Origin of the sequence: Granulicella sp. S190 (assembly GCF_009766095.1) — a bacterium.
Classification (GTDB): domain Bacteria; phylum Acidobacteriota; class Terriglobia; order Terriglobales; family Acidobacteriaceae; genus Edaphobacter.
This window is the reverse complement of the sequence record NZ_LMUD01000031.1, coordinates 147,677-201,159: the sequence shown is the minus strand read 5'-3', so window position 1 is coordinate 201,159 and position 53,483 is coordinate 147,677. Positions and strand designations below refer to the sequence as shown.

Genomic DNA, 53,483 nt, shown 5'->3' with positions numbered 1-53,483 from the left:
AATCCTCCTTCTCTGCGACAAACGCTAGATCATCACCTCAACCGCTCGCCCAGCGCACGCGAATGCGTCCGCCGCACAGCGGCTTCGTTCATGTCGCCTTGTAGGTAACAGATGACGAACTGCAGCAAGGGTTGTAGGGCGCCAAACCCTTCGCATCTGAAATAAGATGGAAATACGTCTCTTCATGCCGACACCTCCCCACACGCACCGCATCCTTGGTATCGACTTCTTTGACGGCTCCGCAAAAGACGCGATCGAGATCATGCGTACGCAAGGAGGCCTTCTTGTGGTCCCTGCGGCCCCGGCCCTCAAAGATCTTGACCGCAGCCCCGACTATCGCGACGCCCTGCTCAACGCGGACCTCGCCATCACCGACTCTGCCTTCATGGTTCTCATCTGGAATCGCCTGCAGCCGGTCCCCATCAAGCGTCTCTCCGGTCTCGAGTATCTGCGCGAACTTCTCTTGGAGCCGGACGTTCGCCAACCCGGCAACACCCTCTGGATCATGGCCAGTCCCGCAAGCGCAAAACGCAATCTCAGCTGGCTGGCAAAACAGGGAATCGTTATCCCCGAAGACAACATCTACATGGCCCCGATGTACGGCAGCGCACCGATAGACGATCCGTCTCTGCTCGAACGCCTCAATCTTCTCCGCCCCAAACACCTCATCGTCACCATCGGCGGAGGCACCCAGGAGCGCCTCGGCCTCTACCTCAAACGCAACCTCGCCTACCGCCCAGCTATTCACTGCATCGGTGCGGCCATCGCCTTTCTCTCCGGCGATCAGGTCCACATCCCGGTCTGGGCCGACAAGTTCTACCTCGGCTGGCTCTTCCGCTCCCTCGCCGAACCCAGTCGCTACATTCCCCGCTACTGGGATGCGCGCAAACTTTTGGCTATCATGCTTCGAAACCGCAGCCGGCTTCCCGAACTCAAGTCGTAAACAAGCTCGTCTCTTACCAGTCGGGTACTAGTCTCAAAAAGAGACACCGGATGACGCTCGCTCGAAAATAAACTTGCAAGACGTGGCGTGTTTTTCGGCGCCCGAAAAACGGCATCCAAAACTCCACGTTAGCCACGCAATCCACCACAATCTCACCACCATTTCACCATCGAAAAAACCACGAAAAATCTAAAAACCCTTGCAAAATGAGGGTTTCCCCACGTCAGACTTTTTTTGGTACCAAAGTTTGACGGGCCAAGCATCTTTCTTTAGCCCATCTCGCGTCCCACCCTATAGTTCATAGAAGCGATCCTCACCCTGACCGGAAAGTTGTATTACCTAGCAAGGCACCCCAAACCTAAAATCACCAACATGCTGACGATCTTCGCAACGCGTGATAAGTCCCTGATTTCATTGTCGAAATCGTATCTGTGGGTGCTCGCGTTCGCCGCGCTGCTGGCCTCTTCCGTTCTACAGGCTCAACCTCGCAACAGGTTCCTTGAATCCGCGTCGAATCTCAGCATCGCCGAGCAGTACCTCCTCGCTGCCGCGAATGAAGACCGCGTCAATCAAGGACTCCAGCCCCTCCGCTTCGATCCGGTCCTCGCCGAAGCCTCCGCCATACACGCCCGCGAGATGGCTGCCCGTGAAGGAATCTCTCACCAGTTTGAGGGCGAACCCGAACTCGCAGAGCGCGGAGCCAATGCCGGCGCACACTTCAGCCTCATCACAGAGAATGTAGGCGAGGCCCCCACATCGGTGATCCTCCACAACCTGTGGATGCATTCGCCCGGTCACCGCGCTAATCTGCTGGATCCGAATGTCGATTCCATCGGCATCGCGATCGTGACCCGCAACAACCAACTCTATGCAGTAGAAGATTTTGCGAGCACGGTTCAGACGCTATCGCTCAATCAACAAGAACGCACCGTAGCCAGTGTCATCGCGCAGTCAGGAATGCGCGTTGCAGAGACCACCGAAGAGGCCCGCCAGACCTGCACCATGTCCACTGGATACGCGGGGGCTCGCCAACCCTGGTACATCATGCGCTACACCGCAGGAAGCCTCGATCAGATTCCCAATCAGCTTCGAAGCAAGCTGGCATCGGGCAAATATCACCAGGCCGTCGTAGGAGCCTGCTCCGCATCACGCAATAGTCCATTCACGGCCTATAACATTGCCGTTCTGCTCTACCCGTAAAGAGCGTTTCAACAGCACATAGTGACGAGCGAATTACCTTTTGTTCATCAATGCTCCGAACTTACAGCAGATCGACTTTGACCCCCTTATCCTGATTTGTTATAACTAAGGAAGCGCGTGAGTCTCTCGCGTTCCAAAGACGTTCCTGAGTAGCTCAATGGCAGAGCATTCGGCTGTTAACCGAAGGGTTGTAGGTTCGAGTCCTACCTCAGGAGCCATAAAATACCCGATAATTGAATAACTTAGATGCCACGTTCTCCAGCCAGCAGTACGCTGGAAAGCGCTGAGTTACGCTTGTTTCTGCTACAGTACTGCTACGTTTTTGCTACATTCCTTATGTAGCAGCCTACGCGAGATATGCGGGCTAAAAGGTGGCGGTGTGGCGAAACAGGATGAAGGGCCCTATTACGGTTCGTTGGAAGATGTCCAGCGCGCCCATCAGGTACTCAAGGATCTGCAAAATCTGGGCAAGCCGAAGCCGCAGTCCGGCAAGACTAATGGCCAGGCTGTCAGAAGCATAAAGAGCACTTCGGCAACCGCTCTTGTAGCTGCGTATATCACACGCCATGCGATGACCTTAGTTGAGTTTGCTGAGAAGGCGCACATTGACGAAAAGACACTGCGCCGTCTATTGCACACCACTTCTGCAAGCGCTCGAACTTGGGCTGAAGTGGCGAAGGCGATGCGCATCACCACCTCAAAACTGCTCAAGACGACCGGACTTTGAGCGGACTTTTCAACTTCATGCCCGCGAGATGCCCTTTGAACTTCGACTGCGTTGCTCTAAGTATCAAGGAGTAATGCAGGAGAAGTCATGGCATTTGCGAAGGCAACGCTAACGTCCGCTCCGACCCTAGATCTTGAATTCATAACCGAAGTCCAAGTAGCCGAAGCGGTAAAGATTCCTGTGCGAACCCTTCAAGGTTGGCGTGTTCACGGATGCGGTCCACCGTACCGAAAATTCGGTGCTTCGGTTCGTTACAACGTCGGTTCGCTTCGCGCATGGGTGGAGAGCTTGCCATCGGGCGGGGCTGGTATTCCTTCGTCGGCGGTATCGAACCCTAACAGCCGTAGGCCTATGACACGCGCCATAAACCAGTAATAGAAAGGCCCCGGGATTACCGGGACCCTAGGTGAAATGATGAGCACTCAAAACGTATTACAGCCGCGCGCACTGCACTCGGAGGCTAAGAGTGTATAAAGCCGCGCCGGATCATCCTAAATTCGCAACGTTTAAATCGCTCGCGAAGTTGAGCAAGGCTGCGGCGGTGGGCAACTTAGAACTGCTGTGGCACTTCGCAGGACGCTTTGCGCTCGCTGGCAACGTTGGGAGATTCTCTGATGCCGAGATCGAGGCCTCATTGGAGTGGGAAGGAGCAGCCGGAGCGTTGATCGAAGCACTCATCAGCTCGCGATGGTTGGATCGGAGCGCCGTTCATCGGCTAGTTGTTCACGATTGGAGTCAGTGGGCGGACGAGAACGTTCACACCCAATTAGCTCGTAAGGGTGAGCGCTTCGCGGATGGTGCCGTCCCACGCAGTGGTCGTCTCAATCAGGCGGAGCGGCTCAAATTCGTCGCAGCGTTCACTAAAAACGAGGTGAGCGGAGCCAGCCAGAACGCAGCCGAAGGTCAGCCAAAGCTGAGCCATGGGTCAGGGCCCACTCAGCCACATTCAGCCGACGCAACGGTACCTGTACCTCTACCTATACCAGCACCTGTACCTGCAAGAACAAAAACAACATCTCTTGTGCCTCCGGCACTGTCGACGCAAGTCGTCGACGAGTCGCTGCTGGTCTTAGAACCTCCTGAGAAGCGAAAACGGACCCCGGAGGAGTACGTCGCCTTTTGGAACAAAGAGCGTGGCACGTTGGCGAGTGTTGTTCCGCCGCTTAGCGCGAGCCGCAGAACAAAGCTCCAGACTCGAATCGGTCGCGGTCTGACGCCGACGAAGCTGAAGGAAGTTCTTACGAAGATTCACCAGACGCCGTACTGTCTCGGCGATAACGCAAGCGGCTGGCGAGTGACCTTCGACTTCCTGATTGCGAACGACGACAACATCGCGAAGATACTCGGCGGAAACTACGACCGACCGAGTAAGAAGCCAACGGTCGCTCGTGAGTACATGGCAACCTCGACGGCGGTGCGCCAGTGAACGTCGAGAGAGAGAACCTCAACAGCTGTCCCGCGAGTCCTCACGCGGAACGTACCACCTTGGGCGCAATTCTGCTCGACAAGAACGCGTATGACGAGCCGACCGAATTACATATGGCCTCTTATCGCTCAGGTCGCACCTGACCCCACGACAGCGCCTTGAGGCTCCTAGAGCGAAGGCGAAGGGTGCTACACGCAAAGCGATACGCCTCCGGGCCTGAACGGGCAGGGGTAGGGCGGGTCTGAAGTGTACGCAAACGACATTCGGAACCTCGCGCACGGGTCGCGCTAACTTTCGCAGGTTTTAGGAAAAATACACCGGTTATGACAACGACAATTCAGGCAATCAGCAAATCGAGCAGCACACGAGGATGAAAATGGATACCACTACAGAGCAATTGTTCTTCGCAATTCGCAATTTTTACGATGTTGTCACCGAACAGCAGAAGCAGCTTGATGTTGTCGCCGAAAGTCACTTCAAGCTCGCCGATACATTGCGCAACGCTCTGGGCATGGAACCGGAATCTCGGTCGCCATCATCGGCAAGCCACGCGGCCATTCTTAAGGCAAAAATCGATATCGACGAATTAGAACAGCTGTTCAAAAAGGGGAAATCATGAGTGCCGAAACCGACGACCTTAGTGGAATGAGCGGAGAAGATATTGTCCGACACGTGCTCAAAGGGCAGTTGACGTTGCAACGGCGACTGGCAGCGGCAGAGGCAAAGGCTGACCTCCAGCAGCGCCTTCTGGACAGCCATGAGCATCGGGTAGCGATGCTTGAGACCGCACTCCCAAAGGGCAACTTCAATGCCTGATGACGTGCTCCGTCTCAATCATCTCCGTCGGCGTGCTCGTGTCTTAGCGACGGATGTGGAGCACGTCATCGCGCACGACGCCGCACAGCAACGCGAGTCATCACCGCGACCCGATGATGACCGCAGCAAAAATGTTTCTCGTTCGCCTGCCGATGGAGCATAATCGCAGAGACACTTCAGCAGCTCACTAGCCGATTCAGTGCAGGTGAGCAAGGCTGGGCAGTCGATGCGGACTCACCCGTCAGGTTAGCCATTCAGCGCCGACGAATCCCCGCGTCACCGGAGTGTCACATCATGGACCCCAACCTGAAAACAGTTCTCGACTCCATCAAAGGATCGGTGGAAGCTTACGGGCCGAAGATCACCGCAATGCAGACGCAGTTGGACGCTCAGGATCGCAACTTCGCGACCAAGATTTTCGGAGACACGCCGCCACAACCCTTCGTCGAAAAGCTCAAGGCGCATGAAGGATTCCAGCGTCTTCTCCACGACCGCCGCGGCAGCGCCATCCTCACTCTCACCGGGAAGGATGCGAGCGACTTTCTCCAGCGGAAGACGACACTCACCGAAATCGGGCAAGGCTTCCAGACCACCGGCGTGTTGCCGATTGACCGCGACACCGGCATCACGGCGGAGGCACGGCAGACGCTCACGGTGCGAGATGCTCTGACCTCGCGACCAACTGCGATGGCCGTCGTCGATTTCGTGAAGGTCACGACTCCGATGGGACTCGCGTCGCCAGTGCCAGAGGCTTCGGTCAAGCCTGAGAACGCGGTCGCCTTCACGTCTGAGAGTGAGAAGGTCCGCACCATCGCGACGTGGATTCCTGCAACGAAGCAGATTCTCGACGACTTCACAGAGCTGGCATCTTTCCTGCAAACGTCGCTGAGCTACTACGTGAATCTTGAGGAAGAGTTGCAGCTCCTCGCGGGAGACGATACCGGCGAGAATCTGCATGGACTCATCCCGCAGGCGAGTGCCTTTCAAACTGGTTTGCTATCGGCGACCGCAGGATGGAACCGCATCGACATCGTCGGGCGTGCCATCGAACAACTTACGACCGCTAAAGAGATTCCGCCGACGTTCGTCGTGATGCATCCCGCCGATTGGTGGAGCATCAGGTTGACGAAGGACTCCTTCGGTCGATACCTCATCGGCGACCCTCAGGCGACTGCAAACGCGAAGCTGTTCGACTTGCTCGTGATTCCGACGACCTCGATTCCAGCAGGCACGTTTCTAGTCGGCAGCGGCAACCCGGCAGCGTGCGAGATTCGCGACCGCATGGAATTGCAGTTTGAAGTTTCCGATTCTCACGCGGATTATTTCACTCAAAATTTAGTGGCGTGCAGGGCAGAAAAAAGAATGGCGCTCATCACCAAACGACCCGGAAGTTTTGTCGTCGGGTCGCTCAACAGTTCACCAGTCTCGTAAAGGGGAATGATGGAAACACGCGATTATTCCTTCCGATTGAATGCAAAGTCGCTCGACTCGACGACAGGCACCTTTACGGGGCTTGCGTCGACGTATGGTGGACCGCCTGACCTTCAAGGCGACATCATCGAACCCGGCGCATTCAAAGCGGCCATCGCGTCACAAGGCAACGGCGTGCCGTTGCTCTGGGCGCATAAGCAAGACGAACCCATCGGACTCGCGAAGATGTCGGACTCGCCGTCGGGTCTCGTCATCAACGGCACGCTTTTGATGACCGATGGCGGAGCTGCACGCGCTTACAACTTCATGAAGGCTGGAGTCATCAAGGGAATCTCCATCGGGTACACCGCGCCGCCAGAGTCGTCAGGGAAAGTCATCTATGGGAACGACGGGACGCGCACGCTGAAGGAGCTGATGATTCATGAGTGCTCCGTCGTCGCCGTGCCTGCCAACCCGCGAGCGCAGGTCGTCACCGTGAAGTCGCTTTCGCAAGTCGAAACCCTTCTCCGCAGTGTCCGTCCTGGAGATATGTCAAGAGACACGCTCGACCAGCTCCAAGCCATCGACCTCACACTCAAGGGGCTTCTCAAAAAAGATGCAGGCGATGATTGCTCGTGCGACTGTGACTCTTGCATCGCTGGAGACTGCGACGAGTGCGACGACGATTGCGAACAATGTCAGGGCGACGAGTGTTCGGGATGTCTCGCCGCGAGGTCCGCCGGTGGCACCGACGTAGACGACCTGAAGGCCTTTGCGATGGAGTTGAAAGGGATGGTCAGTCGCTGAATTACTTTTTCTGAGGCTTGTTCCCGAAATGTACCCCCCTTTCAGGGACCTTGTCCGCATAGGCACCTTTTCTGATAGCTTCGGCTTCCTAGCATCTTTGGAGTCTAATGTTCTCCAGTGAAACGAAAGTATCGAGTTGGCCGAGAATCATACGATAGTCGATCACTTTCTTCGAAGCCTCTTCTCTGTCAGAATAGTGCGAGCACATGCCGCTCGACCTCACATCCTTCGCCGTCAAGTGGCAACAGACTCAACTCACTGAGAAGTCAGCGTATCAGCAGCATTTTCGCGACCTCTGCGAGGCCCTTGGCGTTCCCCATCCCACAGAAGAAGACATCGTTGGCACCAATTACACATTTGAAAAGCGTGTCACCAAGGTGGGCGGCGGATCCGGCTTCGCCGACGTCTGGAAGCGCGATGCTTTTGCGTGGGAGTACAAGCTCCCCGGCGGCGACCTCAACAAGGCCTATAAGCAGCTGAACGAATACCACGAGGATCTTGAGAACCCGCCACTTCTAATCGTCTGTGACTTCAAGCGTTTCGAAGTCCACACTAAGTTCGACAGCCAGCGCTCACGCGTCTACACGTTCGACCTCGAAGAACTTCGGAAGAACCAGCCCGTTCCCACTTCCGCCCTCCTCCCGCAAGATGTTCTCCGCTATGTCTTCGGCGACCGAAACATGCTCCGCCCCGAGGCCGTCACAGAGCGCGTCACCCGAGATGCCGCGACCGATCTCCTCAAGCTCGCCCAACAACTCGAACTCGAACGCGCCGCGAGTCCCACGCCCCACTCCAAGGAAGAGATCGCGCACTTCCTCATCCGCATCGTCTTCTGCCTCTTTGCCGATTCCATCGGCCTCATCCCCAACAACGTCTTCCGCAAGCTCGTCGAAGCCAGCCGCCAGTCCCGCATCATGTTCAACAAGCAGTTGCCGCAGCTTTTCGAGGCCATGAGTAACGAGGGCAACTACTTCGGCGCGGAAATTATTCCTTGGTTCAACGGCGGCCTCTTCAACGGCACCGATACCATCGAGTTAAACCCCGCCGACTGCGACATCCTACGCAAGGCCGCCAGGCACGACTGGTCACAGATCGAGCCGTCCATCTTCGGCACACTCTTTGAGCGATCTCTCGACGCCGCCAAGCGTTCCATGATCGGCGCACACTACACCTCGCCCGGAGACATTCTCCTGCTCGTCGAGCCTGTCGTCATGACGCCGCTCCGCCGTGAGTGGGCCGCCACGCAAGCGGCCATTGAAGAATCGCTGGCAGCAGAGGAGGGACAGCCCCAGCGCCGCACCCTCCGCGCTAACCGCCCTGCCAACAAGCTCCTCACGGGATGGGCGGATAACCTGAGCAAGGTCCGCATCCTCGACCCCGCCTGCGGCTCCGGCAACTTCCTCTACATCGCCATGAAGCAGTTGCTTGACCTTTGGGAAGAAGCTCGCACCTTCGGCCTCAAACACGGTCTCCTGCTCCCGGTCGAATCCATGCCCACCCCCGCGCAGCTCTACGGTATCGAGATCGACTTCTACGCCCACGAAATCGCCTCCGCCGTCGTCTGGATCGGTCTCCTCCAGTGGAAGCGTGACCACAGCTACAACGACCAGCCAAAGCCCATCCTTCACAAACTCGACAACATCCAACATGATGACGCAGTGATGCGCTACAGGGAGTCGCAAAAGTCCGAAGAATATCCTAAAGGCAACCCTTACGAACCAGAATGGCCACCAGCTGATTACATCGTCGGCAATCCGCCGTTCCTAGGCGGGCAAGATATGAAAGGCGAGATTAACGAAGCCTACGTAAACGATCTGCGGGAGATCTTCGACGGCAGGGTCCCCGGCTCGGCGGACCTTGTCCTTTTCTGGTTCGAAAAAGCAAGGAGTCTGGTTTCTACGGGAAAGGTGCAGAGGGCGGGGCTAATCGCCACTCAATCTATCCGTGGCGGCGCGAATAGACGAGTTCTGCAAGCCATCGTTGACACGGCGAATATCTTTTGGGCCATTTCTGATCGTAAGTGGGCGAGACCAAACGGGCCGGGCGACGGCAAGAACGCTATGGTTCAGGTCTCCATGGTCGGCTTCGACAATGGACAGGAGGTTACGAGAATTCTGGATGGCTTAGAGGTTAAACATATTCCCGCCAATCTCAAGACGGGGATTGACACTACAAAGCGGCAATCACTTCGCGCGAACAAAGCACTTGCCTTTCAAGGACCGGTAAAGGTTGGGAAGTTTGAAATAACCGCAGCTACTGCGCGTTCGTTCCTAGGGATCAAGAATGTGAATGGATCGAGTAACTCGGTCGTCCTTATTCCTTGGATGAATGGGCATGACATGAAGTATCGGCCGAAGGGGCGATACATTATCAATTTTGGGAGCATGAGTGAGAAAGAAGCTGCCCAATTTGAGCAGCCCTTTGCATATGTCGCAAAACATGTCAGACCAGAGAGAGAGAAGAATAAGAACCCCGAACGCAAGAAATTCTGGTGGAGACATGGCCGTAGTGGAGCGAAACTCGAACGGGCGAGAAAAGGACTGAGAAGGATTATCGTCACCACAAGACACTCGAAGCACCGCATCTTTCTTTGGGGGGATGCGAATCTTCTCCCAGATAGCGCCCTCGTTGCAATTGCTCGTGATGATGACTATTTCTTTGGTGTCTTGCACTCGCGAGCCCATGAAGTATGGGCGCGGTCCCAAGGAACTCAGGTAAGGGACGCGAGCAGCGGGTTCAGGTACACACCGAATAGCACATTCGAAACATTCCCATTTCCTTGGTCACCCGGCACGGAACCGTCAGAATCAGAGTCAGAGCTAGTTTTTGCGGTAGCCGAAGCCGCTCGCGAGTTGGTGCGTCTTCGCAACATGTGGCTAAATCCCGTCGATGAAGAAGATAGACCGCTTCCGGAGGAGAAGCTCAAAGAAAGAACATTGACTAGGCTTTACGATGCAATGTTCGACTGGCTAGCCAACGCCCACCGCGCTCTCGATAACGCGGTCTTCGCCGCCTACGGCTGGCCCGCCAACCTGACCGACCAGGAAATCCTCGCGCGCCTCCTCGTCCTCAACCACGAGCGCGCCGCACTTGGACCACCAACAGCAAGCTAGGGGCGACTTCCTGAAGTCCAGCATGAGAGGGTCTTCTTCAATTTCCCATCTCTATGAACTTGGCCCTCCCGCAGACTCGGGTCATCGGCAAGTTGATGGAGTTCGGTCCGTATGTGAAATGTCCCCGCAATCGCCCGGAAGGGTAGGGTCTTTAGTTGACTGCAACGGCTTGCGCGGCCTTCTCGGCCGCAGCGCTTCTCGCTCTACGAATCGTATGCCGCCGGGTGACCACGTCTTCAAGTGCAGACCTCTTCGCTTCAGTTCTTATGTGGCTATACCTGTCGAGCATCTGCTGTGAGACGTGTCCCGCAATCGCTTTGATCGTCTCATTCCCAGCTCCGCTCTCGGCTAGTTCGGTTATCAGAGTATGCCTCGCGTCGTGCCAGCGACCCTGCACTTTTGCTGTTGCACGTACCCCATTCCACGCGGTCTTTAGCGAAGTGACCGACCGGGTTGGATCCATGTGTCCTCGTCGACCAAAAGGGAAGACGAACCACTCTGGACGAAGCTCACCGAACTTCGTCGTGTACCACTTGGCATGCTTCAGGAGAGCGGGAAGGATTTCGCTGTTGAGCGGGATCGTGCGGCCCGTTCCCGCATCGGTCTTAGACTGGCCGACTGTCAGAATTAACTTTGCGAAGTCAACCTGCGACCAGCGAGTTGTCTTGATCTCGGCATCGCGCATGCCAGCGTTGAGAGCGAGCGTCAGAGCTGGAAGGATCAGCGGTGAGCGGGACTTCTCGGCGGCTTGTAGCATCCTATCTTTCTCGGCTACGTCAAAGGCTTTTCCCGGTTGTTCACCGACCTTTAGCTTCAAGAGTTTCTTGCGTTTTAGTTCGTTGCGGAGCAGGTCGCCCCGATCTGACATGATGCGCAGCAACATACCGACCTCGTCATTGACTGATTTTGGTGCGGACTTCTCCTCAAGTCGCTTGGTTTGGTATTCGGTCACAACGGTGGCATCAATCTGGACCAGCATCTTGGCTCCAAGATGCCTGCACAGATGTCCGATGGCGTACTTGGCGAATGTATGAGCGCGGTTTCTGAGTTGGTACTCTTTGAAATAGTCGGCGGATAAATCAGCGAGAGTGCGCACGCGATCCTTGCGTTCGCGCTCGATCCCACCGAACCCTTCTTCCATCTCTCGCCTCCGCCTTTGCTCCAATTCCTTTGCGATGGTCTTTGAGGTTGTCTTAGCGCTCTCCTGAACGTTCCGCCCTGCAAAATTGAAGTGATACCACCAATATTTTCCGCGCTTGTAGACAGCCATTTTGTAGTCCTCCTAGGCATCGGTTGCTATGTCGGATTATACGAAGCCGCTACGTTTTCCGCTACACTAGCCTTGGGTTTATATACAAAGATTTTGATTAATATAAACTTACGGCAATTAGAGCTTTTAGCTGTTAGCCGAAGGGTTGTAGGTTCGAGTCCTACCTCAGGAGCCAACATTAGCATAAGAATCAATAAGCTATAGAGACCACCTAAGAGGTGGTCTTCTTCGTGTTGGCCAGATGCCTGTTTTGGTGTCTGTTGGGATTAACGGTGGCAACAAAAAAGATGTTGGGGCTATCCACGGGCTCATCAACCAGTATACCAATGCTATCCATAAGGTTGATTTGAAGCTGCTCTCGCAAATCTGGTCTCACTCACCCGAGGTTTCGTTTATCTATCCGTTAGGCGAGGAGCATGGCTTCGACGCCATCGAGCAGCATGTCTTCCAGAACTTAATGGGCGGCATGTTTTCGGCCCGCGATCTTGAGATAAATGCTGTGACAATTCACGTGAACGGTGATGCAGCATGGTCTGAATTCCACTGGATTTTCACGCGACAATGCGCAAAGACGAATCAGCCATAACGACGCACGGTGTCGAAACCCAGATCTACCGCAAAGAATCTGGGAGCTGGCGCTTGATTCACGTCCATTACTCCGAAGATCGCCAAGTCGTCCCCTGAGTAGTTGACTCCAGGACAATGGAGAGATGCGGTTATAACTTCCTGTTCGTGTGACGCTGAAACGCCTTTACGATAACGTGACTGCTCGTTCCATTGTCACAGGCTTCGTGGCCTACTGACACAGTAGAGGCAATCGTAGTCTTTCTCTATGAATAGGTGATTTCGTGGTGGGAATGAATCGTCCAGATGGCGTCGTGGGGCAAGAGGATGTCTAGCTCCTCGAAGGCTTCCTTAGCGCGAGAAGGTCGTTGGATCCTGGTTGCAACAATTCTGGCTTCGAGCATGGCCTTCATCGACAGTACCGTTGTGAACGTCGCGCTGCCTGCGCTCCAGACTGCTCTGCATGCAACAGTGAGCGATATTCAATGGGTTGTGGAGTCTTACGCACTCTTGCTTGCCTCTCTCCTGCTTCTGGGCGGTTCGCTAGGTGATGTTTATGGACGCCGGAAGATTTTTATCTGTGGAGTTCTTTGTTTCGCGATTGCCTCGGCCTGGTGCGGACTTGCCCCTTCAATCATGTCACTCATCGTTGCGCGAGGATTGCAGGGAATCGGTGCAGCGTTCCTCATCCCAGGAAGTCTCGCATTGATAAGCGCATCCTTTAGCACGGAGGAACGCGGTTCTGCGATAGGGACCTGGTCAGGATTTACGGCAATTACAGCAGCGCTGGGGCCGGTTCTGGGAGGGTGGCTCGTACAGAACTACTCTTGGCGATGGGTCTTCTTCATCAATCTTCCTCTGGCTGTCCTCGTTGTCTTACTCACACTGTGGCGAGTGCCAGAGAGTCGGAACGAAGATGCAAGCCCAAGGCTAGATTGGCAGGGCGCAGTACTTGCAACTGTTGGTTTGGGAGCCATTACTTTTACTCTGATCGAGGCGCCTAAAGGAGGAGTGGCGATTTGGATTTGCGGCTTCGCTGGCCTTGTTACACTTACAGTTTTTCTGATCGTCGAGGCGTGTTCTCCGACGCCCATGATCTCTCCGCATCTCTTTCGTTCACGAGATTTTTCCAGCGCCAATTTGCTTACATTCCTGCTTTATTCCGCGCTTAGTGGGCTTTTGTTCTTCTTCCCGCTCGACCTTATACAAGTGCAACGTTACACAGCCACAGAGGCTGGAGCAGCTCTGCTGCCGCTTATCCTGTTGATCTTCGTTCTGTCTCGCTGGTCAGGGGGCCTCGTCTCTCGATATGGAGCACGACTACCTCTCACGATCGGACCTCTCGTCGCTGCAATGGGCTTCGGACTTTTTCTCAGACCTGGGATAGGGGGGTCGTATTGGTCTACCTTCTTCCCCGCAGTCGTTGTGCTTGGTATTGGTATGGCCATCTGCGTAGCCCCGCTGACAACTGCTGTGATGGAGTCGCTTCCACCAAGCGAGGCAGGTGTAGCGTCCGGGGTTAATAATGCTGTTTCGAGAATCGCCGGGCTATTGGCAGTTGCTCTCTTCGGCCTTGTGCTATCCGCCGGCTTTAATAGAGCGCTCAACCGCAGCCTTCCGCACTTACGTCTCTCGAGCGCTACACGTCTGGACGTTGATAGTCAGCGATCTAAACTTGCAGGCGCACAGACGAATGACCCGCAGGTCAGAAGAGCGGTCGATGAAGCATTCGTATCTGGCTATCGCGAGGTGATCTGGATCTGTGTTGGACTCGCTTTGTTGAGTGCGTGCAGCGCACAGGGGATCGCGACCAAAAAAGTCGCGAAGACCTGCTCTAATTGAAGCGACTAGTCGCTCCAATTAGCTCATCAGACGCGATTCTTTAACTCTGGGTACCGTCTATAGATGCGATGTTGGTCTTCATCGCTTAACTGTCCGAGCCGGATCGGTTTGTCCTGCGAGCGTGTGCCTTTCTGGTTGAGCACGTTCATCAGGCTCCATTCCCTCTGCAGGTCTCGCGGCTCTTCTGCCTTCAAGTCGTAGCGTGTGAAGTCGATAGCCATCGGAGGAGTGCCTTTTTCCCAGTTATGCAGTAACGCCAAGCGAAAGTCGCGATTCATGAACCACTCTATTTCCAACTCCTTTTCTGAGCCGGGTGCGCCGGTGCCTTTCGCGTCGAAACGGTAGTTGAGCGATGCGTTATCGGGAGTATGCTTGCGCCATTCCAAACCAAATGCTCCCTCGGTCATCACTTGTGTATCTGGCCAGCGATCCCGAATTGCCTGGAGCCAGTAGGTCAAATCCTGATCGTGGCCAACTGAAACCTCCCAGATAGAGGTCACCCAGCCAAATCCGTTTAAAGCATGGCCTCGGTCGAAGTGCATCGCGGTGGTGTCCAACATCTCTTTGCGGCCTTTTTCGGTTCCGAGATTGCCAACCGCTTCGATGGGGCCCACGCCGAGTCGACTGTTAAATTTGCCTTCGAAGCCCTCTCTCCTCGCGGTAAGAAAGTCACAGGTCCATCCATCAAGACAGACGCAGTCGATGAAGTCAGCCGCCCCTTGAGCAGGCTTTAGGTAGTGTTCGCGACTCGGATAGTACGGGTAGCAGATGCCTCCGTCACCATCTCCATGATCGATGCCGTGCTGACTCCAGATCTGGCCTTGGCATACATGAATTCCTTCATCCGATGCGAGCCGTCGCTGATTCTCCGAGTCGAGAAAACCTGCGACGACGCACTGCGGACGATAGCCGCCACCAACCATCTTGGAGATGAGGCTAAGCGCGTCGTGAATGTTCTTCCGGTTGTGTTCGCGCGTGTCGTACATCGGCGCAAAGTAGCCACCCGGAATGTAAGTTATTTCGTCTCCGTAGCGATCATGGTAAGAGGCAAGCAGACGGCGAGCATCCTGATACTGCTGCCGGTTGTCATTGAGCGCCAGCCAGGATATCGCCCAGGTCATCTGACCTCCCGGGCAGCCTTTTGCGAAGGCCTCGCGCCGCGAGCGGATATGGTCAGGAGTGTTATCGGCGGACTCATCCTCACCGATGGAGTGGCCAGGGGTAACCTCGATCTGGTTTACCCGTACCAGCGAAACGTGTGTGAGAAACCTGCCATTGAGAGGGCTAGCGCCTGCAGCTTTGAAGTAGGCGGCTGCTTTTGACTCCGTTAATGCAAGGGAGGCGGCCGACGTGGCTGCTCCATATACAAAGTTTCTTCTACTCCAGCTCATCTATCTCCTTCGTTTGCTCAGGCAAGTTAGCATCCTAATGCGAACACTGCTTGCCTCGTAACATGCGGGTACTTCTAACCCAAGAATGCCGCAGGCGTCTTTGGACGTCTTGCGACTCGATGCCGCGTTCGCGAATGAACTCGGTTGCCACCCAGGAGTTCGTTCGAGATTCTCTGCTGATCATAGTTGCGGTATGGCGGACATGGCCAGGGAAGGGTAGTGAGTTAAATTTGCTGACCTCACCGAAGTTTTGCGCTAAAGTAGTCATAATCTTTTGGAAAAATAGACTCTTTTCGGTTCCGAACTTCGGACGACGTGTTTCTCACGACGTCTTTGGCGGAGCTTCCATTCCTTTCCGGTTCACCAGTAACGTTCGTTCTTTTGCAAGAGCAACAGGGTTTGAATTCATTGGAAGAAAAGAGGTGGCATGATGGGGATCTCCCGGCGTAATTTCCTGATGCGGGTAGGGCAGGTAGGTGGCTATAGCGCCGCATTTGCAACGATGCAGTCTCTCGGGCTGATGCCGATGAAAGGTGCAGAGGCGGAGATTATTCAGGCGGCACCGGGCTCCGGTAAGGGAGTCAAGGTGGTAGTGCTGGGTGGCGGCATTGGCGGCCTGGTTTCAGCCTATGAGCTGGGAAAGCTGGGATACGATGTGACATTGCTGGAGGCGCGGGAGCGGCCGGGTGGACGCAACTGGACTGGGCGGGCCGGGCAGGAGGTTTGTTTCTGCGATGGAAGCAAGCAGGCGATCGGCTGGGAAGAGGGCAACTACCAGAACCTTGGACCCGCGCGGCTGCCAAGCACTCATTGGACGATGTTGGGATACTGTCGCGAGCTTGGTGTGCCGATGGAGGTGGAGATCAATACCTCTCGTTCCACGATGCTGCAGAACGATAAGGCAAACGATGGTAAGCCTGTCCCGCAGAGGAAGGCCATCAACGATACTCGCGGGCACGTCTCGGAGTTGCTGTCGAAGTGTATCGCTCATGGGTCGCTGGACGCGGAGTTGAGTAAAGAAGACCGGGAGCGGATGACTGCGTTTCTCAAGATCTATGGGCCATTGAATGACAAAGGTGCGTATACAGGCTCAGACAGGGCCGGCTACAAGACACCTCCTGGAGCTGGAGCACAGATGCCGGTGGATGAAGCGCCCATGGATATGCGCGTCCTGCTGGATGAGAACTTCTGGAGCGATCTGTTTGTCGAGGAGGCATGGGACTGGCAGGCAACCATGATGCAGCCTGTCGGAGGAATGGATCGGATTCCGTACGCGTTTGCGAAGGCTCTGGGACCGGTGGTGCAGTACAACTCGCCGGTGACGGAGATTCGGAAGACGCCGAATGGGGTTCGGGTGTCGTATAAGCAAGGCGGCGTGACGAAGCAGATAGAGGCTTCTTATTGCATCAGTGCACTGCCATTTTCTCTGCTGAAGAAGATTCCGAATGACCTGTCAAAGCCGTTCAAGACGGTGGTGGACGATAGCACGATGGGTGGGGCCTATAAGATCGCCTGGGAGAGCAGAAGATTCTGGGAGCAGGACTACAACATCTACGGTGGCCTGTCGTATCTGATGCAGGGGCCGAGTCCGATCTGGTATCCCTCCTCGCGGCTGATGCACCCGACCGGGGTGGTGGTTTCGGGTTACACCGATGAGTTGAATACGCCGTTCTACAACCTTTCGCTGGAAGAGAAGTTTGCGGCTTCCCGCGCTTCGATCGAGAAGATTCATCCAGGCCATGGAAAAGAGTTGATGAATCCTGTGTTCTGCGGATGGAGCAGGGTGCTATGGAATGAGGGCTCGTGGATCAACCAGTATGGCGGCGGCAAGAGTGGGTATGACGTGATCATCCAGGCGGATGGGCCGATCTACTTTGCCGGAGATACAGCCAGCCACATCGTGGGATGGCAAGAGGGCGCCGCTCTCAGCGCCCGCCGCGCAGTCGGAATGATCTCGGATAAGGTCAAGTCGGCAAAACTTGCCGGGACTGGCACCGCCGCTGTGGTTAGCTAACTGCTGGATGAAAAAAAATCGATAGGAGATGTGGATGAAGATTAAGTGTGGTGTGATGGCGACGGCGTTGATGGCTGTTGCGTGCGGAATGCAGGCCCAGGTTGTGGTAAAGCATCTTCAACCTAATGAGAAGTCTCCGATAGCGAATGGAGTGTGGGCCGGCGACACTCTTTATTTGAGTGGTCAGTTAGCCTCTCCCGTGACTACTGCGGATGAAGCGAAGGGGGTCGCTGCTGTTTATGGAGATACTAAGACGCAGGCTTTGAGCGCATTGAACAAGATTCAGGCCCTATTGAAGGCAGAGGGCCTGGACATGAAAGATGTTGTGAAGATGACGGTGTTCCTGGCCGGTGATCCGGAAAAAGGAAATAAGCTGGACTTCGCTGGTCTGCAGGCCTCTTATACGCAGTTCTTTGGGACAAAGGATCAACCCAATAAGCCGGCCAGAAGTGCAGTACAGGTTGCTGCGCTTGCTGCTCCGTGGGCGTTGATCGAGATTGAAGTTATTGCAGTGAAAGGGAAGTAGAACTCTCGTTCTAACTGTTCGTCCCGATCGTTTGCCCACAATCATAAAGAGCCAAAGACCGCGAGGTCTCTGGCTCTTTATGATTGATTCAGGACATTACCGAATAGCGTGCTGAGGTTGGGGACACTGCAATAATAATTCCGTAGGAGGAAAGGCAGCTTGGGAGGCCTGACCAATCAGTTGCCGTGGACGCGATGTATAAAGAGAAGCCTACGCATTTTGGCACTCAGTCTCAGTGCTAACGGAGCTTTGCAGATCCACGATAGCAGTTGGAGTGCCAGCACAGTCCTGAAGTGGGTCGGTCGGCATTGATTGGACAAAGCCAGTTACTTCAGCTGTTGCCATGCCTCGAAGGTAAAGATACCGATGACGCCTGCGGTCATGATAGCGGAGGCGACGCCGAAGACGCGGACAAATGGAGATATCTGATTGACCTTACGAACGATCTCGGTTTGGATCGTCTGCTCGTGAGCAGAACCGTTTTCGCTGAGGAAGAGTTGGTCATCTTCATAGCGGGTCAGCTGTCCCTTGTAGGCGAGTAGCGCGAGGAAACAGGCCGAAAATACCGCCCAGACGATTAGGAGAACAGGTAAAGCACTCATAGCGGTTCCTCCGCCCTGTAAAAGGGCCGACGTTTTCGGCGGTCCGAGTACCGATTGGTGCAACTTCTATGTCTTTGGTAGCGGGCCGTCCGCGATCATCATACTCGTTGAGGGCGCTTGGAGACAGGGTTTTTCGAGGGGGAGACTAAGTTATAACGGGCTGAAATGCTAGTGATGGGAGGCCCAGTGGATGGCGAGTAACGCGATGGTCGTGACCGCGATCAGGACGGCACACAACATCGTGAAGATGAACCAGGCCGCGCGGTTTGCGGCCTTTGGCGAGGGCTGTGTGATGCCCATAGTGTTGATGAACGCATTCGAGATGAAGAGGAGTAGTTTCACGTTCTATCTGATGAACAGGCAAGGTCGATGGTAGCAGCACCAATGTGTCGTATAGCTGAATCGGACGTGATTCCTGTGCATCTATTGTATGTGTCTCGTGATTGAGGGCTTGCCGGAGTGAGGGCAGGCGCATACACTTAAAGTAGTCTGAATGAGACGAGGAGATTTGCCGATGTCTACTGCAACTATTACCCCTGAAGTCGTTGTTGGAGCACCTGCTGTTTCAACTACGCCTGTGACCCTGACTCCTGCTGCGATCAACAAGGTTCGGGAGATTATGGCGACTCAGACACCGGTTCCCGCAGGGCTGAGGATCGGCGTGGTTGGTGGTGGATGTTCGGGTTTCCAGTACTCCATGTCGTTCGAAAATCAGAGCGGAATGATGGATAAGGTCTATAAGTTCGAGGATCTAAAGGTGTTTGTGGATGCGACTTCGGCCATGTACCTGAGCAACTGCACGGTGGACTACGTGGAGACGCTCGAGGCTGCCGGATTCAAGTTTGAGAATGCTGCGGTGAAGAGCACCTGTGGCTGCGGATCGAGCTTCAGCGTTTAGTTTTTGGAAGTTAGTTTTTAGAAAAAAAGCTCCGGCAACTGCCGGAGCTTTTTCGTGCTTTTGCGGGCATATTTGAGGGTGGTTTTGGAAAAGAGCGTGTATTCACCATGGTTTTTTGCTGGTGAAGATGTGGTGATTTGCGTGGCTGAGCTGGTCGCGTAGCAGCCATTCTTTGCCGGTGGGAGACTGTGCCACTTTTTACCAAATTATTTTAGTTGTTTATGAATAATGTATTATTGCTTATAGGCAATGATTGATCTACAACATGCTCATGCTTTATAACCGCATTGCCGTTTTGCGTTCCGAGAGAAAGTTGAGTCGACAGGCCCTTGCGTCTGAGGTTGGGGTGAATCCTCAGACCATTGGGTTTCTTGAAAGGGGGGATTACACCCCTTCGCTTGAGCTGGCCTTCAAGATCAGCCGCTTCTTAAAGCTGCCGGTGGAGGCTGTGTTTTCTCCAGATCCGTTTCGCCTTTTGAGCGAGCAGGTGTACGAGATGCATAAGAGCGAGGCAAAAGGTGAGTGATCCGGCTCAGATGGGGGCGCTAGGTCAGCGTGCGATCAAGGTGCGTGTAGCCTCCGTCGACGACGAGATGCTGCGCGGTGGTGTGGCCTGACTGCGTAGAGGAGAGGAGAAAGACCGTCATAGCAGCGATCTCCGCGGCTTCGGTCATGCGTTTGCCCAAGGGTATGTGGGCGACGATCTTTTCTTTTGCCGCCTCCGGATCGGCCTGCCTGTCGAGCCAACGCCGGTAGAGAGGGGTGAGTACTTCGGCAGGGAGCACTGCGTTGACGCGAATGCCGAAGGGAAGCAACTCTGCGGCCCACTCGCGCGTGAGTGCGAGTTGTGCGCCCTTGGCCGCTGCGTAGGCTGATGTGCCGCCTTGCCCTGTAAGCGCGACCTTTGAGCTGATATTGACGATTGCGCCACGGCTCGCCTTCAGCATCGGCAGGGCGTAGTGCGCCATTGCGTAGTAGTGCAGAAGATTCTGCCGCAAGCTTTCCATGAATTGCTCAGGGTCGCCCTTCTCCAGACCTATGCCGTCATTTGAGCCGGCGTTGTTCACGAGGCCATCGATTCGCCCATGCTTCTGGCGGATGTACTCGACTGCTTGCCTGCACTGGGCTGCATCGCCGAGCTCCGCTTCGACGAAGTCGCACGGGAGGGACTGCTGCTTCATCTCCGTCAGAAAGTCTTCGACGTTTTGCGAAGTTCGGCTGACGATGACGACAGCTGCTCCTTCGTTGAGAGCCAGACGGCTGATGGCTTGGCCGATGCCTTCTCCACCACCGGTGACCACGATGACGCGATCTTTCAATCCCAAATCCATCTGTGCTCCAGTCTCGGTATTTCTAACGCAGATTAAAGAAGCCGCCATCCAAGGGAAGATCGGCACCGGTGAGGAAGGACGCTGCGTCGGAACAAAGATAAAGTGCGAGCAGAGCTACTTCTTCCGGCGTACCCATGCGTCCGATAGGCTGAGCCTGGGCCAAAGCCTTCATCTTTTCTTCGATCTGGTCAGGATAGTTCTTCTTAACGAAGCCATCGACAAAGGGTGTGTGAATACGGGCAGGCGAGATACAGTTGCAGCGAATTCCCTGGGAGAGATAGTCCTTGGCGGCCGAGAGCGTCATGGAGAGTACCGCGCCCTTGGTCATCGAGTAGGCGAACCGATCTGACAGTCCGGTGGTCGCTGCAATCGATGCCAGGTTGAGGATGACGCCGCGCCCTGCTGCAAGCATCGGTTCCAGTGCCGCGCGCATGCACAGATAGGTGCCGCGGACGTTGACTGCATAGAGACGATCCATATCTTCTACGGAGGTGCTGCGTAGATTTCCGATGTGTGCGATACCTGCGCAGTTGACGAGAATATCGACTGGGGCGCCGATCTCGGCGAAGACTCTGGCTACGCCCGCCTCGTTTGATACGTCGCAGCCGAATCCGGAGCAGGATTGCTTGTTGCTCTCGGTTATGGCCATGGCTGCAGCCGAGGCTTTTTCGCGGTCGAGATCGATCAGGGAGACATGAGCGCCGGCGCTTGCGAAGGCCTGGGAGATGGCGAGGCCAATTCCGCTTGCGGCACCGGTCACTACGGCGCGTCTCTGAGTCAGCTGAAAGGGGCGATTCACGGCGATGGGGTGTCCTCGATTCGCAGACTGTTTTACTCCCGTGATGCGAGAGTGTCAAAAGATGAAGCGGCTCTTCTCTTAGATAAAGCAAGGAAGAGCATTTGCAGTATTTGATTTTAGCTCTCGGATAAGTTTCTCCCATGCAATTGAGCTTTTATTGACGGAAATTTAGACACATCACTACAATTCGTTCTGCGGCTGTAAGTCAATGGCGGAAACAACTCCGCAACTGTCTGCGGCGCATAGAAGATTTCGAGGAAGCATTTGAAGCCCATAACGATCACTGGCGTTCGCGTTATCGATCTACGGTTCCCCACCTCGCGGGAGAGCATCGGTTCGGACGCGGTCAATAAGGATCCGGATTACTCGGCAGCGTACTGCATTCTAGAGACAGATGGTGAAGTCGAGGGGCATGGCCTGACCTTCACGCTTGGCCGCGGCACCGAGCTTTGTGTGAGTGCGCTGAAGTATCTTGGGCGATTTGTTCAGGGCCGCACACTAGAGAGCATCGTATCCAACCTGAATGCGTTTTATCTCGAGGTTACCGGCGATACGCAGTTTCGCTGGCTGGGGCCGGAGAAGGGCGTCATTCACCTGGCGTGCGGAGCTTTGATCAATGCGGTGTGGGATCTTTACGCCAAAACGATGGGCAAGCCTGTGTGGCGACTGCTTGCAGAGATGAGCCCGGAAGAGATTGTTTCCGCCATCGATTTTCGATATATCGAGGATGCGCTTTCGCCTGCTGAGGCGCTGGAGATTCTTCGTCACGGAAAAAGCGGTCAGGCGGATCGGCTGGCGATTCTCGAGCAACGTGGATATCCGGCCTACACTACCTCCGTGGGCTGGTTCGGTTTTAGCGATGAGAAGATTCGGCGGCTTTGCCGCGAAGGTATTGAGGACGGCTGGACACACTTCAAGTTGAAGGTGGGCGGCGACCCTGTTGACGATCTACGACGTGGACGAATTGTGCGTGAGGAGATTGGCCGCAAGAATCGCATGATGGTGGATGCGAATCAGAAGTGGGGCATCGAAGAGGCGATTCGAAGGACGATGCAACTCTCTGAGCTCGAGCCGTGGTGGATGGAAGAGCCTACGAGTCCAGACGATATTCTTGGACACGCGCGGATTCGTCGAGAGGTGAAACCGATTCGTATTGCGACAGGCGAACATTGCCATAACAGCGTGATGTTCAAGCAGCTGTTGCAGGCAGGCGCAATCGATGTCTGCCAGATTGATAGCTGCCGTGTCGCGGGAGTGAATGAAAACCTGGCGATCCTGTTGATGGCGGCGAAGTTTGGAGTTCCGGTGTGTCCGCACGCAGGTGGGGTGGGGTTGTGCGAGTATGTTCAGCATCTCTCGATCTTCGATTTCCTTGGAGTGTCGTGCACGATGGAAGACCGGGTGATTGAATATGTCGATCATCTCCATGAGCATTTTCGAAACCCAGTGAAGATCGTTCGCGGTCATTATGCGATTCCGCAGAAAGCTGGATACAGCATCGAGATTCTGCCGGAGTCGCTGGAGCAGTTCAGTTTTCCGGATGGGATTGTTTGGAGAGATCATATTCATGAAACTCGTCTCGTTTAGCAGTAAAGAGTATGCGGTTTGCGGAGGTGTGCTCGAGGGAGATCGGGTGCGTCCTTTTGGGCAGGGCGAGGCGGATCCTGTGCTTGCTTACATTCGAAGCGGCAGCTCGTTGCCGGCTTTCGATGGCGCGTCGCTTCCGCTGGATGAGGTGAGGTTGCTTGCGCCTTTACAATACCCTCCGCGCATCTTTGGCATAGGGCTGAACTATAGAGAGCACGCGGCTGAATCGAAGATGGCGGTGCAGAGCGTGCCGACGGTCTTCCTAAAACTCTCCTCGTCTATCACCGGTCCGGATACCGACGTTCTTCTTCCACCTGACGCTACGCAGCCCGACTATGAGGCTGAGTTAGCGGTGGTGATTGCGAAGGGCGGCCATCGCATTCCGGAGGGGGATTGGGAGCAGCATGTGTTTGGGTATACGATCGTCAACGATGTCAGCGCACGTGGCGTGCAGTTGGCTACTTCGCAGTGGACGCTGGGAAAAAGCTTTCCTACTTTCACGCCGCTTGGCCCATGTGTTGTTACGCGCGATGAGGTGCCTGATCCTCATGCACTCGATATCCGGCTTACGCTTGGCGGGGAAGTGATGCAGGATGCGAATACGCGGGATCTTATCTTTCGCATTCCCCAGCTGATCGCATACCTGTCGAAGATCGTCGCGCTCGAAACGGGCGACATCATCAGCACGGGTACACCACCCGGCGTTGGTTTGGGCCGTACACCACCTCGTTGGCTGAGGGATGACGAAGAGATGGTGATCGATATTGAGCGGCTGGGTACTTTGCGCAATCGGACGCGGGTTACTGAATGATCAGAGTTACAAATTCTATTTTTCGGGTGGGTCATGCTTCGAACGGGAATTCTGAATCCGCAACTGAACTCGCTCTTGAGCCGCATCCGGCACACGAATACATTGGTGATTGCGGATCGGGGCTTTCCTTTCTGGCCCCAGATTGAGACGGTCGACATTTCGCTGGTGGACGACCTGCCTACCGTGCTTAATGTGCTGCAGGCGATCGCGGCGAACTTCGTGATTGGCAAAGCGTGGATGGCTGCTGAGTTCAAAGAGCACAACACAACTGAGCTGGTGGAGAAGTTTGAACGGATCCTGCCTCCTGTTGTGTTCGAGCCGCATATCGATTTCAAACGCAGGGTGCCGGGTGCGATTGGGTTGGTTCGCAGTGCGGGGACCGCGCCTTATTCCAATGTGATCCTTGAGTCTGCTTGATGGGATTTGGATCGACGGAAAGACGGAGGGTGTTGTGCCCAGCATGAAGAGTGTGAAGACGATCTACTCCGCTCCTGCGCTGGAGAAGGGATTGGATGTTATCGAGCTACTAGCACGACAGCCCGGGGGGTTGACCAAAAGCCAGATTGCTCGCGAATTGAAACGAACGGTGTCAGAGATATTTCGCATGCTCTTGTGCCTGGAGAGCCGCGGATTCATCGCGCAGATTGCGGAGGAGCGGTACTCCCTTACCTTGAAGCTGTTCAAGCTGGTGCAGGAGCATCCGCCGACGGAGCGCCTGGTTGCCGATGCGCTTCCGATCATGAGCAGACTCAGCCACGAGTCGCTGCAGTCCTGCCATCTGGGTGTGCTCGAGACCGATCGCGTGGTGATTCTTGCACAGGTAAATGCACCGACGAGCATTGGTTTCTATGTGAAGCCGGGATCTACGGTGGATCTGATGGAAGCAGCCAGCGGCTATGTGATTCTGGCGCATATGGACGATGTGCTGCGCGCCCGTTCTATTGCGGTTTGGAGTCGTGAGAGCGGTAAAAGGCCATCGCGAGATCTTAGTGCGCATCTGTTGCGCATTCGCAATGCAGGCTACGAGAAGCGTGCCAGCTATCTGGTAAAGGGTGTGATGAATATAAGCTTTCCGATTTTGGACGATAGAAGCTGCCCTGTGGGGGCGCTGACGGTTCCCTACATCGAATACAACCGGTCGTCCAAGGATGCTGCTCGAGTGACCAAGATGTTGCGAAAGGCCGCTGCCGACATTACCGCTGCGATCGGTGGAAAGCTCAGAGGCTAGGCGCGTGCGCTCGGATTGTCTTTGCCGGCAGCGCTCCTGCTAACAGCAATGCAGCTCCGCCGAACATAAGAGTATCTGCTACGAAGTTGATAGCTTCCGTCATCTGAGAGGGATCATGAGTGACGGCGAGAATCGGTAGGTAAAGGAATGCTGAGAGCAACGTCATCAGCACACCGATCCATATGGCGGCCGTGCGGGGCTTGAAGTTGAGGAGCAGAGCCGCTCCCGCGATCAGCAGGAACACTCCTACCGGGTATCCCCATAGCGTGTGAAGGGGAATCCAGGCCGGCGTCAGTTTGTCATCCGGAACTCCGGGCGCGAACTCCGGATGAAGTACTTGCTCGACTCCAAAGAAAATTACGGCAATCGCGACGCAGGAGCGGAGAATCAGGATGATCCAGTCCCGCTTTCCTGTACGCGATTCCGGGTCCTGACTGACGGCGAGCGCCCACGCGCCGCAGGCGAATGCTGTCTCTCTCAGCACCATGGTCCAGGCAATGCGCTCTCCGGGATGTGTCATGGCGAACGGCAGATGAAGCATGAGGACGAAGAGCAAAAACATCACACCCAGCAGGGTTGCGGAGAGACGAACGAACTTCATGGCCACCAGGCTGGTGGCTGCTGCAATCAAAGCGCAGCCTACGAAGTAGACCCAGAAGAGGTGTGCCGTCATCCACGCCGGAACCATTTGCTGCATGGAGTTCGCTGACACAAAGTGTTCCGCTGAGAAGACCGCGAGAGGGGCGGCGACGAATGCCGGTCCTAGTTCAATCCACTTATCCAGACCGTGGACGGCGGCGAGATTTTTCCTGCTAGCGACCAGCCCGACAGCAAGAAAGACGAGCCCAACAAACCAAAGCCAAAAGACCAGGTGAGTGAACATTATGACCCTCCTTCAGCGAACTGTCCTTATTCCTGCGACCTCTGAATCGTGCTGAACTACCACTGAATAGGACGCTATCATTTTCTATTCTATGAAAGCTTCTACACTTTATATGCCTTCGTTAAGACGAATTGAGAAGCAGAATATAACTACTTTATTCTCACCTCGTCGAGCGCAAGTGGTCCGCCCAGGTCTGCCCTATCCTGTGGAGTTACCTTTTCGATAAGAAGCGCTCTGCCGTTCGCAGCGCAAGCTCTCCGAATCAACGTTGCATCTGTGTGGCCGTGAAGGAGTCGCTGTCGTCACCGAGATGCAGGGTCTCGGATCTTCTGACGGGTCTTCTCGGTCATAGGTTCAATGCCTGGCTGGGAGGGAGAGACCTTTGCGCTTCCACCCAGCTAATGGAACATGATCAGAAGAGGTCCATGATCGCCGTGCATTGTAAAGGACAGCATGGAGAATGAGATGTCGATTTCTAGGCGGAGCAGAGCTTGCGGAGATAAATGTTTCATGTGATGCAAATGGCCCAACTCGAGCCGAGGGTCGAGGACTCTCGAATTGCATCATATTTCTTCAGCCGTTTCAGAAGAGATAATCATGCAAAGAAAGCCGCAGAATATAGTCTCGACGGATCCTGTCGAGTCCGCGAAAAACGCAGGTCTTTGCTATGTTAGCGATGTTGGAACAGGCATAAGCCGGGTCCGTTTCCGGAAGGGTTTTCGATACCTTGATTTGAGCGGGTCGGTAATCCGGGATCAGCAAACCCTGGCCAGAATCAAGTCGCTTGTGATTCCTCCCGCATGGACGCAAGTATGGATCTGTCCAAAACCTAAAGGGCATCTTCAGGCTACGGGCCGTGATGCGAGGGGCAGAAAGCAGAGCCGCTATCATCCGCGTTGGCGCGAAGTGCGTGACGAAACCAAGTATGAACGCATGATTTTGTTCGGCACGGCACTGCCGCGTATTCGTGAACGTGTTGAATCGGATCTCTCAGCTTCGGGCCTGCCGCGATCCAAGATACTTGGCACGATTGTTCGCCTGATGGAAACGACTCTGATTCGTGTAGGAAACGAAGAGTACGCGCGTCAAAACCATTCTTATGGTCTGACGACGATGCGAAACAAACACGTCGATGTAAACGGTTCTACCGTCACTTTTAAATTTCAGGGTAAGAGCGGGGTAAAACATACCGTTGATATCACGGACCGCAGAATCGCAAAGATCATTCAACGCTGCCAAGACATTCCCGGGTACGAGCTTTTTCAATATGTCGATAAGGACGGGACCCAGCATTCTATCGACTCTGCCGATGTTAACGCCTATCTTCGCGAGATTTCGGGACAGGATTTCACCGCGAAAGACTTTCGCACGTGGGCCGGAAGCGTACTTGCCTGCGAGATGTTGTACGAGTTCGAGTCGTTTGACTCTGAGACGGAGGCAAAAAAGAACGTTGTGGAGGCAATCAAATCGATCTCCAGACGCCTTGGGAATACGCCTGCAGTCTGCAGAAAATGCTACATCCATCCCGCCGTGCTGGACGCTTACATCAGCGGAGCCATGATTAAAATGACAGAACATAAGATACGGCAGAAGGATTCGGACGATTCTGCGGAGCTACAGCGTCAAGAGCTGGCTCTCCTCGATTTACTTCGGGGCCGCCTCGACGTGGCACGTTGAGCGGCGATCTGTGCTGTTTACGAGGAACTTTATTCCCGCAAAGGGGTATCCGGCTGTTTCTTGGAAGCCCTACCGGATTAAGCCGCCTCCGAGGCTAAATGACGCATCCTAACGTCTAAAGCACCTAGCAGGGGGATCTCCTCTTCCTGATTGAGATCCGGAGACGTCTTCTCATGTGGATTGTTAAGCTGGCGCTTCGGCGTCCTTATACCTTTGTCGTTCTGTCGCTGCTTATCTTTCTGCTTGGCATCGGCTCGGCCATTGAGACGCCGAAGGATATCTTTCCGTACATCGACATTCCGGTGGTGACAATTGTCTGGACCTATAGCGGTCTGCCGCCGAACGAGATGGAAGGCCGCATCGTTACTGTCTGCGAGCGAGCCCTGACTACGACGGTGAACGATATTGAACACACTGAGTCGGAGTCTTATCAGGGTGTTTCGGTCATCAAGGTGTTTTTTCAACCGACGGTCAAAGTTGAACTGGCGATCTCGCAGGTTACGTCGATTGTGCAGACGGTTCTGCGTGTGATGCCACCGGGAATCTTTCCGCCGGCGATCGTGAAATATGACGCTTCGAGCGTTCCGATCCTTCAACTCGGACTTTCGGGCCAGGGGCTTAGCGAAGAAGATCTCTACGATCTTGGCCTTAGCTTCATTCGGCCACGTCTTGCTACCGTGAAGGGTGCTTCCGTTCCTCTGCCGTATGGAGGCAAGGTGCGGCAGATCATGGTGGATACCGATCCGAACGCCATGTATGCGCGACATCTTTCCGCGACCGATATCTCTCTCGCTCTGAACCAGCAGAACCTGATTTTGCCTGCGGGTACGGCGCGGCTTGGCGACAGGGAATTTGTGGTGAAGGTGAACAGCAGTCCGACGGAGGTTGCAGCTCTCAACGATCTTCCGATCCGGGCTTCGGGCGGTTCGATCGTCTTTATGAAAGATGTTGCACAGGTTCGCGAAGGCTATGCGGTACAGACGAATATTGTGCGGCAGGATGGAAAGCGGTCTGCCCTGTTGACCGTTTTGAAGAATGGACAGACCTCGACGCTCGATATCGTCAAGGGTATAAAAGACTCGTTGCCGCGTGTGACGGCTGGATTACCGGCAACGTTGAAGGTCTCTCCGCTCTTCGATCAGTCAGTGTTCGTTCGCGATTCGATCTCTGAGGTGACCCGAGAGGCAACGATCGCAGCGGCGCTTACGGGATTGATGATTCTTCTTTTTCTTGGAAGCTGGCGCTCAACTTTGATCGTTTGTACCTCCATTCCTCTTTCCATAGCGACGTCCCTGGTTATCCTTACAGCGCTTGGCGAGACGATCAACGTGATGACGCTTGGTGGCCTGGCGCTTGCGGTCGGGATTCTGGTTGACGACGCTACCGTTGAGATCGAAAACACGCATCGCAACATGCATGAGAAGAAGTCCCTGGTGCATGCGATTCTCGACAGCGCGCAGCAGGTTGCTGCTCCTGCGTTTGTTTCGACTCTTTCCATCTGCATTGTCTTCATTCCGGTGGTGCTGCTGACCGGCGCTGCGAAGTATCTCTTTACGCCGCTTGCCATGGCGGTCGTGTTTGCGATGATGGCCTCGTACTTCCTCTCGCGCACTCTGGTGCCGACGATGATGCACTTCCTTCTGCCGGCGGAGCTCAAGCTCTACCAAGACCCTGAGTATGCACGTGAGGAAGAGAAGCATAACTTCATTTGGCGGATCCACTCGAAGTTTGACCGGCAGTTTGAGAAAATGCGCGAGCACTACAAAGATGTACTTGAATGGTGTCTGCTCCATCGTGGGCTGACACTGGGGATCTTTGGCATCTTTGTCGTATGCTCACTGCCGCTCGTCCTCATAATCGGGCAGGACTTTTTCCCTTATGTTGACTCCGGGCAGATGAGGCTTCACGTCAATCCACCACAAGGGATGAGAATCGAAGATTCGGAGCAGTACTTCGCCGCCATCGAGCACGAGATCCGCCAACAGATTCCAGCAGAACGCATTAACACGATCATCGACAATATCGGTCTGCCTGCGGGGGGCATCAACCTTGCCTTCGGCAACAACGCAACTATCTCCAATACAGATGGGGAGATTCTGATCGCGCTCAAGCCCGGGCCACGCGACACACAGCTCGACATGCGAAAGCTACGCGCGGATCTTGCCCAGAAATTTCCCGACGGCGCCTTCTTTTTTACGCCTGCCAATATAACGAACCAGATCCTCGACTTCGGCCTTCCGGCACCGATCGATTTACAGGTGACAGGGCCTTCGAAGGGGAACTATCAGATAGCGCTGGATCTGCAAAAAAAGATTGCTGCGATTCCGGGTGCCGTCGATGTGCATATTCATCAGCAGGTCAGCTACCCCACCATGCAGGTCGCAGTAGATCGCGATAAGGCGCGGCAGATTGGGCTTACCCAGCAGGACGTTGCACAGAGCATGCTGATCTCGCTTAGCGGCACCTCTCAGACGGCGCCTAATGAATGGTTGAATCCAAAGAACGGCGTCAACTATCAGGTTGTGGTCCAGACACCGATCTATCGCGTGGACACCTTATCTTCGCTCGCTCGAACACCGATTACATCGCCTAACGGCAACGCATCGCAGCTGCTCGGCAACCTCGCCACATTTCGCCGCGATGCGACCCCAATCGTGATCGATCACTACAATATTCAGCCTGTGTTCGATGTGTATGCCGACGTGGACAAGCGCGATCTGGGGGGCGTTGCCAGCGAGATCCAGAAGATTATGGCAGATACGAATAAGACCCTTCCCGTTGGAACGACACTGGCGCTGAGAGGTGAGGTGACAACGATGCAGCAGTCGTTCATAAGGCTTGGAATCGGGATTATTTTTGCTCTTGGACTCGTCTACCTGCTGATGGCGGTGAACTTCCAATCCTGGCTTGATCCCCTCATTATTCTGTTCGCGATTCCAGGGGCATTTTGCGGAATTCTGTGGATGCTCTTCGCAACGCAGACCACCTTTTCAGTGCCATCCCTGATGGGAACTATCATGACGATCGGTGTGGCTACTGCGAACTCGATTCTGATGGTCGTCTTTGCAAATGATGAGCGTGGAGAAGGCAAGAACCAGCACGATGCCGCGTTAAACGCCGGGTATACGCGGTTGCGACCGGTCCTCATGACGGCGCTCGCCATGATTATCGGAATGCTGCCGATGGCTCTTGCGATTGGAGAGGGAGGAGAACAGAATGCCCCACTGGGACGCGCTGTGATCGGCGGGTTGTTGTTGGCTACTGTGGGCACTCTCTTTATTGTGCCGGTGATGTATTCGCTTCTTCGCAAGAATGCGCCGGTGGACTATGACAAACGAATTGATATGGAGTACGGAGGACAGGGCGTGGATGCGTCATGAGCTTGAGCGAAGTAAGGAAGCGTAATGGCGAAGCAGACAGAGACAATCTTGCTACCGACGAAAGTTATGAGCGAACGCAACCATGAGTGATCAAAAAGAGCAGCAAGGTGGTAGTAAAGAGCCGGAGAAAGCGACAATCAGCCAGTGGCATGGCGATGCGATGGATAGCACCTCCAAGCTGCCCATGCATAAAGACACGCGCACCGAGGATGATAAGCGTCGAGAGGAAGAAAAGCACAAACGAAAGATGCACCGGCTTCTCTGGTGGTTTGTGATTGGCTTGATCGTTCTTCTGGCTCTGGTCTTTCTGCTGGGCTTTCTTCCACGACATAAGCGTAACGAAGAGACCAAGAAGCAGGCAGAGGCGCAGAAGAATGCTGTCCCGGTGGTGGAGGTGCTTCAGGTGAAGAATGCGCCACCTGCAGGTGATTTGACTGTGCCTGGCACTACGACACCCCTGACGCAAGCCAATGTTTATGCGCGAGCCAATGGCTATCTCAAGAGACGCTATGTGGATATCGGAGACCGCGTTCATCAGGGGCAGTTGCTTGCAGTAATCGATGCACCCGATCTCGATCAGCAGGTCGATCAGGCGCGCGCTTCCGTGCGACAGGCTGAATCACAACTGGCACAGCAGCAGGCGCAGCTCGATCTTACCCGCGTTACGTGGGATCGATGGAAGGTTCTGGTTGCGAAGGGAGTGTTTTCCCGTCAGGATGGCGATCAGCGGCAGACAGACTACAACGCAGCGCTCTCCAATGTGGCGGCTGCGCAAAGAAATGTGCAGTCATTTCAAGCAAATCTTGGCCGACAACTCGCGCTGCAGCAGTTCGAACGCGTGACCTCTCCTTTTGACGGGATTATTACGGCGCGCAATGTGGACGTAGGGTCGTTGATCTCTGCGCAAGGCTCTGGTGGCGGCGACACAACATCTGCTCCGGAGAACATGGGAAGCCCAACCCAGGCGGGAAGCACGAACACGAGCGGTACTACAGGCTCGGCGAGCACAGCGGCTTCGCCAAATACCGGGGGCGCTCAGGGTGGGGCGCTGTTCAGTGTGGCGCAAGTGAATAGATTGCGCATTCTCGTGAGTGTTCCGGAGGGGTATTCGACGGCGGTGAAGGTGGGGCAGCAGGCTTCGCTGCGCCTTCAGTCGTTTCCGGGCCAGACCTTTTATGGCAGGGTGACCCGCACCTCTGGATCGATCGATCAGAATAGTCGCACGCTGCTGACGGAGGTGCAGGTCGATAACAGAGACGGACGATTGCTGACCGGAATGTATGTCATTGTGAGCTTTGTAAACATGCACGGCGATCCGGGGATCACGGTTCCGGGAGATGCGATTGTGGTTCGAGCAGATAAGAATCAGGTCGCGGTGGTTCGGGACGACACCATTCATATGCAACCGGTGGAGATAGGGAGAGATTTTGGACCGTCAGTTGAGATCGTTAGTGGACTCAAGACTGGCGATGTTATCGCGACCACGGTTTCGGATGAGGTGAAAGAGGGAGTAAAGATCAAGACGCGGCAAGGGAAGACGCCCGGAGAGAATACGAACGCAACCAGCGGTCAAAAGCAGGATCAGAAGCCTGGCGTTGCTGCGCAATATGGAAACCAGGAGATCGTGGGCAGCGGTGAGGGTGGGGGCCAGCAACAGCAAAAGAGCGGCGGCAACAAAGGTGGCGGCCAACAGGGCAACGGGGGCAAACAGTGAGTCCCTGGACTCGTAACGATCAGAAGATACGCGACCGAGGCCTGTTGCGGTTCCATGCGGTCGGTCGTCCCTGCGTTCTTGTTGCGGCGATGGCGGCGGCTTCGTCTGTTGGACACTCGCAGCAGACGGCGCCGGTTCTGACACCCGGAAGTGCCAGCCCACAGCAAAATCAGCTCATTCCTCTAGCCCCGCCTATGCAGCAGGAGCAGCAGCAGAGCTTGCCTTCTGTCGGGCCGCTCTCCGCTGCGCAGGCCAGAGCTGCCGCAGAGAAGGTAGACAACGTGTTGCCGGATCTACCAGCACCGCCGTCTATCAGCGAGACTCAGCCACCTACTCCGAAGCAGGAGTCGAACTCGGTTCAGCAAGCCGAAGGGAGCAAAGCTGAACCGGTGCGCGATCAGTTCACAGGATTGCGACCGAACTTTCTTGGCTTCCTGGGACCCTATCGACGTCCTCACGTGCCAGAGCTGTTTCCTGGCAATGGCGAACGACTGAATAGCCTGATCCGCGATGGAAAGCTCTATCTCTCTCTTCGGGATGCGCTGGCTCTTGTGATTGAGAACAACCTCGAAGTTCAGGTGGAGCGCTATAACCTGCAACTCGCCGAGACGGATATCGTTCGCGCTTCGGGAGGTGGCAGTACACGGGGCATCGACTACAACATCACGGAGTCTCCGCAAGGCATTGGCGGACCGGGAAGTCCGTTGCTCAATAGCTCGCAGACGAGTACCAATCCAATCACACCAACGATCGACGATCTTACGTCACTGAACGCCACGACTGTGACCCAGACCAACCTCTCTCAGACTGGAACCCAAAACTACTCCGCCGGCGCGAATATTCCTTATTTTGACCCTTCGTTGATTGTCGAGAGTGGCTATCTGCGCCGATCCGATATTCAGACGATCGGCGACTTTACCGGGACAACCGCGGGCACCACCGGTACCTCTGGCACAACGGCGAGTCCGAATACCTTGCACTACGTGACCGCAAACATCGCTTATCTCGAAGGTTTTTCGACTGGAACTCAGGTTGAAGCGACGGTCAACAACGATTCGCAGGTGATCTATTCGTCGCTTTCACAGAACAATCCGTTCTACTCGCCGAGCACTTCGGTGACTGTGACACAGCCTCTGCTTCGCGGCTTCGGACGGGGAACCAATTTGCGATACCTGAGGATTGCAAATCTCAATCGGAAGGTATCGCACCTGCTGTTTCAGCAGCAGCTGATCGATACGATCTACGGTACGTCGCGGCTCTACTATGACCTGGTTTCACTGGGGGAAAATATCAGCGTGAAGCAGGAGGCGCTGCGGGCTGCGCGCAAACTTTACCAGGATGACAGAGACCAGGTGGAGCAGGGCACGCTGGCTCCAATCGAGTTGACGCGTGCTCAGGCGCTGGTGACAAGCTCGGAGTTCGACCTTGTGCAGGCCCAAGGGTTGTACCGGCAGCAGGAGGTAGTTCTTCGCAATGAGATTATCCGGCCGGGAGCTCCTGCTTTTAGATCTGCCTTCAGCAGCATCGTTCCAACCGACCATATTACGGTCCCGGATGATCTGGAGCCACTAAATGTTGAACAACTTGAAGCAGAGGGTTTAGCGAATCGTCCTGATCTTGCTGAGGCTCATCTCCAGATCAAAACGGGGGAGATCAGCGTCGAGGGCAGCCGCAACAATGCACTGGCACAGTTGAACGTTTATGCAAACGTTCAGACGCGGGGCAGCTCTGAACAAAACTACGAGCCGCTTGGCTCGCCCGCGGCGTCTGGAACGGGCGCGGTGACGTTGCCACAGAATCTTGCACTCGGTGGGCTAAGAACTGCGACGATCTACCAGGGTGGCGTGCAGCTAACCCTGCCGCTGAGGAATCGAATTGCGCAGGCGGACGCGGCACGCGATACGATTCAACTGCGTCAGGCTGAAGCTCGAACGCAGAGGCTTGAAGATCAGGTCCGCGAAGAGATTGAAAACGCTGTGATCGCTTTGCAGACTGCGCAAGCTGCTTATAACGCCGCTGTCGCCAGTCGCGGATATCAGCAGCAGTTACTTGACGCGGAGCGCGATAAGCTGGCACTGGGTCAGTCGACGAATCTGCTGGTGGTTCAGAACGAGGCGTATCTGGCGCAGGCACGCTCGACCGAGATCGTTGCACGGAGTAATTGGGCGAAGGCCCGAATTGCATTGGATCGCTCGCTCGGCAATCTCATCGACAAAAACAACATTACCCTGACGGACGCGATCGACGGGCAGGTCAGGTAATTGGACTGAAAGAAAGCAGCCGCGTCATCTGGGCATCTCGCCGACGATGCGTTTGAGGTCGCCCTGCGCGAGTGAAAGGCCCAGGTTTGCTTCAAGGAGCGAGGCTTGGGCAGACACTGACTTTGCGTGTGCCTCGGCCTGTGCCGAAGCGAGCGCAGCGTTCTGCTCGAACTGACGATCTGAGAGGCGAGATGCTTCGACGCGAACTTCGAGGGACTCTTTGGCGACATCGACCATTTGCTGCAGCTGCTGAACCTTGTCGTAGGCAGTCTCTACCTGCACAGTGACCTCATCTTCAAGCTTTTGAAGACTCAGCTCGGCCTGAGCGAGGATGGTGTGAGCGTCTTTGATCTGCGCGACCCTGCGGCCGCCGTCGAAGAGATCGTATTTGAAGTTAAACCCAAAGGCTCCGAAGTTGTGTACCAGAAAAGAGGTTCCGCTCTGGTAGTCATAGTGTCCATAGAGCGTGAGGTCTGGAATGAATTCATCTTTGGATGCGGCCAGAGACGCCCTGGCTTTTATCACTGACTGCCGCGCGGCCAGGATCTCCGGGTTATTTGCTTCGGCGGTGTGAAGACTGTCTTCGCGGCTGGCCAGAGGGAGCGGTGTCTCCGTAGTTTCAGGCAAGAGATGAAGCTTCGTATTTAGCGGCAAGCCGAGCAAGTCGTCGAGGGTGAGCGTGAGGTCGTGGAGCTGCAGAGTTTCGGTGAGTACGGTCTGCTGGGCGTCTAGCAGAGCAGCATGGCTTTCAAGCGCAACGATCTCGAGGGAATGGCCGCGAGCGACATCGTCGGTGCTCTCCTGAAACTTCACTTTTCCGGCGTCGACCTCTTCGGTTGCAGCGTCCTTCCTGAGCTGCGCGATGAGGACGTTGTAGAAGAGCTGACGAGTCCGGAGCGCGATTTCATCTTCTGCCTGGCTGAGTTTGATCTTTGCGGTGTTGATGTCGGCGGTCGCTGCACGGTTGGCTTCGCGAACTTTGAGCAGCTGAGTGACCGGCTGATTGATGGCGGTGATGCTCTGATAGGACGTGAGAGATCCCTGATCGAGAAAGAGTTTTTGGGCGGGGATGGGGCCGGTTGCAGGGGGAGTTCCAAAGGCCCCTGCGGGGATCTCGACCCCTTCGACCTGAGTAACATAGCGAAAGCTGGATTGATTGGTGATCTGCGGATAGTAGGAGGAGCGAGCGATCTGCTTCTTGTGCCGGCTGTCATCGATGGAAAGCCGCGCAAGTTTGAGTGTGCGGTTTTGCGCAAGAGCGAGATCAATAGCCTGAGAGAGAGTTAGATCCTTTGAAGTGTCTTGCGCGCAAACGACTTTAGCTGGAAAGAATGAGACGGCGACTCCCATCACGAGGAGTGAGAGAAACTTATTTGGCGAGTGGCGGCTCTGGCTAATATTCATAGGCGTTTTCCGGGAAAAGTCTAATTGATTCATGCAGCACCTGCAGGTGCTGCGACAACCTGACGATACTGTGTAGGCACACGCTCCATGCAGGCGATCACGATGAGACAGAAGACCGCGGCGCATGCTACGAGCGTGAAGCTGTCTGCGATGGCCAGGGTGAACGCTTGCTCGTGAAGCTGCATTCCGAGGATTTGCCCAGCTCTACCGGAGGCCACACTCATATCTGTTGTGTGAGAGGCCATTGCTGCACGAAGACCGAGCAGGCGCTGACTCGTAGCAGGTTGTCCCAAGTGAACACCCAGTCCAAGAATGTTCGAGTGGAACTGTTCGCGGATGGAGATGAAGTGCAGCATGAAAACTGTGCCGATCTGTCCACCGAACAACCGAACAGTCTGAAAGAAGCCTGCGAAGGTGAGCGTGTCTACGGGGCGGGTGAGAGCGCCAGTGTTGATGAGCTCCAGGACGAGTGAGCCAACCATGGCGTTGAAGGCCAAGGCCAGTCCTACCGCAAGAACCAGTTGGGTGACGGCGAAGCTGCTGCCTGACCATTCCGAGGAGAGTCGAGCGTTTATCAGGCATGCGATCGTAATAAGCGTGAAGCCGAAGGTGAGGATGAGTCTTGGGTCGATACGACGTACCAACGACATGGCGAACAGACTGAGGAGAATCTGCGGAAGTGCCACCCACAGAAGAACAGGGCCGGTCTGGAGTGCGCGGTATCCCTGCACAGCCGCGAGATAGTTGGGAATGGTGACCACGGTTGCCAACATGGAGAAGCGAAAGAGAACGAGCACCAGGCTTAATAGAAGCGTGTTGCGGCGAAGGAGAAAGCGGAAGGCAATGAGCGGATTCGGCAAGAGGAAGTGGCGCTCCAGCGCGGCTAAAAGGAGAAAGAGTCCGGTGAGAGACAGAGCCACAATGGTGCCGGAGTGCAGCCAATCGAGCCGCTGTCCCTGATCGAGCGCAGTGTATAGAAACGCAAACCCGAGGCTTGCATAGAGAAATCCTCTCCAGTTTGGTTTGGGCTGTCCCTCTTTTGGCTTTGGCAGAGGCTGCCAGGGAACGCCGAAGTAGATGAGAAACACCATGACTGGCGCGAGCGCGGCTCCAGTCCAAAAGATCCATCTCCATGAAAGATGATCCATGTACCAGGCTTCGAGGCTGGTCGAGACGTTGGTGGTGAAGACGATGTCGATGGCATACATGGCGATGCCAAGCAGAACGTACTTCATGGGAAGACCGCGCAGCACGAAGGAGAGGGTGAGGGGATAGAAGGTTCCTGCAGTAACACCTGCGAGACCGAGCAGAATAAAGATAGCGGTTAGATTCGAAACTAAAGGGAGCAGCAGACTGATGAGACAGAAGAGGGAGGCGCAGGTGAGGAGTACGCGACGGGCTCCAAGCAGACCACCGAGATAGACGGAGAAGGGTCCGATGAACATCATCGGGGCGTTGAAAGCGGTACCGATCCAGGCAGCCTCGTCGACACCGAGGTGCAGTGCGCCTCGCATGTCGGCGAGTCCAACGCTGATAAGGCGGCCGGTTCCGGTCGCGATCATCGCGCCGAGCAGCACGCCGGCGACTCCGAGAAGAGGGTGTACTGTCATGACTGCCGGTGTCGGCGCAGGGGATGATGCAGGAGGTGAGGTTGCAGAGGTCGCATCTGCCGAGGTCATGATTGGGGGTCTCCCTTACGGCTGCCTTTGCCGGACGCGTGCACGGTAACGACGGCGGAGAAGCCGGGACGGAGCCGATCCTTGAGGGGATGGTCGGGATCGAGCAGGATCTTCACCGGAATCCTCTGGACGACTTTTGTGTAGTTGCCGGTAGCGTTGTCGGGGGGTAAGAGGGCAAACTGCGATCCGCTGGCTGGGGCAATCTCTTCGACTTTGCCGTGCAGGGTTACGCCGGGAAAGGTATCGACGGTGATGTCGGCAGTGTCGCCCTTGCGGATGTTGGTGAGTTGAGTCTCCTTGAAGTTAGCCTGAACCCAGACATCTCCTTTGACCAGGTCGATGATCTGTACGCCGGGCGCGACGAGCTGTCCTTCGAGGACGTGCCGTTCCCCTACTGAGCCTGCAGTTGGCGCTGAGATGCGAGTGTAGCCCAGGTTGACGTTGGCGACTGTGATAGCCGCTTCCTTTGCCTGGATCTGCGCTTTGTACTCTGCATCGTGCGTATTGAGTGCCTGGCGCTGGCGGCGATCGGCTTCAAGAAGACTGCGGCTGCTTGCGAGCGAAGCGTTGGCTCGGTCCAGGTCTGCCTGGCGGCTGGCCGACATTCCAGTGAAGCGATCTGCGTCGGCGATGGTGGACTCCATCTGCTGGCGTGTGGTGGCCTTCGAAGAAAGCAATGCTTCCTGCCGAGCACGCTCCTGGCTGGTGCGCAACACATCAGCTTGAGCCGAGGCAACGGCCGCTTTGGCCGCGTCGACGGCTGAGGTTGCCTGGCTCACGAGAGCCTCAGAGCTCTGAATCTTTGCGTCTTCTACAAGCTTGGCAGCTTGGTTGTCGGCGAGCTGCGCCTTCGCGCCTTCAAGTGCCGCTTGGGCTTCACCGAGGGTCGCCCGGTAGTCTTCATCATCCAGCTGAACGAGCATCTGTCCCGGCTGCACCGTCTGATAGTCATTGACGTTGACGCGACGTACAGTGCCCGAAACACGCGTACTGAGAGGTGTCATGTCGGCACGCAGATAAGCATCGTCGGTTTGTTGCTCGGTGCTTCCCCCCTCCCATGAGGTCCAGTTGTTCTTGACGGTAAAGAAGATCAAGGCGGCGATGCAAAGTGTGACGATCGGAAGGATAACTCGTTTTGTCATGTGCTTTGTGACTCCCCATGAGGCTTGGGTTGCTGTTTTATTGCTAGTGAACTCCTAGCACGCTGCAAGGCGCTTCCTGTGCCAGTTCGTACACGGTGCTCCAAAGGCGCGCGATATAGAGATCGCGTTGATGGAGGCCTACGACCAGGAGATCCGACTTCTGTTCGCGGAGAAAGTGAACCAGTGACTCAACCTGATGGCCCTCGAGCAGATAACTGTTCGCAGGGATGCTCTGTTCTTCGGCTACGGCGACGGCGTTCTGCTGGAGGGCCCGATAGAAGTTGCGACGGTCTTCACGAAGCGTATTCGGTAGAGATGGATCAGCAACAGCGGCATACGCAGTATAGGCTGGAAGGTCCGCCATGACTGTGACAATATTAAGCTGAGCACTAAGACGCTTCGCGAGCTCCACACTCGATACGAGCGCCCGCTTTGCCTCTGGTGACTCGTTATACGCGACGACGATCTTTTGGAACATGGGACGGCTCCTTCGTTGTTAGTTGCTCAAGCCAACCGTTAGGTCGCAGGATTCGTTTAGGCCCTGTCCTCGAGGCTCCGGGCAGCTCGAAGTACCGCACCCTGGAGTTCTTCCTCGACGAATGGCTCAACGATAACGTCGTAGCCTCCTGACTCGAGCACGGCAGTCCAGAGCTTAAAACTTGCCGTGGGGGCATAGACCACTAACGATGGCCGAAAGCGGAGGAAGCAGATTTCTTCCCAAAACACCCTCCAATCGACCTCCAACAGTGCAGCAGGCAACAGAGCAACGTGGAAGAACTCCTGCTCGTGGACAAGTTGCGATAGATCCGAAGCAGAACACACAAACAGGAGGGTTAGGTTGAGAGGGGCCAACTGTCGCTGAAACTCTATCTGCGTGTGGGCCGACCCCACGATAAGCACCCTGAGTTCGTTGTGTTTTTGTGTCACGGCGAACCTCTTGCCTGATAGCCGAAGCATGACAGAACAATCGCAGGGTAGAAACGTGAGGAACGGTGATCTCACCGTGATGACATGGGTCTGGGTATCATGGCGTTTAGAATGCATGTGTGATCCTTTTGTAACGAGAGAACAAACTTCTGGAACAGGTGATGCTTGGAGTCAGGTAAAGTGCGCACGGCGAAGGATGCGAGCCTCTCTGAGGAGTCGATTCGCAGGGAGCTGTCACGACTTCTTGAAAGCGCGATCTTCGCCCAGTCAGATCGGCTGGGGCGTTTCCTGAGTTTTACTGTCGAGCAGGTTCTGCAAGGAAAGCAGGATGCACTGAAAGAGTATGCGATTGGTACCGAAGTCTATGATCGCAAGCCAACCTATCAACCGAGTCAGGATTCGATCGTGCGGTCAGAGGCACGCCGCCTGCGCGCCAAGCTTAAGGAGTACTACGAAGGTGACGGGAAGAACGACCCAATCTACATCTACTTTCGCCTGGGTAGCTATGTTCCCATCTTTCGGTCGCGCGAGATGTTTGACCGGGAGAAAGAGACCTCGACGAGCGGCAACGAGGTGACCTCGGCTGGCGCTGCCGGCACAGCCATTGCCGTCATTCCGTTTACAGCTTTATCCAACAATGAACTTGCATTGACCTGTGCGCAGGGAATCACCGATGAATTAGTGCATCGACTGATGCGAGCCGAAGGATGCCGCGTCATTGCGTGGAGTTCGATGATGCACCTCGGTGCGCTGTCGGCTGACATCCCAGCTCTTGTCGAGAAACTTGGCGTGCAGATCGTCTTCGAAGGGGTGGTGCGGCAAGAAGGCAGCCGCATTCGTGTAACGGTGAGGATGGTAAATGCCGAGGGATTTCAAATGTGGTCACAGCAGTTTGAAGCAGAGGCGCTGCCCGAGGAGTTGTTCAAGGTAGAGGAGCAGATAGCCTCGGCCATGGTAAGTCGCGTGGCTCCGCGCTGCCCCGTTACGCGACTGATTTCGTCATCGACGAATCCCATAAACCTGGAGCGTTACCCAGCTATTCTTGCTGCCGAGGCATTGCTTGAAGAGGGAAGTGTCGCGGATGTGCATGCTGCTCTGAAAAAATTTCAGCAGATAGCGGCCTCCGACCCTGAGTATGCACGTCCTTATTGCGAGATAGCGCAGTGTTATTACTGGATGGCGCAACGTGGCGCACCCGATTCGGCAATCCTCGTTGCACATGCGAAGGAAGCTGCACAGCGTGCACTGACACTTGAGCCGTCGATGATAGAAGCGCACACCGCACAGGCTTGCGCGTTCGCGATGGAGTGGAACTGGATCGAAGCAGAGAGCGCTTTCGAAAGAGCGCTCGCGCTGGGATCACACCAGGCTACCTATCGTCAGTATGCTGCGTTTCTGAGTGCGCGGGGACGTTTTGACGAGGCTTGGGCTCACCTGCAGACGGCGCAACAGATGGACCCATTCTCCTATCGTCAAAAGGTTTCCTATGCGAGATTCCTGTACGTAAGCCGTCGATATGAAGAAGCACTCGAGCACTTTGCCAGGCCGTCGCTCTATGGCCCGCTGCCTCTCGAGGTCTTTGCCGTCCACGCACTCATCGAAGTACAACTTGGCCGCCACGCGGAAGCAATGAAGCTGGTAAAGATTTTGCAGCAGAGCGTAGGGGCACAACCTCTGTTCCGAGGCGTAATTGCTGAGGTCCTTGCTCGGTGCGGCGAGACGAAAATGGCGGCCAGTACTGTCAGAGAGTTCCGCCTCTTCGCCATAGATACACCGTTGAGCAACGTTCGGAGAGCTTCGCTTGCAGTTGCTACTGGGGATCTGACGCACGCAGGGAAGTATCTTCAACGAGCATTCGAAGAGAGAGAAGCCGAACTTCCTTGGGTGGCGGTTGAGCCAGGTTTCGACGAGATGAGGGAGGATGCAGAGTTCTGTTCTATTGTTGATGCTCTAACGACCGCTGCCAAGCAACCTAATCGCGCACAATGATCCAAGGCTACTCGATGAGCTTATGGAACTTGGCAATCGTGCGCCATGTGCGACAAAGATCAAACATTGACGCCTTAGCCGGAACTTGTCTTCTCGACAGATAGGCGTGTCTATTCCCCGATCAGGTGCAGCACGATCGCTCGTCTATGAGGACGTACCCGGTGCTCGAAAAGATAAATACCTTGCCAGGTTCCCAACACGAGGCTGCCATCTACAACCGGTATCGATAGCTGCACCTGGGTCAGTGCTGCTCTCAGATGCGCGGGCATATCGTCGGGACCTTCGGAGTCGTGATGATACGGACCATCCTCAGGCGCGAGACGGGCGAAAAATGCTTCGAGGTCGCTGCGCACAGTCGGATCGGCATTCTCCTGAATCAGAAGTGAGGCCGACGTATGCCTGCAGAATATTGTCAGGAGACCAGTTTGCATTCTCTGCCGTCTGACCCATTCGTTGATAGCCGACGTGACCTCATAGAGACTCTGGCCACGCGTCGAGATCTCAAGGTTGTGTATTGACTGCTTCAATCTTTGTGGCCTCTATTTTTTCCGAGCAGTGCTGGCGCTAATTGAACTTTTAACTCTTTGTACGGGGACGATCCTGTTGTTGCGGCGAAGACCCGGTGAGTCCGGGTATCGACTGAAAGAGCATATGGCTGACCATTCATCTTGAGTATCTGTAGTACACGACGGCTTTGTATATCGATGATGTTCACGGAGCTCTCCTGGGCATCCGCGACATAGAGCAGGCGTTGCTCTGTATCCACCGCGATTGCCTGTGGATGGCCACCCACGTTCAACGTCGCGATGGCTGAACCGTTACGAGTGTCGATGATGGATATCGATCCCGCATAATTCGCGACGTATAGCTCGTTGCGATCGTCGTCCTCAGCAAGCGCGCATGGCATTGCTCCAGTGGCGATCGTTTTCGTCGCGTGCGTCTCTACATTGATAGCTTCCAAGGACGCGTCCTGCACGTGCGTGACATAGAGTACTGACCCCAGTTGAGCGATTGCCCACAGATGCATCGCTCCGGCGAAAAGTTTTGTCAGGGTGTCTGTCTGCTCATCCAACACCCTTACCGAATCGCTCTCGTAGCCGAGCAAATACACCTTGCTGCGCCGAGCATCCACGAGAATCGCATCTGCTGATCCGGCCTTCACGTTGCTTATGGCGTTCGTCTTGCCGTCGATCACCGTAAGCTGATCGCTGAATGTATTGGAGACGAAAACCTTGTCAGTCACTTCATCAATGGCAAGGGCATAGGGTCGCGCTGCCGTGCTTCGCATAGCAATCATGGTATCCGTCGACCCATCAATCACTGCGACTGACTTGTCGCCGGAGTTCGCCACATACACTCGCCCAGTCTGCTCATTCACCGCGAGGGACACTGGACCTGATCCAGTGTGCAGCGACTTCACTATACCGTTAGGAGCTATGATCGCAATCCCTCCATGCTCGGGATCGACGACATACACCTTGTCATTTTTGTGGCTGTAGAGAATTCCTGAGCGATTGATCAAGCCAGAGGAAGGAGCAGCGGACTGTGCCCGGAGCGACAAGCTAGTCAGCACGATGATTACTGTGAGACCGAAGCATCTGCAGCGCGCTATTTCCATAGCTCTCCTCGGGCTCGCCTTGTAAGATTCGTCTGTATAGAACAAAGCCTTGTCTAGAGTAATATCCAGCACAGATATTGTTGTATTTCGCAGAGGTTAAGGATAACTGTTCGTGACTCTTAGACTATATTGTGCCTCTCTTCAGCTAGTTCTCATAACGGCTTTGGTCCTACTCTTTGCGCGCAGCGGTTCGGCACAAGCCGTGCCCCCCGCGTTCAAAGTTATTGCTATCGCTGAAGCGGGCGGCATTCACAAACCTTTCGTCGACGCGGCGAAGGTATGGCTGCGGAAAGAGGCTCAAGCCTACAACTTCACGGTGGATTATATTGAAGACACCAAGCCTATCAACGATGCTTTTCTTGCACAGTACCAGCTTTTTATCCAACTGAACTATCCGCCCTATAATTGGACGCCCACCGCGACCAATGCCTTCGAGCAGGCGATCGAACATGGAACGATCGGCTGGATAGGCTTCCATCACGCTACGCTTCTAGGCGAGTTTGACGGCTTCACCATGTGGCCTTGGTTCTCACGCTTTATGGGCGATATCCGGTTCACGCAGTACATCCCGACCTTTGTCACCGGGACTGTACTGGTTGAAGATCGGAATCATCCGGCGATGAAAGCGCTTCCACGCTCGTTCAAGATCGAAGATGAGGAGTGGTATACGTGGAACCGATCTCAGCGCGCCAATGTGCATGTCCTAGCAAGTGTGGATGAGAACACCTATACGCCGGTGACTGCCATCAAGATGGGAGACCATCCTGTCATATGGACGAATGAGCACGTAAAAGCGCGTAACATCTATATCTTTATGGGGCACCATCCTGAGTTATTTCAGAATCCCGAGTTCACGACTTTATTTCACAACTCCATCCTTTGGGCAGCCGGCCGGTGAGATATCTTTTGTGGTTTGTTCTGCTCTTCGTGGACGCGGCGCAGGCCCAGCAGCCGGTTTTTCACGTGCTGGCGTTTTACTCAGACACAGTCGAACGTGACCATGTCGACTTTGCGCATCAGGCGATTGAGTTCTACAGTTCTGTGGCGCGACGTCGCCACTTCGACTTCACGGCCACAACCCACTGGGACGACCTTAACGCAGGAACTCTGGCGCACTATCAACTCGTGATCTGGCTGGACGATCAACCGCACACGCCGCAACAACGTGACGCCTTTGAACAATATATGGAGCACGGTGGAGGCTGGCTGGGCTTTCACATTGCCGCGTATAACGACAGCGACACCGATTGGCCCTGGTTCGTCCGCTTTCTTGGCGGGGGAGTTTTCTACGGCAATAACTGGCCGCCGCTACCAGCAGAAGTTACAGTCGACGACCCAACGCAATCTCTTACAAAGACACTTCCAAAATCGTTCCTATCGCCGCCTAACGAGTGGTATATCTGGAAACCGTCCCCACGATTGAATAAGGACATCAAGGTACTCATGACCCTCTCCCCCTCAAACTACCCGATAGGTTTGAAAGATACGATCGAAGGGGGAGATCTCCCCGTTGTCTGGACGAATACGCGATACCGCATGTTGTACCTCAACATGGGGCACGGCGATAAGATCTTCGACAGCAACATCCAGAATCGCTTGTTGGAAGAGGCAATCCCCTGGTTGGCCCCACCGTGCGGACGTTCTTGCGGTCACTGACGGCAAACAGGCTACTCGTCCGAAACCAATCATCCAGAGGAGGACAAAGTTCACTCTCAATCTACCGATTGAGGACCGGGAGGTGTGGCGTGATTCGACTTTGATTCAAGACGATCTGCTGGCTGCGACTAAATTCAGCCATCCGCTCTTGCTCATCTTCAGTCTTTGTCCACGTGTCAGGATCACCGATCCCTCGCTGCGACCCTCTCTCGCCACCTCGCGGACATAGTCCATGTTCACAATCGTCGAGCGGTGAATCCGCACGAACCGATTTGGGTCGAGCGTATTGGCCAACTGCTTGACGGTCTCTCGCAACATGAAGCTTTTCACCCCAACGTGGAGACACGAGTAGTAGTCCGCGGCCTCTATCCACTCGATCTCCTGAACATTGACGACTGTGTCTTTTGTGCCGTTCGGTACAAGCAGCCGCTTGGGATACTCCTTCCCGAGGACTCCGCGCATCCCCACTTCGGTGAGCACCTGTTTCAGCCGTTCCTGATTTAGTAACGCGGCATTCGAAGCGATCCGCTCCTTGGCGTGCGCCAGCGTGGCCTTTAATCGCTCCGGCTCTACAGGCTTAGTCAGGTAGTCGAGCGCATGCACCTCAAACGCTTGAAGAGCGTATTGGTTATGAGCTGTCACAAAAATTGTCACCGGCATCTGGGTTGCACCCATCTGCTCGATGACTTCGAAGCCTCCTTTGCCTGGCATCTGAATATCGAGAAACAGAACATCGACCTGTTGTGCCTTCAACGACGCTAGTACCTCGCTGCCGTTTTTACACTCGCCAACTACTTCTATCTCGTCGTCTCCGGCAAGAAGAAAGCGCAGCCGTTCGCGCGCCAGCGGCTCGTCGTCGGCAATCAGTGCTCTCAGTCTCATCTTCTCTGGGGTTCGTACGGTATGGTGATCGCAACCTCAAAACCGCCCTCGTCGAGTGGCTGCGCCTGCATCGCGAACTCATTGTTGTAGAAGTGCATAAGTCGCTCCCTCGTATTTTTCAGCCCGATCCCGTGTCCATCCTGCGCCAGTATGCCGGCTTCAGCTCCTGTATCCCGTACCTTCAGATGCAGACTCGCGCCATCACGCCTTGCAGAAGCTTCGACTCTTCCTTCGCTCACACAGTGCGCAATACCATGGCGTATCGCATTCTCGACTATCGGCTGTAAGAGGAAGCACGGCACCATCCCGTCGAGTGCTCCGGGGTCGACCTTGATCTGCACCTGCAACCTGTCTGCAAAACGGATCTGCTCGATTGCGAGGTAGTTATCGATCATCTCCAACTCCTGCGAGAGTGGGACCTTCTCCGGCGTGCTCCGCATCAACGTGCTCTTGAGAATCAGGTTTAAATGGGACAGCATCTCGACCGCCTCGCTCTGTCGTCCCAATTCCACCAGTGTCGTGATTGCGTTAAGAGTGTTGAAGAGAAAGTGAGGCTCCAGTTGCATCTGTAGCGCTCGCAGATGCGCAGAGGAGAGTTGCTTCTGAAGCTCGAGCGATCTCATCGCATCCTGCTGCGCGCGCTGCTTGTACTGAACGATCCCCGTGATCCCAATGATGAATCCATAGATCAGGAGCTCTATGCCAAATCGGTTGATGTTGAACAGAATCGTCCACATCTCGTGCTCCCCCGCCGGACCCCACCCAAGCGGAAAGCCGATACCCCACAGCATCAACAGATGGACCAGAGCAAGCACCGATCCGGCGATCACATGCAGCAGAATTGTCTTCACTGAAAGGCTAGACACAATCGGCAGGCGCGGTGCCAACTTCCAAAGAACACAAGCAATCGTGCCCCACCATCCCCATAGGACTGCACCATAGACTAGCGAAGCTGGATGCGTCACGGAGCCGCACTCGCCTGCCGTCGTGAGCGCCAGCATCACCGACAGCGACAGGATCATCATGTAACCGTTAAGGTGCCTGCTCACGGGAGCAGCAGCTTCACCCAACGGTTTCTTTTGAGAGATTGCCGGAGCGGGTTGATATTCCGATGTGGTCGTGACAACGTTCATGGCGCCCTTTCTTTCTCTCTGCACGGCCGCTTCTGTCTAGGAAGAATCTACTCGTTCCATGATTCATCCACCAGAACATTCAAGAATCAGAATCCACCCTCCACTCGATGCCTCCAAGATATTTGCAGCCAACCACCGTCTTTCTGCAGGCAATCGATGATTTCCATCATCCTGTCCGGCATCGCGAGCACATGCAAGAAGTTTTCCTGACCTATCCGAACGTAGCAAAGTCGGTGGGAAGCGATCTCTTCCGCGGCACGTCCTGCATTTCTCCCTGCAGCTTTTACACCTTCGGCTGCATATCAGTTTTCTTACAGCGGAGAAAAGAACACTCTGGAGACTGAGGTACGACAGCCATGCAGGCACATGGAACCCTCGCGCTTCTGTGCATTTTTCTCTGCATCCCCCTAGTGTCATGTTCGCGCGTTGTGGCCCACGCCAATACATCCCCACCGGAGGGTATCCCGGTTCACGTCGCCCACGTCTTATCGCAGGATGTTCCACTTGAGATAGCGGCCGTAGGAAACGTTGAGGCCGTCGAACGGGTCGACGTCAAGCCGCGCATCGCAGGACAGATCAGGAGCGTTGCATTCGCCGAGGGACAGAATGTGAAAAAAGGCCAGCTTCTCTTCACCATCGATCGCGATACGACAAATCGGCAGCAGGCACAACAGCAGGCCGAACTCGATCGTGACATCGCCATAGAGCAACAAGCTGTAGCGGTTGCGGCGCGAGATGCAGCTTCGCAGAAGCAGAGTCAGTCGGAGGCCGATGTTGCGGTTAAGTTGGGCGAACTAGGTGTGCTCTCAGGTCAGTCGGTGAACCAGGCGATCACAGCGAGCGAGACAACACGTTCCAGCCTTCACGCCGATCAGGCCGCGATAGCCGCCGCCGCTGGGGCCGTCAGGGCAGACCATGCGCGTCTGGCGCAGACAAAGTTACAGCTCAACTTTGCTGATGTTGTTGCCCCTATCGCCGGGCGAGCTGGTGCCGCAATAGTCAAGGCCGGCAATGTGGTTCTTGAGAACGATACAACTCTCGTCACGCTCCTTCAGCTCGCTCCGATTCGCGTCGTGTTCGGTGTGCCTGAACAATCGCTCGCGGAAGTACAGCGTCTCAATGCCGTGGGCTCTCTGAAAGTAGAGATAGAGAGCGGCGACCACCATCTCGTCGAAGGGCATCTCGACTTCATCGATAATACTGTCGATCCCAAGACCGGCACAGTTCGAATGAAAGCAACGTTCTCTAATATCGATCGAACGCTCTGGCCCGGAGAGTTCGTCAACGTCCGCCTCCGTTTGCGGGTGGACGTCCGCCAGATCGTTGTTCCACAATCCGCCATCCAGCAGGGACTCGAGGGAAAGTACGCGTGGAGAGTCCAATCAGGCGTTGCGACGATGGTTCCTGTCACAGTGCTGCGTACCTATAGCGCCGCGATCTCATCGCAAGCGGGCGGCGAAGTTGCAGTTCTTGGCAGCGGTCTCAGTCCCGGAGACGTGATCGTGGCCGAAGGTCAGCTGCGCCTCACTCCTGGCGCCCGGGTTTCTTCTATCAATACGCAGTTCGGACGGTAGTTTCGTCCACCATAACGGCAGCTCTTCCGCCACATAGGTATGCGAGGTGTTCCCCTTGCGCTTTACAGATTTCTTTATCCATCGCGCTATCACCACCACACTCCTGATCTCCGCGATTGCAGGTTTCGGCATACTCAGCTATCTCTCGCTTCCGGTCAGCAATCTGCCCGAGGTCGAGTACCCGACGATTCAGGTATCAGCCGCGCTGCCCGGCGCCAACCCGGATTCCATGGCCGCTAACGTCGCGACCCCGCTTGAGAGCGAGTTTTCGCGCATTCCCGGCATCGAGAATATGACATCCAGCAGCTTGGTCGGCGAAACGGACATTACGCTCCAGTTCGCGCTTAGCCGCAGCGTCGATGCGGCCGCGCAGGATGTTCAGGCGGCCATCTCCCGCGCAGTCGGCAACCTCCCTGCGGGCATGCCGCAACCACCCTCCTACTCCAAGGTCAACCCCGCGGATGATCCCATCATCTGGCTTGAGATGCACTCAGAGACGATGTCCTTTGAAGACTTTTCGCGTTACGCCACGCAGATTGTCTCCAAGCAGATTTCCATGGTGAACGGAGTTTCGCAGGTAGAAGTATATGGACCCGAGCGCCCGGCGATTCGCATCCAGGTCGATCCCGCACGTCTCGCGGCATACAGTCTTGATCTCGAGCAAGTCCGCACCGCGCTTACCAATAACAGCGCAACTCTTCCCACAGGCACGCTCTACGGTAACGCTCGAGACTATTCCCTGCAGGCGAATAGTCAGCTCACCACCGCCGATCAGTTCTCCGACCTGGTGGTCGCCTATCGTAATGAGCTTCCTCTGCGTCTCAGTCAGGTCGCCCACGTCCTCAATAGTTCCAGCAATGACAAGCGCACCTTCTGGATCAACGGGCAGCGAAGTGTCATCCTCGCCGTACGCAAGCAACCAGGCGCAAACACAATCGAGGTTGCGGACCGGGTGAAGGCTACGGTCCAGACCCTGCGCGACGTATTGCCTCCCGGTGTAGCGTTCGGCAAAGTCGCCGACAACGCCGACATCGTTCGCAGCTCCATCGCTGAAGTTAACCACACCCTCGTCATTACCATCGTGCTCGTCGTGCTCGTCATCTTTGCTTTTCTGGGAACGCTCTCTTCGACTCTTATTGCTAGCGCCACCATTCCCGTCTCCATTCTCGGCTCCTTCATCGCAATGCATCTTCTCGGCTACACCGTGGATATGTTCTCCATGATGGCGGTCACGCTTTCAGTAGGTTTTGTCGTGGATGACGCCATCGTAATGCTCGAGAACATCGTCCGGCATCGCGAGATGGGTGAGTCTCGTCTCAATGCAGCGCGCAACGGTGCCGCTGAGGTCGGCTTCACGATTCTTTCGATGACTCTCTCGCTCGTCGCCGTCTTCCTTCCAATCCTCTTTCTCAATGGCGTTCTCGGGCGGCTTCTTCGCGAGTTCGCCGTCACCATCTCGGTCTCCATTCTGCTCTCTGGGTTCTCAGCGCTTACCCTTATCCCGATGCTCTGCAGCCGATTTCTCAGCGAGCGCGTTCACGGTGACAACTGGTTCCTTCGCCGGACAGAGGACTTCCATGCTGCGCTCGAGATGGGCTATCAACGTTCCCTCGATTTTGTTCTGCGCCATCAACGAGCGACGATCGTAGCCAGCATTGCGATGACAGCAACCACTGTCGTACTGTTCGCAATCGTGCCCAAGAGCTTTATGCCTGCCGTCGATACCGGCGGCTTCTCCGGAAGCATGGAGGCGTCGCAAGACAGCTCCTTCGCCCAGATGATCTCTTACGGGGAGCAGGTCAACAAAGTACTCGCCACGATTCCGTGGATGGAAAGCAACCTGTCAGGAGTCTTCTCCCAGAATGGAGGTTGGCTCTGGGTCAATCTTCGTCAGGGGCGTCGACGGCCAAACATCAAGGTCATCATCGCCGACCTTCAGAGACAACTCGACCGCATACCCGGGCTCAAGGTCTATCTTCGCCAGCCGGACTTCATCGACCTGGGACAGACTGAATCCCGGTCTCAGTACTCTGCTGCACTCCGGAGCCCGGATGCAGACGAGCTTTACCGCTGGGCTCCTCGCCTCAAGAGCAAACTGGATTCTCTGCCTGAACTCGCCAATGTCTCGACTGATCTTCAGATGAGCGCGCCGCGCGTCAACGTCGACATCCGTCGAGACCTCGCTATGTCTCTCAACGTCGATCCTGAGAAGATCGCCAACACTCTCTACGACGCCTTCGGCGGCCGCCGCGCCAACACCATCACTGTCGCATCGCAGCAGTACGATGTCATCCTCGAAGTCGCTCCCCAATATCAGCGCGAACCCGAAGCGATTGGCGGCATCTCTCTCTCATCCAATACGGGTAACCTCGTTCCACTCTCGGCCGTCACTACGCTCACCCAGACCGTCGCCCCCCTGACAGTCAATCATCTCGGGCAGTTTCCTGCCGTTACGTTTCACTTCGATCTCAAGCCCGGCATCTCGCTGGACAAGGCCACAACCGCGGTGCGTCGAGCTGCAACAGAACTCGGCATTCCCGCCAGTATGAATTTCACTTTTCAAGGGACCGCGGCACAATTTCAAAGCTCTCTAAGAGGTCTCGGCCTGCTGCTCGTCATCGCAGTGATGGTTATCTATCTTGTCCTCGGCATTCTCTATGAGAGCTTTATTCATCCCATCACGATCCTCTCTGGTCTTCCTGCCGCCGCGATCGGTGCGCTCCTCACGTTGCTTCTCTTCGGCCAGGATCTCAACCTCTACTCCTTCCTCGGCATCGTCCTGCTGATCGGCATCGTCAAAAAGAATGCCATCATGATCGTCGATTTTGCTATTGACGCCGAGCGCAATCAGGCGATGACGCCCGAGCAGGCCATCTATCAGGGTTGTCTTCAGCGCTTCCGCCCCATCATGATGACGACCATGGCAGCGCTGCTAGGCGCCGCTCCTATCGCATTGGGCCAGGGAATCGGCGGTGAAGCACGCCGTCCGCTCGGTATCGCAGTAGCAGGTGGCCTTTTGTTCTCACAGACGATAACCCTCTATGTGACACCGGTGATCTATCTCTTTCTGCATCGGCTCCAGCAACGCAGGGTTAAAAAACCGAACAGCAGGGGAACCGTTCCATCGACTGAAGCTCTAGGTGTCAGTTGAGACTCACTCTTCCGTTTCAGATTCATGTTCTTCATGAGAACGGAAACCAGAAATATGAAAGCCGTCAAACCTGGATCCAGGTAGCTTCTTCAGTGGGAGCGTATGAGATGCGGAACAGAGACTCTGCTCGTCTCATCACTGGAAGAAAGCACCATTTAGAGGGAGAGATTCGTATCTTCTTGCAAGCAACTTATTCCAAGAAGCCGCCCAAGCGGTCTCTAATATGCCTGGGCGATAAGAGTCGAAAGTACGCCGCTAAGGTCAGTGACAGAATCGCCACGGCAGGGCCGAGGAGATTCTCTCCTCCTGGAGAGCCCAAGTTTAGCAGCCATCTTTATTAGATCTGAGAAAGAGTTAGCTTGCATCTTCTGCATCACTTGGCCTCGGTGCGCTTTGACTGTGATTTCGCTGATGCCGAGTTCCACACCGACTTGCTTATTCAACAGCCCAGCGGAAACCAATGCCATCACCTGCTTCTGACGGCATGAGAGTAACGCATAGCATCTCTGGAGCGCTCGCTTCTCCGCCTCTCTAGCAATAATTTTGCGACTCCGATCGAGGGCTTCTCGGAAGGCACCCAAGAGTCTGCTGTGATGGAAAGGCTTCGTGAGGAATTCAACAGCTCCTGTCTTAATGGCTTCTACAGCAATGGGGATGTCGCCTTTGGCACTCAGGAAGATGGTTGCGATGTAAGGGGTCTCTCCCGCTGCACGCTTCTGCAGTTCGAGCCCGCTCAGGCCAGGAAGAGACACGTCCAGCAGCAAACAACTGGGAACAACTTCGAGCGGATGGGCGAGGAACTCTTCGGCCGACGCAAACGTCTCCGCATGCCAGCCTTCGCAGCGTATGAGCCGCTCCAGTGATTCGCGTTCAGCTTCGTCCGGGTCGACGACATAAACGACCGGCGTGAGCCTTGATGTATCTGTAAGCCCGAGTCGGTGATCGATGGACGAGCTCGTTCCATCTTCCAAGCGAGATCCCGTCAGAATCAAATCCATATCGGCCTCCTTGATGTTCCCGCGATCTGTACTGAAGATCGTCTGGGGATCTTGTAATTTGCTCTCGCTGATCGAAATTGCTCAGCAGGGAAGGGCCCGACTACAGGAAC

At 55.2% G+C, this 53,483-nt stretch carries 45 protein-coding genes and 1 tRNA gene; 29 read left to right on the top strand and 17 right to left on the bottom strand.

Going from position 1 to position 53,483, the window contains the following annotated elements:
- Positions 1–184 precede the first annotated feature (184 nt).
- The 10 genes from GSQ94_RS16695 (at position 185) to GSQ94_RS16650 (ending at position 10,442) form a co-directional block, all read left to right on the top strand.
- Entirely contained in the window at positions 185–943 is a 759-nt protein-coding gene (locus GSQ94_RS16695; protein ID WP_254063932.1) for a WecB/TagA/CpsF family glycosyltransferase, read from the top strand.
- Between the two features lie 414 nt (positions 944–1,357).
- Positions 1,358–2,143 carry a CAP domain-containing protein gene (locus GSQ94_RS16690; RefSeq protein ID WP_158944983.1) on the top strand — a complete coding sequence of 262 codons (786 nt, stop codon included), beginning with the start codon at positions 1,358–1,360 and terminating at the stop codon, positions 2,141–2,143.
- Positions 2,144–2,286: 143 nt separating this feature from the next.
- Positions 2,287–2,361, top strand: a tRNA-Asn gene (locus GSQ94_RS16685).
- Positions 2,362–2,522: 161 nt separating this feature from the next.
- Positions 2,523–2,870, top strand: coding sequence for a hypothetical protein (locus GSQ94_RS16680; RefSeq protein WP_158944982.1), 348 nt, complete (start codon positions 2,523–2,525; stop codon positions 2,868–2,870).
- Between the two features lie 466 nt (positions 2,871–3,336).
- On the top strand, positions 3,337–4,296 hold the full coding sequence (locus GSQ94_RS16675; RefSeq protein WP_158944981.1) for a hypothetical protein: 960 nt from the start codon (positions 3,337–3,339) through the stop codon (positions 4,294–4,296).
- A gap of 376 nt (positions 4,297–4,672) precedes the next feature.
- Positions 4,673–4,915, top strand: a complete 243-nt coding sequence (locus tag GSQ94_RS16670) for a hypothetical protein (RefSeq protein WP_158944980.1) — start codon at positions 4,673–4,675, stop codon at positions 4,913–4,915.
- Positions 4,912–5,112: a hypothetical protein gene (locus GSQ94_RS16665; protein ID WP_158944979.1), complete on the top strand. Its 201-nt coding sequence runs from the start codon at positions 4,912–4,914 to the stop codon at positions 5,110–5,112. The genes GSQ94_RS16670 and GSQ94_RS16665 overlap by 4 nt, the downstream gene beginning before the upstream one ends.
- 294 nt (positions 5,113–5,406) lie before the next feature.
- A complete protein-coding gene (locus GSQ94_RS16660; protein ID WP_158944978.1) occupies positions 5,407–6,543 on the top strand; it encodes a phage major capsid protein in 1,137 nt (378 codons plus the stop codon).
- A 6-nt stretch (positions 6,544–6,549) separates the two neighbouring features.
- The gene (locus GSQ94_RS16655; RefSeq protein WP_158944977.1) at positions 6,550–7,329 is read left to right on the top strand and encodes an HK97 family phage prohead protease; all 780 of its coding nucleotides are present in this window, start codon (positions 6,550–6,552) and stop codon (positions 7,327–7,329) included.
- Between the two features lie 206 nt (positions 7,330–7,535).
- On the top strand, positions 7,536–10,442 hold the full coding sequence (locus GSQ94_RS16650) for a DNA methyltransferase (RefSeq protein WP_158944976.1): 2,907 nt from the start codon (positions 7,536–7,538) through the stop codon (positions 10,440–10,442).
- A gap of 151 nt (positions 10,443–10,593) precedes the next feature.
- On the opposite strand, the gene GSQ94_RS16645 is transcribed toward GSQ94_RS16650, so the two are convergent.
- Positions 10,594–11,712 carry a site-specific integrase gene (locus GSQ94_RS16645; RefSeq protein WP_158944975.1) on the bottom strand — a complete coding sequence of 373 codons (1,119 nt, stop codon included), beginning with the start codon at positions 11,710–11,712 and terminating at the stop codon, positions 10,594–10,596.
- Positions 11,713–11,953: 241 nt separating this feature from the next.
- Here GSQ94_RS16645 and GSQ94_RS16640 point away from each other — a divergent pair, with 241 nt between their 5' ends.
- A complete protein-coding gene (locus tag GSQ94_RS16640) occupies positions 11,954–12,298 on the top strand; it encodes a nuclear transport factor 2 family protein (RefSeq protein WP_158944974.1) in 345 nt (114 codons plus the stop codon).
- A 305-nt stretch (positions 12,299–12,603) separates the two neighbouring features.
- Positions 12,604–14,118 carry an MFS transporter gene (locus GSQ94_RS16635; RefSeq protein WP_158944973.1) on the top strand — a complete coding sequence of 505 codons (1,515 nt, stop codon included), beginning with the start codon at positions 12,604–12,606 and terminating at the stop codon, positions 14,116–14,118.
- 26 nt (positions 14,119–14,144) lie between these two features.
- Here the strand turns inward: GSQ94_RS16635 and GSQ94_RS16630 are convergent, their stop codons facing one another.
- The gene (locus GSQ94_RS16630) at positions 14,145–15,509 is read right to left on the bottom strand and encodes a DUF3863 domain-containing protein (protein WP_158944972.1); all 1,365 of its coding nucleotides are present in this window, start codon (positions 15,507–15,509) and stop codon (positions 14,145–14,147) included.
- A gap of 427 nt (positions 15,510–15,936) precedes the next feature.
- Here GSQ94_RS16630 and GSQ94_RS16625 point away from each other — a divergent pair, with 427 nt between their 5' ends.
- Together GSQ94_RS16625 and GSQ94_RS16620 are read left to right on the top strand one after the other, a co-directional pair.
- Complete coding sequence (locus GSQ94_RS16625) at positions 15,937–17,523, top strand: flavin monoamine oxidase family protein (RefSeq protein WP_371417545.1); 1,587 nt, start codon at positions 15,937–15,939, stop codon at positions 17,521–17,523.
- Between the two features lie 34 nt (positions 17,524–17,557).
- Positions 17,558–18,049, top strand: coding sequence for a RidA family protein (locus GSQ94_RS16620; RefSeq protein ID WP_158944971.1), 492 nt, complete (start codon positions 17,558–17,560; stop codon positions 18,047–18,049).
- A gap of 326 nt (positions 18,050–18,375) precedes the next feature.
- Here the strand turns inward: GSQ94_RS16620 and GSQ94_RS16615 are convergent, their stop codons facing one another.
- Both GSQ94_RS16615 and GSQ94_RS16610 read right to left on the bottom strand, forming a co-directional pair.
- Positions 18,376–18,651: a hypothetical protein gene (locus tag GSQ94_RS16615; RefSeq protein ID WP_158944970.1), complete on the bottom strand. Its 276-nt coding sequence runs from the start codon at positions 18,649–18,651 to the stop codon at positions 18,376–18,378.
- 168 nt (positions 18,652–18,819) lie between these two features.
- Positions 18,820–18,993, bottom strand: coding sequence for a hypothetical protein (locus tag GSQ94_RS16610; protein ID WP_158944969.1), 174 nt, complete (start codon positions 18,991–18,993; stop codon positions 18,820–18,822).
- Between the two features lie 172 nt (positions 18,994–19,165).
- Here GSQ94_RS16610 and GSQ94_RS16605 point away from each other — a divergent pair, with 172 nt between their 5' ends.
- Together GSQ94_RS16605 and GSQ94_RS16600 are read left to right on the top strand one after the other, a co-directional pair.
- Positions 19,166–19,549 carry an iron-sulfur cluster assembly accessory protein gene (locus tag GSQ94_RS16605; protein ID WP_158944968.1) on the top strand — a complete coding sequence of 128 codons (384 nt, stop codon included), beginning with the start codon at positions 19,166–19,168 and terminating at the stop codon, positions 19,547–19,549.
- Between the two features lie 265 nt (positions 19,550–19,814).
- Complete coding sequence (locus tag GSQ94_RS16600; protein ID WP_371417543.1) at positions 19,815–20,075, top strand: helix-turn-helix transcriptional regulator; 261 nt, start codon at positions 19,815–19,817, stop codon at positions 20,073–20,075.
- 19 nt (positions 20,076–20,094) lie between these two features.
- Here the strand turns inward: GSQ94_RS16600 and GSQ94_RS16595 are convergent, their stop codons facing one another.
- Positions 20,095–20,880, bottom strand: a complete 786-nt coding sequence (locus GSQ94_RS16595; protein ID WP_158944967.1) for an SDR family oxidoreductase — start codon at positions 20,878–20,880, stop codon at positions 20,095–20,097.
- A 22-nt stretch (positions 20,881–20,902) separates the two neighbouring features.
- Positions 20,903–21,679, bottom strand: coding sequence for an SDR family NAD(P)-dependent oxidoreductase (locus tag GSQ94_RS16590; RefSeq protein ID WP_158944966.1), 777 nt, complete (start codon positions 21,677–21,679; stop codon positions 20,903–20,905).
- Between the two features lie 264 nt (positions 21,680–21,943).
- Between GSQ94_RS16590 and GSQ94_RS16585 the strand changes: the two genes are divergently transcribed.
- The 4 genes from GSQ94_RS16585 to GSQ94_RS16570 are packed head-to-tail and all read left to right on the top strand — an operon-like array spanning position 21,944 to position 25,305.
- Positions 21,944–23,266 (top strand): enolase C-terminal domain-like protein, encoded by a 1,323-nt coding sequence (locus GSQ94_RS16585; protein WP_158944965.1) that lies wholly within the window; start codon positions 21,944–21,946, stop codon positions 23,264–23,266.
- Entirely contained in the window at positions 23,247–24,077 is an 831-nt protein-coding gene (locus GSQ94_RS16580; protein ID WP_158944964.1) for a fumarylacetoacetate hydrolase family protein, read from the top strand. Before GSQ94_RS16585 ends, GSQ94_RS16580 begins: the two co-directional genes overlap by 20 nt.
- 33 nt (positions 24,078–24,110) lie before the next feature.
- Entirely contained in the window at positions 24,111–24,494 is a 384-nt protein-coding gene (locus GSQ94_RS16575; RefSeq protein ID WP_158944963.1) for an RbsD/FucU domain-containing protein, read from the top strand.
- Positions 24,495–24,537: 43 nt separating this feature from the next.
- A complete protein-coding gene (locus GSQ94_RS16570) occupies positions 24,538–25,305 on the top strand; it encodes an IclR family transcriptional regulator (RefSeq protein WP_158945004.1) in 768 nt (255 codons plus the stop codon).
- Here the strand turns inward: GSQ94_RS16570 and GSQ94_RS16565 are convergent.
- Complete coding sequence (locus GSQ94_RS16565) at positions 25,295–26,188, bottom strand: DoxX family membrane protein (RefSeq protein ID WP_158944962.1); 894 nt, start codon at positions 26,186–26,188, stop codon at positions 25,295–25,297. The two genes, GSQ94_RS16570 and GSQ94_RS16565, sit on opposite strands and share 11 nt — an antisense overlap.
- A gap of 558 nt (positions 26,189–26,746) precedes the next feature.
- Here GSQ94_RS16565 and GSQ94_RS16560 point away from each other — a divergent pair.
- The 4 genes from GSQ94_RS16560 (at position 26,747) to GSQ94_RS16545 (ending at position 35,220) form a co-directional block, all read left to right on the top strand.
- Entirely contained in the window at positions 26,747–27,865 is a 1,119-nt protein-coding gene (locus GSQ94_RS16560; protein ID WP_254063930.1) for a DNA topoisomerase IB, read from the top strand.
- Between the two features lie 173 nt (positions 27,866–28,038).
- Complete coding sequence (locus GSQ94_RS16555; RefSeq protein WP_158944961.1) at positions 28,039–31,245, top strand: efflux RND transporter permease subunit; 3,207 nt, start codon at positions 28,039–28,041, stop codon at positions 31,243–31,245.
- 82 nt (positions 31,246–31,327) lie between these two features.
- On the top strand, positions 31,328–32,959 hold the full coding sequence (locus tag GSQ94_RS16550) for an efflux RND transporter periplasmic adaptor subunit (RefSeq protein WP_158944960.1): 1,632 nt from the start codon (positions 31,328–31,330) through the stop codon (positions 32,957–32,959).
- Positions 32,956–35,220 (top strand): TolC family protein, encoded by a 2,265-nt coding sequence (locus GSQ94_RS16545; protein ID WP_158944959.1) that lies wholly within the window; start codon positions 32,956–32,958, stop codon positions 35,218–35,220. The genes GSQ94_RS16550 and GSQ94_RS16545 overlap by 4 nt, the downstream gene beginning before the upstream one ends.
- Positions 35,221–35,244: 24 nt before the next feature.
- On the opposite strand, the gene GSQ94_RS16540 is transcribed toward GSQ94_RS16545, so the two are convergent.
- From GSQ94_RS16540 to GSQ94_RS16520, 5 genes are read right to left on the bottom strand one after another with little or no spacing between them, the layout of a single operon-like run.
- A complete protein-coding gene (locus tag GSQ94_RS16540) occupies positions 35,245–36,624 on the bottom strand; it encodes a TolC family protein (RefSeq protein WP_158944958.1) in 1,380 nt (459 codons plus the stop codon).
- A 29-nt stretch (positions 36,625–36,653) separates the two neighbouring features.
- Positions 36,654–38,303: an MFS transporter gene (locus GSQ94_RS16535; protein WP_158944957.1), complete on the bottom strand. Its 1,650-nt coding sequence runs from the start codon at positions 38,301–38,303 to the stop codon at positions 36,654–36,656.
- The gene (locus GSQ94_RS16530) at positions 38,300–39,445 is read right to left on the bottom strand and encodes an HlyD family secretion protein (protein WP_158944956.1); all 1,146 of its coding nucleotides are present in this window, start codon (positions 39,443–39,445) and stop codon (positions 38,300–38,302) included. Before GSQ94_RS16530 ends, GSQ94_RS16535 begins: the two co-directional genes overlap by 4 nt.
- 43 nt (positions 39,446–39,488) lie before the next feature.
- Entirely contained in the window at positions 39,489–39,923 is a 435-nt protein-coding gene (locus GSQ94_RS16525) for a universal stress protein (RefSeq protein ID WP_158944955.1), read from the bottom strand.
- A gap of 56 nt (positions 39,924–39,979) precedes the next feature.
- Positions 39,980–40,372, bottom strand: coding sequence for a hypothetical protein (locus GSQ94_RS16520; RefSeq protein ID WP_158944954.1), 393 nt, complete (start codon positions 40,370–40,372; stop codon positions 39,980–39,982).
- 180 nt (positions 40,373–40,552) lie between these two features.
- On the opposite strand from GSQ94_RS16520, the gene GSQ94_RS16515 reads away from it, so the two are divergent.
- Entirely contained in the window at positions 40,553–42,361 is a 1,809-nt protein-coding gene (locus GSQ94_RS16515; RefSeq protein ID WP_158944953.1) for a hypothetical protein, read from the top strand.
- Positions 42,362–42,471: 110 nt separating this feature from the next.
- Here the strand turns inward: GSQ94_RS16515 and GSQ94_RS16510 are convergent, their stop codons facing one another.
- Both GSQ94_RS16510 and GSQ94_RS16505 read right to left on the bottom strand, forming a co-directional pair.
- The gene (locus GSQ94_RS16510) at positions 42,472–42,888 is read right to left on the bottom strand and encodes a secondary thiamine-phosphate synthase enzyme YjbQ (protein ID WP_158944952.1); all 417 of its coding nucleotides are present in this window, start codon (positions 42,886–42,888) and stop codon (positions 42,472–42,474) included.
- Complete coding sequence (locus GSQ94_RS16505) at positions 42,885–43,718, bottom strand: YncE family protein (RefSeq protein ID WP_158944951.1); 834 nt, start codon at positions 43,716–43,718, stop codon at positions 42,885–42,887. The genes GSQ94_RS16510 and GSQ94_RS16505 overlap by 4 nt, the downstream gene beginning before the upstream one ends.
- A 373-nt stretch (positions 43,719–44,091) precedes the next feature.
- Here GSQ94_RS16505 and GSQ94_RS16500 point away from each other — a divergent pair, with 373 nt between their 5' ends.
- Positions 44,092–44,877, top strand: a complete 786-nt coding sequence (locus GSQ94_RS16500) for a ThuA domain-containing protein (RefSeq protein ID WP_158944950.1) — start codon at positions 44,092–44,094, stop codon at positions 44,875–44,877.
- Positions 44,874–45,635 (top strand): ThuA domain-containing protein, encoded by a 762-nt coding sequence (locus GSQ94_RS16495; RefSeq protein ID WP_216843114.1) that lies wholly within the window; start codon positions 44,874–44,876, stop codon positions 45,633–45,635. The genes GSQ94_RS16500 and GSQ94_RS16495 overlap by 4 nt, the downstream gene beginning before the upstream one ends.
- 105 nt (positions 45,636–45,740) lie before the next feature.
- Here the strand turns inward: GSQ94_RS16495 and GSQ94_RS16490 are convergent, their stop codons facing one another.
- The gene (locus GSQ94_RS16490; protein ID WP_158944949.1) at positions 45,741–46,517 is read right to left on the bottom strand and encodes a LytTR family DNA-binding domain-containing protein; all 777 of its coding nucleotides are present in this window, start codon (positions 46,515–46,517) and stop codon (positions 45,741–45,743) included.
- Positions 46,514–47,650, bottom strand: coding sequence for a sensor histidine kinase (locus GSQ94_RS16485; RefSeq protein ID WP_158944948.1), 1,137 nt, complete (start codon positions 47,648–47,650; stop codon positions 46,514–46,516). Before GSQ94_RS16485 ends, GSQ94_RS16490 begins: the two co-directional genes overlap by 4 nt.
- A 410-nt stretch (positions 47,651–48,060) precedes the next feature.
- On the opposite strand from GSQ94_RS16485, the gene GSQ94_RS16480 reads away from it, so the two are divergent.
- Both GSQ94_RS16480 and GSQ94_RS16475 read left to right on the top strand, forming a co-directional pair.
- Positions 48,061–49,224, top strand: a complete 1,164-nt coding sequence (locus GSQ94_RS16480) for an efflux RND transporter periplasmic adaptor subunit (protein WP_158944947.1) — start codon at positions 48,061–48,063, stop codon at positions 49,222–49,224.
- A gap of 55 nt (positions 49,225–49,279) precedes the next feature.
- A complete protein-coding gene (locus GSQ94_RS16475; protein WP_158944946.1) occupies positions 49,280–52,375 on the top strand; it encodes an efflux RND transporter permease subunit in 3,096 nt (1,031 codons plus the stop codon).
- 218 nt (positions 52,376–52,593) lie between these two features.
- Here GSQ94_RS16475 and GSQ94_RS16470 read toward each other — a convergent pair whose 3' ends face one another.
- Positions 52,594–53,373, bottom strand: a complete 780-nt coding sequence (locus tag GSQ94_RS16470; RefSeq protein WP_158944945.1) for a response regulator transcription factor — start codon at positions 53,371–53,373, stop codon at positions 52,594–52,596.
- Between the last annotated feature and the right edge of the window lie 110 nt (positions 53,374–53,483).

What these genes read in the sequence shown, in the direction of transcription:
- GSQ94_RS16695 (WP_254063932.1), top strand. Translation starts at nt 185, where the DNA reads ATGCCGACACCTCCCCACACGCACCGCATCCTTGGTATCGACTTCTTT.
- GSQ94_RS16670 (WP_158944980.1), top strand. Translation starts at nt 4,673, where the DNA reads ATGGATACCACTACAGAGCAATTGTTCTTCGCAATTCGCAATTTTTAC.
- GSQ94_RS16665 (WP_158944979.1), top strand. Translation starts at nt 4,912, where the DNA reads ATGAGTGCCGAAACCGACGACCTTAGTGGAATGAGCGGAGAAGATATT.
- GSQ94_RS16660 (WP_158944978.1), top strand. Translation starts at nt 5,407, where the DNA reads ATGGACCCCAACCTGAAAACAGTTCTCGACTCCATCAAAGGATCGGTG.
- GSQ94_RS16655 (WP_158944977.1), top strand. Translation starts at nt 6,550, where the DNA reads ATGATGGAAACACGCGATTATTCCTTCCGATTGAATGCAAAGTCGCTC.
- GSQ94_RS16650 (WP_158944976.1), top strand. Translation starts at nt 7,536, where the DNA reads ATGCCGCTCGACCTCACATCCTTCGCCGTCAAGTGGCAACAGACTCAA.
- GSQ94_RS16645 (WP_158944975.1), bottom strand. Translation starts at nt 11,712, where the DNA reads ATGGCTGTCTACAAGCGCGGAAAATATTGGTGGTATCACTTCAATTTT.
- GSQ94_RS16640 (WP_158944974.1), top strand. Translation starts at nt 11,954, where the DNA reads ATGCCTGTTTTGGTGTCTGTTGGGATTAACGGTGGCAACAAAAAAGAT.
- GSQ94_RS16635 (WP_158944973.1), top strand. Translation starts at nt 12,604, where the DNA reads ATGTCTAGCTCCTCGAAGGCTTCCTTAGCGCGAGAAGGTCGTTGGATC.
- GSQ94_RS16630 (WP_158944972.1), bottom strand. Translation starts at nt 15,509, where the DNA reads ATGAGCTGGAGTAGAAGAAACTTTGTATATGGAGCAGCCACGTCGGCC.
- GSQ94_RS16625 (WP_371417545.1), top strand. Translation starts at nt 15,937, where the DNA reads ATGATGGGGATCTCCCGGCGTAATTTCCTGATGCGGGTAGGGCAGGTA.
- GSQ94_RS16620 (WP_158944971.1), top strand. Translation starts at nt 17,558, where the DNA reads ATGAAGATTAAGTGTGGTGTGATGGCGACGGCGTTGATGGCTGTTGCG.
- GSQ94_RS16615 (WP_158944970.1), bottom strand. Translation starts at nt 18,651, where the DNA reads ATGAGTGCTTTACCTGTTCTCCTAATCGTCTGGGCGGTATTTTCGGCC.
- GSQ94_RS16605 (WP_158944968.1), top strand. Translation starts at nt 19,166, where the DNA reads ATGTCTACTGCAACTATTACCCCTGAAGTCGTTGTTGGAGCACCTGCT.
- GSQ94_RS16600 (WP_371417543.1), top strand. Translation starts at nt 19,815, where the DNA reads ATGCTCATGCTTTATAACCGCATTGCCGTTTTGCGTTCCGAGAGAAAG.
- GSQ94_RS16595 (WP_158944967.1), bottom strand. Translation starts at nt 20,880, where the DNA reads ATGGATTTGGGATTGAAAGATCGCGTCATCGTGGTCACCGGTGGTGGA.
- GSQ94_RS16580 (WP_158944964.1), top strand. Translation starts at nt 23,247, where the DNA reads ATGAAACTCGTCTCGTTTAGCAGTAAAGAGTATGCGGTTTGCGGAGGT.
- GSQ94_RS16575 (WP_158944963.1), top strand. Translation starts at nt 24,111, where the DNA reads ATGCTTCGAACGGGAATTCTGAATCCGCAACTGAACTCGCTCTTGAGC.
- GSQ94_RS16570 (WP_158945004.1), top strand. Translation starts at nt 24,538, where the DNA reads ATGAAGAGTGTGAAGACGATCTACTCCGCTCCTGCGCTGGAGAAGGGA.
- GSQ94_RS16565 (WP_158944962.1), bottom strand. Translation starts at nt 26,188, where the DNA reads ATGTTCACTCACCTGGTCTTTTGGCTTTGGTTTGTTGGGCTCGTCTTT.
- GSQ94_RS16555 (WP_158944961.1), top strand. Translation starts at nt 28,039, where the DNA reads ATGTGGATTGTTAAGCTGGCGCTTCGGCGTCCTTATACCTTTGTCGTT.
- GSQ94_RS16550 (WP_158944960.1), top strand. Translation starts at nt 31,328, where the DNA reads ATGAGTGATCAAAAAGAGCAGCAAGGTGGTAGTAAAGAGCCGGAGAAA.
- GSQ94_RS16540 (WP_158944958.1), bottom strand. Translation starts at nt 36,624, where the DNA reads ATGAATATTAGCCAGAGCCGCCACTCGCCAAATAAGTTTCTCTCACTC.
- GSQ94_RS16535 (WP_158944957.1), bottom strand. Translation starts at nt 38,303, where the DNA reads ATGACCTCGGCAGATGCGACCTCTGCAACCTCACCTCCTGCATCATCC.
- GSQ94_RS16530 (WP_158944956.1), bottom strand. Translation starts at nt 39,445, where the DNA reads ATGACAAAACGAGTTATCCTTCCGATCGTCACACTTTGCATCGCCGCC.
- GSQ94_RS16525 (WP_158944955.1), bottom strand. Translation starts at nt 39,923, where the DNA reads ATGTTCCAAAAGATCGTCGTCGCGTATAACGAGTCACCAGAGGCAAAG.
- GSQ94_RS16490 (WP_158944949.1), bottom strand. Translation starts at nt 46,517, where the DNA reads ATGAGACTGAGAGCACTGATTGCCGACGACGAGCCGCTGGCGCGCGAA.
- GSQ94_RS16485 (WP_158944948.1), bottom strand. Translation starts at nt 47,650, where the DNA reads ATGAACGTTGTCACGACCACATCGGAATATCAACCCGCTCCGGCAATC.
- GSQ94_RS16470 (WP_158944945.1), bottom strand. Translation starts at nt 53,373, where the DNA reads ATGGATTTGATTCTGACGGGATCTCGCTTGGAAGATGGAACGAGCTCG.